Annotated in this window: 57 protein-coding genes (2 of these 57 cut by a window edge); 39 read left to right on the forward strand and 18 right to left on the reverse strand. The window is 71.1% G+C overall.

Translation table 11 applies throughout. From position 1 onward, the window contains the following. Window positions 1–743, forward strand: the end of a protein-coding gene (locus ACQ0O7_RS02665; protein ID WP_430780111.1) for a phytoene desaturase family protein. The gene continues 829 nt to the left of window position 1, outside the view; 743 of the gene's 1,572 nt are visible here — the last part of the coding sequence; its start codon lies off the left edge, out of view; its stop codon occupies window positions 741–743. On the opposite strand, the gene ACQ0O7_RS02670 is transcribed toward ACQ0O7_RS02665, so the two are convergent. Next, entirely contained in the window at window positions 734–1,183 is a 450-nt protein-coding gene (locus ACQ0O7_RS02670) for an SRPBCC family protein (RefSeq protein ID WP_430780112.1), read from the reverse strand. The genes ACQ0O7_RS02665 and ACQ0O7_RS02670 overlap by 10 nt on opposite strands. Window positions 1,184–1,298: 115 nt before the next feature. On the opposite strand from ACQ0O7_RS02670, the gene ACQ0O7_RS02675 reads away from it, so the two are divergent. From ACQ0O7_RS02675 to ACQ0O7_RS02695, 5 genes are all read left to right on the forward strand, one after another. Further along, entirely contained in the window at window positions 1,299–2,480 is a 1,182-nt protein-coding gene (locus ACQ0O7_RS02675; RefSeq protein WP_430780113.1) for a glycosyltransferase, read from the forward strand. 82 nt (window positions 2,481–2,562) lie between these two features. Next, window positions 2,563–3,456: an ABC transporter ATP-binding protein gene (locus ACQ0O7_RS02680; RefSeq protein ID WP_430780114.1), complete on the forward strand. Its 894-nt coding sequence runs from the start codon at window positions 2,563–2,565 to the stop codon at window positions 3,454–3,456. 5 nt (window positions 3,457–3,461) lie between these two features. After that, window positions 3,462–4,202 (forward strand): ABC transporter permease, encoded by a 741-nt coding sequence (locus tag ACQ0O7_RS02685; RefSeq protein ID WP_430780115.1) that lies wholly within the window; start codon window positions 3,462–3,464, stop codon window positions 4,200–4,202. Between the two features lie 2 nt (window positions 4,203–4,204). After that, window positions 4,205–5,479, forward strand: a complete 1,275-nt coding sequence (locus tag ACQ0O7_RS02690) for a sensor histidine kinase (RefSeq protein WP_430780116.1) — start codon at window positions 4,205–4,207, stop codon at window positions 5,477–5,479. Next, the gene (locus ACQ0O7_RS02695; protein WP_430780117.1) at window positions 5,476–6,102 is read left to right on the forward strand and encodes a response regulator; all 627 of its coding nucleotides are present in this window, start codon (window positions 5,476–5,478) and stop codon (window positions 6,100–6,102) included. The genes ACQ0O7_RS02690 and ACQ0O7_RS02695 overlap by 4 nt, the downstream gene beginning before the upstream one ends. A 1,682-nt stretch (window positions 6,103–7,784) precedes the next feature. Here the strand turns inward: ACQ0O7_RS02695 and ACQ0O7_RS02700 are convergent. After that, window positions 7,785–8,276, reverse strand: coding sequence for an HXXEE domain-containing protein (locus ACQ0O7_RS02700; protein WP_430780118.1), 492 nt, complete (start codon window positions 8,274–8,276; stop codon window positions 7,785–7,787). 95 nt (window positions 8,277–8,371) lie between these two features. Between ACQ0O7_RS02700 and ACQ0O7_RS02705 the strand changes: the two genes are divergently transcribed. The 5 genes from ACQ0O7_RS02705 (at window position 8,372) to ACQ0O7_RS02725 (ending at window position 12,112) form a co-directional block, all read left to right on the forward strand. Next, on the forward strand, window positions 8,372–8,875 hold the full coding sequence (locus ACQ0O7_RS02705) for a hypothetical protein (protein WP_430780119.1): 504 nt from the start codon (window positions 8,372–8,374) through the stop codon (window positions 8,873–8,875). Window positions 8,876–8,904: 29 nt separating this feature from the next. After that, window positions 8,905–9,708: a helix-turn-helix domain-containing protein gene (locus ACQ0O7_RS02710; RefSeq protein ID WP_430780120.1), complete on the forward strand. Its 804-nt coding sequence runs from the start codon at window positions 8,905–8,907 to the stop codon at window positions 9,706–9,708. 80 nt (window positions 9,709–9,788) lie between these two features. Continuing rightward, entirely contained in the window at window positions 9,789–10,769 is a 981-nt protein-coding gene (locus ACQ0O7_RS02715) for a hypothetical protein (RefSeq protein ID WP_430780121.1), read from the forward strand. Between the two features lie 51 nt (window positions 10,770–10,820). Then, entirely contained in the window at window positions 10,821–11,231 is a 411-nt protein-coding gene (locus ACQ0O7_RS02720; protein WP_430780122.1) for a VOC family protein, read from the forward strand. Between the two features lie 239 nt (window positions 11,232–11,470). Further along, window positions 11,471–12,112, forward strand: a complete 642-nt coding sequence (locus tag ACQ0O7_RS02725) for a hypothetical protein (RefSeq protein ID WP_430780123.1) — start codon at window positions 11,471–11,473, stop codon at window positions 12,110–12,112. A gap of 187 nt (window positions 12,113–12,299) precedes the next feature. On the opposite strand, the gene ACQ0O7_RS02730 is transcribed toward ACQ0O7_RS02725, so the two are convergent. Beyond that, complete coding sequence (locus tag ACQ0O7_RS02730) at window positions 12,300–13,355, reverse strand: methyltransferase domain-containing protein (RefSeq protein ID WP_430780124.1); 1,056 nt, start codon at window positions 13,353–13,355, stop codon at window positions 12,300–12,302. Between the two features lie 97 nt (window positions 13,356–13,452). Here ACQ0O7_RS02730 and ACQ0O7_RS02735 point away from each other — a divergent pair, with 97 nt between their 5' ends. Both ACQ0O7_RS02735 and ACQ0O7_RS02740 read left to right on the forward strand, forming a co-directional pair. Then, window positions 13,453–16,002: an ATP-binding protein gene (locus ACQ0O7_RS02735; protein ID WP_430780125.1), complete on the forward strand. Its 2,550-nt coding sequence runs from the start codon at window positions 13,453–13,455 to the stop codon at window positions 16,000–16,002. Window position 16,003: 1 nt separating this feature from the next. Then, window positions 16,004–16,675, forward strand: coding sequence for an MBL fold metallo-hydrolase (locus ACQ0O7_RS02740; protein WP_430780126.1), 672 nt, complete (start codon window positions 16,004–16,006; stop codon window positions 16,673–16,675). Window positions 16,676–16,682: 7 nt separating this feature from the next. Here the strand turns inward: ACQ0O7_RS02740 and ACQ0O7_RS02745 are convergent, their stop codons facing one another. Then, window positions 16,683–17,837 (reverse strand): LCP family protein, encoded by a 1,155-nt coding sequence (locus tag ACQ0O7_RS02745; protein ID WP_430780127.1) that lies wholly within the window; start codon window positions 17,835–17,837, stop codon window positions 16,683–16,685. Between the two features lie 159 nt (window positions 17,838–17,996). On the opposite strand from ACQ0O7_RS02745, the gene ACQ0O7_RS02750 reads away from it, so the two are divergent. Further along, window positions 17,997–18,620 carry a hypothetical protein gene (locus ACQ0O7_RS02750; RefSeq protein ID WP_430780128.1) on the forward strand — a complete coding sequence of 208 codons (624 nt, stop codon included), beginning with the start codon at window positions 17,997–17,999 and terminating at the stop codon, window positions 18,618–18,620. A 117-nt stretch (window positions 18,621–18,737) separates the two neighbouring features. Here ACQ0O7_RS02750 and ACQ0O7_RS02755 read toward each other — a convergent pair whose 3' ends face one another. From ACQ0O7_RS02755 to ACQ0O7_RS02770, 4 genes are all read right to left on the reverse strand, one after another. After that, window positions 18,738–19,388, reverse strand: coding sequence for a hypothetical protein (locus ACQ0O7_RS02755; RefSeq protein ID WP_430780129.1), 651 nt, complete (start codon window positions 19,386–19,388; stop codon window positions 18,738–18,740). Beyond that, window positions 19,388–21,781 carry a hypothetical protein gene (locus tag ACQ0O7_RS02760; RefSeq protein ID WP_430780130.1) on the reverse strand — a complete coding sequence of 798 codons (2,394 nt, stop codon included), beginning with the start codon at window positions 21,779–21,781 and terminating at the stop codon, window positions 19,388–19,390. The genes ACQ0O7_RS02755 and ACQ0O7_RS02760 overlap by 1 nt, the downstream gene beginning before the upstream one ends. A gap of 177 nt (window positions 21,782–21,958) precedes the next feature. Next, window positions 21,959–23,596, reverse strand: a complete 1,638-nt coding sequence (locus ACQ0O7_RS02765; protein WP_430780131.1) for a RecQ family ATP-dependent DNA helicase — start codon at window positions 23,594–23,596, stop codon at window positions 21,959–21,961. Between the two features lie 18 nt (window positions 23,597–23,614). Then, window positions 23,615–23,740: a hypothetical protein gene (locus ACQ0O7_RS02770; RefSeq protein ID WP_430780132.1), complete on the reverse strand. Its 126-nt coding sequence runs from the start codon at window positions 23,738–23,740 to the stop codon at window positions 23,615–23,617. 126 nt (window positions 23,741–23,866) lie between these two features. Between ACQ0O7_RS02770 and ACQ0O7_RS02775 the strand changes: the two genes are divergently transcribed. Beyond that, complete coding sequence (locus ACQ0O7_RS02775; RefSeq protein WP_430780133.1) at window positions 23,867–25,435, forward strand: glycoside hydrolase family 3 protein; 1,569 nt, start codon at window positions 23,867–23,869, stop codon at window positions 25,433–25,435. 30 nt (window positions 25,436–25,465) lie between these two features. Here ACQ0O7_RS02775 and ACQ0O7_RS02780 read toward each other — a convergent pair whose 3' ends face one another. After that, on the reverse strand, window positions 25,466–25,744 hold the full coding sequence (locus ACQ0O7_RS02780) for a GNAT family N-acetyltransferase (protein WP_430780134.1): 279 nt from the start codon (window positions 25,742–25,744) through the stop codon (window positions 25,466–25,468). A gap of 55 nt (window positions 25,745–25,799) precedes the next feature. On the opposite strand from ACQ0O7_RS02780, the gene ACQ0O7_RS02785 reads away from it, so the two are divergent. From ACQ0O7_RS02785 to ACQ0O7_RS02815, 7 genes are all read left to right on the forward strand, one after another. After that, window positions 25,800–26,114, forward strand: coding sequence for a hypothetical protein (locus tag ACQ0O7_RS02785; RefSeq protein ID WP_430780330.1), 315 nt, complete (start codon window positions 25,800–25,802; stop codon window positions 26,112–26,114). A gap of 43 nt (window positions 26,115–26,157) precedes the next feature. Next, window positions 26,158–26,982, forward strand: coding sequence for a DUF1206 domain-containing protein (locus ACQ0O7_RS02790; protein WP_430780135.1), 825 nt, complete (start codon window positions 26,158–26,160; stop codon window positions 26,980–26,982). A gap of 132 nt (window positions 26,983–27,114) precedes the next feature. Continuing rightward, complete coding sequence (locus ACQ0O7_RS02795) at window positions 27,115–28,284, forward strand: mechanosensitive ion channel family protein (protein WP_430780136.1); 1,170 nt, start codon at window positions 27,115–27,117, stop codon at window positions 28,282–28,284. A gap of 49 nt (window positions 28,285–28,333) precedes the next feature. Next, a complete protein-coding gene (locus tag ACQ0O7_RS02800; protein WP_430780137.1) occupies window positions 28,334–28,768 on the forward strand; it encodes a phage holin family protein in 435 nt (144 codons plus the stop codon). Next, window positions 28,765–29,130, forward strand: a complete 366-nt coding sequence (locus ACQ0O7_RS02805; RefSeq protein ID WP_430780138.1) for a DUF3618 domain-containing protein — start codon at window positions 28,765–28,767, stop codon at window positions 29,128–29,130. The genes ACQ0O7_RS02800 and ACQ0O7_RS02805 overlap by 4 nt, the downstream gene beginning before the upstream one ends. Beyond that, window positions 29,130–29,402 (forward strand): DUF4235 domain-containing protein, encoded by a 273-nt coding sequence (locus ACQ0O7_RS02810; protein ID WP_430780139.1) that lies wholly within the window; start codon window positions 29,130–29,132, stop codon window positions 29,400–29,402. The genes ACQ0O7_RS02805 and ACQ0O7_RS02810 overlap by 1 nt, the downstream gene beginning before the upstream one ends. Window positions 29,403–29,756: 354 nt before the next feature. After that, entirely contained in the window at window positions 29,757–29,960 is a 204-nt protein-coding gene (locus tag ACQ0O7_RS02815; RefSeq protein ID WP_011905669.1) for a cold-shock protein, read from the forward strand. Window positions 29,961–30,119: 159 nt separating this feature from the next. Here the strand turns inward: ACQ0O7_RS02815 and ACQ0O7_RS02820 are convergent, their stop codons facing one another. Both ACQ0O7_RS02820 and ACQ0O7_RS02825 read right to left on the reverse strand, forming a co-directional pair. Next, entirely contained in the window at window positions 30,120–30,311 is a 192-nt protein-coding gene (locus tag ACQ0O7_RS02820) for a hypothetical protein (protein ID WP_430780140.1), read from the reverse strand. Window positions 30,312–30,352: 41 nt separating this feature from the next. Then, a complete protein-coding gene (locus ACQ0O7_RS02825; protein ID WP_430780141.1) occupies window positions 30,353–31,330 on the reverse strand; it encodes an aldo/keto reductase in 978 nt (325 codons plus the stop codon). A gap of 63 nt (window positions 31,331–31,393) precedes the next feature. Between ACQ0O7_RS02825 and ACQ0O7_RS02830 the strand changes: the two genes are divergently transcribed. Beyond that, complete coding sequence (locus ACQ0O7_RS02830; protein ID WP_430780142.1) at window positions 31,394–32,116, forward strand: methyltransferase domain-containing protein; 723 nt, start codon at window positions 31,394–31,396, stop codon at window positions 32,114–32,116. 9 nt (window positions 32,117–32,125) lie between these two features. After that, window positions 32,126–33,163 (forward strand): adenosine deaminase, encoded by a 1,038-nt coding sequence (locus ACQ0O7_RS02835; protein ID WP_430780143.1) that lies wholly within the window; start codon window positions 32,126–32,128, stop codon window positions 33,161–33,163. Here the strand turns inward: ACQ0O7_RS02835 and ACQ0O7_RS02840 are convergent. From ACQ0O7_RS02840 to ACQ0O7_RS02855, 4 genes are all read right to left on the reverse strand, one after another. After that, window positions 33,154–33,300 (reverse strand): hypothetical protein, encoded by a 147-nt coding sequence (locus ACQ0O7_RS02840; protein WP_430780144.1) that lies wholly within the window; start codon window positions 33,298–33,300, stop codon window positions 33,154–33,156. The two genes, ACQ0O7_RS02835 and ACQ0O7_RS02840, sit on opposite strands and share 10 nt — an antisense overlap. 28 nt (window positions 33,301–33,328) lie before the next feature. Further along, window positions 33,329–35,527 carry an RICIN domain-containing protein gene (locus tag ACQ0O7_RS02845; protein ID WP_430780145.1) on the reverse strand — a complete coding sequence of 733 codons (2,199 nt, stop codon included), beginning with the start codon at window positions 35,525–35,527 and terminating at the stop codon, window positions 33,329–33,331. Between the two features lie 269 nt (window positions 35,528–35,796). Next, entirely contained in the window at window positions 35,797–37,221 is a 1,425-nt protein-coding gene (locus ACQ0O7_RS02850; protein ID WP_430780146.1) for an ATP-binding protein, read from the reverse strand. Window positions 37,222–37,223: 2 nt separating this feature from the next. Continuing rightward, window positions 37,224–37,913: a response regulator transcription factor gene (locus ACQ0O7_RS02855; protein ID WP_043525920.1), complete on the reverse strand. Its 690-nt coding sequence runs from the start codon at window positions 37,911–37,913 to the stop codon at window positions 37,224–37,226. Window positions 37,914–38,010: 97 nt separating this feature from the next. Between ACQ0O7_RS02855 and ACQ0O7_RS02860 the strand changes: the two genes are divergently transcribed. The 4 genes from ACQ0O7_RS02860 (at window position 38,011) to ACQ0O7_RS02875 (ending at window position 43,748) form a co-directional block, all read left to right on the forward strand. Beyond that, window positions 38,011–38,937 carry an ADP-ribosylglycohydrolase family protein gene (locus ACQ0O7_RS02860; protein WP_430780147.1) on the forward strand — a complete coding sequence of 309 codons (927 nt, stop codon included), beginning with the start codon at window positions 38,011–38,013 and terminating at the stop codon, window positions 38,935–38,937. A 180-nt stretch (window positions 38,938–39,117) separates the two neighbouring features. Beyond that, window positions 39,118–41,115 carry a threonine--tRNA ligase gene (gene thrS, locus ACQ0O7_RS02865; RefSeq protein ID WP_430780148.1) on the forward strand — a complete coding sequence of 666 codons (1,998 nt, stop codon included), beginning with the start codon at window positions 39,118–39,120 and terminating at the stop codon, window positions 41,113–41,115. A 79-nt stretch (window positions 41,116–41,194) separates the two neighbouring features. Beyond that, the gene (locus ACQ0O7_RS02870) at window positions 41,195–43,189 is read left to right on the forward strand and encodes a diguanylate cyclase domain-containing protein (RefSeq protein ID WP_430780149.1); all 1,995 of its coding nucleotides are present in this window, start codon (window positions 41,195–41,197) and stop codon (window positions 43,187–43,189) included. Between the two features lie 85 nt (window positions 43,190–43,274). Continuing rightward, a complete protein-coding gene (locus tag ACQ0O7_RS02875; RefSeq protein ID WP_430780331.1) occupies window positions 43,275–43,748 on the forward strand; it encodes an HIT family protein in 474 nt (157 codons plus the stop codon). Between the two features lie 47 nt (window positions 43,749–43,795). Here ACQ0O7_RS02875 and ACQ0O7_RS02880 read toward each other — a convergent pair whose 3' ends face one another. Beyond that, window positions 43,796–45,916 (reverse strand): elongation factor G-like protein EF-G2, encoded by a 2,121-nt coding sequence (locus tag ACQ0O7_RS02880; protein ID WP_430780150.1) that lies wholly within the window; start codon window positions 45,914–45,916, stop codon window positions 43,796–43,798. A gap of 178 nt (window positions 45,917–46,094) precedes the next feature. Between ACQ0O7_RS02880 and pgsA the strand changes: the two genes are divergently transcribed. Genes pgsA through ACQ0O7_RS02900 form a run of 4 tightly spaced genes read left to right on the forward strand, consistent with a single transcriptional unit; the run spans window position 46,095 to window position 49,315 of the window. Then, window positions 46,095–46,715 carry a phosphatidylinositol phosphate synthase gene (gene pgsA, locus ACQ0O7_RS02885; protein ID WP_430780151.1) on the forward strand — a complete coding sequence of 207 codons (621 nt, stop codon included), beginning with the start codon at window positions 46,095–46,097 and terminating at the stop codon, window positions 46,713–46,715. Beyond that, window positions 46,712–47,578, forward strand: coding sequence for a phosphatidylinositol mannoside acyltransferase (locus tag ACQ0O7_RS02890; protein WP_430780152.1), 867 nt, complete (start codon window positions 46,712–46,714; stop codon window positions 47,576–47,578). The genes pgsA and ACQ0O7_RS02890 overlap by 4 nt, the downstream gene beginning before the upstream one ends. 9 nt (window positions 47,579–47,587) lie before the next feature. Beyond that, window positions 47,588–48,718 carry a glycosyltransferase family 4 protein gene (locus ACQ0O7_RS02895; RefSeq protein WP_430780153.1) on the forward strand — a complete coding sequence of 377 codons (1,131 nt, stop codon included), beginning with the start codon at window positions 47,588–47,590 and terminating at the stop codon, window positions 48,716–48,718. Window positions 48,719–48,754: 36 nt separating this feature from the next. Next, window positions 48,755–49,315: a hypothetical protein gene (locus tag ACQ0O7_RS02900; RefSeq protein ID WP_430780154.1), complete on the forward strand. Its 561-nt coding sequence runs from the start codon at window positions 48,755–48,757 to the stop codon at window positions 49,313–49,315. Window positions 49,316–49,540: 225 nt separating this feature from the next. Here ACQ0O7_RS02900 and pdxS read toward each other — a convergent pair whose 3' ends face one another. After that, the gene (gene pdxS / locus ACQ0O7_RS02905; protein ID WP_430780155.1) at window positions 49,541–50,437 is read right to left on the reverse strand and encodes a pyridoxal 5'-phosphate synthase lyase subunit PdxS; all 897 of its coding nucleotides are present in this window, start codon (window positions 50,435–50,437) and stop codon (window positions 49,541–49,543) included. A 105-nt stretch (window positions 50,438–50,542) separates the two neighbouring features. Between pdxS and pdxT the strand changes: the two genes are divergently transcribed. The 4 genes from pdxT to ACQ0O7_RS02925 all read left to right on the forward strand — a co-directional run bounded on the left by pdxT (window position 50,543) and on the right by ACQ0O7_RS02925 (window position 52,736). Beyond that, complete coding sequence (pdxT, locus tag ACQ0O7_RS02910) at window positions 50,543–51,139, forward strand: pyridoxal 5'-phosphate synthase glutaminase subunit PdxT (protein WP_430780156.1); 597 nt, start codon at window positions 50,543–50,545, stop codon at window positions 51,137–51,139. A gap of 18 nt (window positions 51,140–51,157) precedes the next feature. Further along, entirely contained in the window at window positions 51,158–51,913 is a 756-nt protein-coding gene (locus tag ACQ0O7_RS02915; RefSeq protein WP_430780157.1) for a YebC/PmpR family DNA-binding transcriptional regulator, read from the forward strand. Window positions 51,914–52,052: 139 nt separating this feature from the next. Continuing rightward, window positions 52,053–52,328 carry a type II toxin-antitoxin system VapB family antitoxin gene (locus ACQ0O7_RS02920; protein ID WP_430780158.1) on the forward strand — a complete coding sequence of 92 codons (276 nt, stop codon included), beginning with the start codon at window positions 52,053–52,055 and terminating at the stop codon, window positions 52,326–52,328. Window positions 52,329–52,334: 6 nt separating this feature from the next. Continuing rightward, a complete protein-coding gene (locus ACQ0O7_RS02925; RefSeq protein WP_430780159.1) occupies window positions 52,335–52,736 on the forward strand; it encodes a PIN domain-containing protein in 402 nt (133 codons plus the stop codon). A 1-nt stretch (window position 52,737) separates the two neighbouring features. Here ACQ0O7_RS02925 and ACQ0O7_RS02930 read toward each other — a convergent pair whose 3' ends face one another. After that, window positions 52,738–53,241 carry a hypothetical protein gene (locus tag ACQ0O7_RS02930; protein WP_430780160.1) on the reverse strand — a complete coding sequence of 168 codons (504 nt, stop codon included), beginning with the start codon at window positions 53,239–53,241 and terminating at the stop codon, window positions 52,738–52,740. A 100-nt stretch (window positions 53,242–53,341) separates the two neighbouring features. Here ACQ0O7_RS02930 and ruvC point away from each other — a divergent pair, with 100 nt between their 5' ends. The 3 genes in view from ruvC to ruvB are tightly spaced (each overlapping or abutting the next) and all read left to right on the forward strand, a layout consistent with a single transcriptional unit that may run on beyond the window. Continuing rightward, complete coding sequence (gene ruvC / locus ACQ0O7_RS02935; RefSeq protein WP_430780161.1) at window positions 53,342–53,857, forward strand: crossover junction endodeoxyribonuclease RuvC; 516 nt, start codon at window positions 53,342–53,344, stop codon at window positions 53,855–53,857. After that, on the forward strand, window positions 53,854–54,456 hold the full coding sequence (gene ruvA, locus ACQ0O7_RS02940) for a Holliday junction branch migration protein RuvA (protein ID WP_430780162.1): 603 nt from the start codon (window positions 53,854–53,856) through the stop codon (window positions 54,454–54,456). Before ruvC ends, ruvA begins: the two co-directional genes overlap by 4 nt. Continuing rightward, on the forward strand, window positions 54,453–55,156 hold the 5' portion of the coding sequence (gene ruvB, locus ACQ0O7_RS02945; RefSeq protein WP_430780163.1) for a Holliday junction branch migration DNA helicase RuvB. It continues 343 nt past the right edge of the window; the window shows 704 of its 1,047 coding nt (coding positions 1–704); the start codon lies at window positions 54,453–54,455; the stop codon falls past the right edge of the window. The genes ruvA and ruvB overlap by 4 nt, the downstream gene beginning before the upstream one ends.

Below are 55,156 nucleotides of genomic sequence, written 5' to 3' on the forward strand. Positions count from 1 at the left end.
CCGACGTGCCGGCCCCGTCGCTCTTCCTGGATCTGGTCGGCGACCGCTGGCTGCCGGCCCGGATGGCCGAGGACCTGGCGCACTTCCGATGGGACGGGGCGACGGTGAAGGTGGACTGGGCGGTCCGCGCGCCGATCCCGTGGACGAACCCGGAGGTGGCCGGTTCGGGCACGGTGCATCTGGGCGCCGACCTGGCCGGGCTCGACCGGTTCGCCGCCGAGCTGGCCGCCGACCGGGTGCCCGAGCACCCGTTCCTGCTGTTCGGGCAGATGACCACGGCTGATCCGAGCCGGTCACCGGCGGGCACCGAGTCGGCATGGGCGTACACCCATCTGCCGCACCGCCGATCCTGGTCGCCGGGGGAGATCGCCGAGCACGTGGAGCGGATGGAGGCGGTGGTCGAGGAGCAGGCGCCCGGTTTCCGGTCGCTGGTCGAGGCCCGGCACGTGTACGCCCCGGCCGACATGGAACGGGAGAACCCGTCCCTGGTCGGTGGTGCTCTCGGGGCCGGCACGTCGGCGGCGTACCAGCAATTGTTCCTTCGTCCGATCCCCGGCCTGGGCCGGGCCGACACCCCGGTGGACCGCCTCTACCTGGGCAGCGCGTCGGCCCATCCGGGACCGGGTGTGCACGGCGTGCCGGGGGCCAACGCGGCGCGGGCCGCCCTGGCCCGCGACCGTGGTCTGACCGGGGCGCTCTACCGGGCGGCCGTGGACGGCGCGCACCGGGCGGTCTATCGCTGAGGGCGGTCGCGTTCGGCGACGTCGGCCAGCCGGCGCAGGCTCTCCACGTTGCGGCGGTGCAGGATCAGGTCGTTGAGCTTGTTGCGGGCCCACCGCAGCGGGCCCTCGCTGAAGTCCTCCTCGATCACCACCCGGGTGGCGGCGCCCTCGCTCACCGGGTGCAGGCGGATCAGCACCTCGGCTGCGCCCAGCGGCCACAGGCCGGCCTTCAGGCGCAGCTCCCGGCCCGGCTCGCAGGCGATCACCTCCGACGAGTCGTGCAGCGACAGCGGCCACGGGCCGGCCTTGTGCCGCAGCCGCGAGCCGACGGCCGGCCAGGCCTCGTCGACGTCGCGGATGTGCACGGTGCCGACCACCCAGTCGCTGTAGGTCCAGCCGTCGGCCAGGACGGCGAAGACCCGGTCGGGCGGAGCTTGCACGGTTCTCGCCACGGTTGCCATGGCCGACGGTTTACCCTGCTCACACGGCCGGTAACCAGGCACCCATGTTTACGGATCGGGCTGTCGGGCATTGGTCGGCGCGTACCCCACCCCCAGGCTCGTCGGAGGAGAATCCGTGCGCATTGCGATGATCTCCGAGCACGCCAGTCCGCTCGGCGCCGGCGGCCGGAACGTCCAGGTCGCCGACCTGTCGGACGCGCTGGCCGCGCTCGGACACGACGTTCATGTCTACACCCGCCGCGAGGACCCCGACGTCGCCGAGGTGGTGGTCACGCCCAGCGGCGTGCAGGTGATCCACATCGCCGCCGGCCCGGCCCGGCCGATCCCGTCCGACCTGCTGCTGCCGTACATGGGCGAGTTCGCCCGGCTGCTCGGCGAGCGCTGGCGTGCCGGGTGGATGCCGGACGTGGCGCACGCCCACTACTGGACCAGCGGGCTGGCCGCGGTGACCGCCGCCAAGCGGGTCGGTGTGCCGGTGGTGCAGTCGTTCCACGAGCTGGGCGACAACGACAGCGAGAGCATCGGTCAGGGCCCGAGCCGTGCCGAGTACGAGCGGGCGCTCGGCCGGGCCGTCGACCGGGTGGTGGCGCAGACCCAGGACGAGTTCCAGGATCTGGTCCGGATCGGGGTGCCGCGGGCGAACCTGACGGTGGTGCCGTCCGGTGTCGACAGCGAGCGGTTCACCCCGGACGGCCCGGCCGTACCCCGTGATCCGGAACGGCCACGCATCCTGTCGGTCGGCCGGCTGGTCGAGCGCAAGGGCTTCGGTGACGTGGTGCAGGCCATGCGGTTCGTGCCGAACGCCGAGGTGGTGGTGGTCGGTGGGCCGCCCGCCGCCGAACTGTCCGAGGACCCGGGCGCCCGGATGCTGCGGTCGCTGGCCGAGCAGTTCAAGGTCGCCGACCGGATCCGCCTGGTCGGCGGGGTGGCGCACCGGGACCTGCCGAGCTGGTACCGGTCGGCGGACGTGCTGATCGCGTCGCCGTGGGGCGAGCAGTCGGCGCTGGAGGCGATGGCCTGCGGGGTGCCGATCATCGGCGCCGCCGAGGGTGTCCTGACCGAGACCGTGGTCGACGGCCTGACCGGTGATCTGGTCCCGGCCCGCGATCCACGGGCGCTCGGCAGCGCGCTCCGGCGGCTGATCAACGACAAGGTGCGGCGGTTCACGTACGCCACGGCCGCCCTGGACCGGGCCCGGCAGGCGTACTCGTGGAAGCGGGTGGCCGCCCAGGTCGGCTCGGTCTACACCAGCCTGCGGCGCACCCCGGCGGCCGCGGTCGCCGAGGACGCGGTGTAGGACCCCATCCACCGATCGGTGGACTCCAGCGGCCGCCCGTCGTTCGATTCGGGCACGGGGGCCGCCGGGTGACGCTCGATGCATGACAGTCATCGAGGTCGAGAACCTGGCGAAGAGGTACGGCGAGACCGTCGCCGTACGGGATGTCTCCTTCCACGTCGAGCCGGGCGAGATCTTCGGGATCCTCGGGCCGAACGGCGCCGGCAAGACCACCACCGTCGAGTGCGTCTCCGGTCTGCGCACCCCCGACGCGGGCCGGATCACCGTTCTGGGCCGCCCGGCCGGTGACCTCGCGCTGCGCACCCGGATCGGGGTGCAGCTGCAGGAGAGCGAACTCCAGGACAAGATCACCGTCCGGGAGGCGCTGGAGCTGTACAGCTCGTTCTACCCGGATCCGGCCGACTGGCGCGCGCTCGCCGGCGACCTGGGCCTGACCGCGAAGCTGAAGACCCGGTTCGGCAAGCTCTCCGGCGGCCAGAAACAGCGCCTGTCGATCGCCCTCGCGCTGATCGGCAACCCGGAGATCGCGATCCTGGACGAGCTGACCACCGGGCTGGACCCGCAGGCCCGCCGGGACACCTGGGAGCTGATCTCCGGCATCCGCGACCGCGGCGTCACGCTGATCCTGGTCACCCACTTCATGGAGGAGGCCGAGCGCCTCTGCGACCGGATCGTGGTCATCGACAAGGGCGCGGTCGCCGCCCTGGACACCCCGGCCGGGCTGATCCAGCGCGCCGGCGACCAGCAGAAGATCCGCTTCCGGCCGTCCGTTCCGATCGAGGACGAGCTGCTCACCAGCCTGCCCGAGGTGCGTGAGCTGCGCCGGCAGGGGTCCCGGATCGAGGTCACCGGCACCGGCAACCTGTTGAACGCGGTCGTCTCGGTGCTGGCCCGCAACGGCGTCACCGCCGCCGAACTGACCCTCGAACAGTCCACCCTCGACGACGCCTTCGTGCACCTGACCGGTAGGGAGTGAGCGACATGTCCGTCTTCACCAAGCTGACGCTGACCGAGGCCCGGCTCACCGTCCGCGAACCGGTCTACGGCTTCTTCACCCTGCTCTTCCCGGTCCTGCTGGTGCTGATCCTCGGCAACGTGCCGTCGATGGAGGAGACGCCGCCGGAGCTGGGCGGACTCCGGGTGATCGACCTCTACGCCGGGCTGGCGCTCGGCCTGGCGATCGGCATCATCGGACTGCAGGGCCTGCCGTCGGTGCTGGCCACCTACCGGGAGCGCGGCATCCTGCGCCGGCTCGCCACCACCCCGGCGCCCCCGGCCGCCCTGCTCGCCGCCCAGCTGGTGATGAACCTGATCACCGTGCTCATCTCGATGGTGCTGGTCTACGCGGTGGCGATCGCCGTGTTCGGGGTGCCGTTCCCGGCGAACCCGGCGCTGTTCGTGCTCGCGGTGGTGCTCAACTGCGCCGGGGCGTTCTCGCTCGGCCTGCTGCTGGCGGCCCTGGCCCCGTCCGGCAAGACCGCCAACGCGATCGGCACCTTCCTGTTCTTCCCGCTGATGTTCTTCGCCGGCCTGTGGGTGCCCCGCGACCTGATGCCGGACATCCTGCGGCAGATCGGCGACTTCACCCCGCTGGCCGCCGGCCAGGACCTGATGACCGACGCTCTGCTGGGCCGGTCGCCCGAGCTGCTCTCGATTACCGTGCTGGTGGGATATCTGGTCGTCTGCGGCGCGGCCGCGGTGAAGCTCTTCCGCTGGGAGTGACGATGCGTTTCGCCAAGGCGCTGGAGGGGCCGGTCGAGGACGAGGACCGGGACCTCTGGCGTGTCTGGCTGTCCTACGGCACGCTGGCCAGCGCCCTGCTGGTGGTCCTGGTGGCGTGGGGTGTCGACGACCTCTACCACGCCAGCCTTCCGGTGGTGCTGGGCCTGGTCGCGGCGACGGCCGGCTGGCTGTGGTTCTGGGTCGACATGCATCCGCAGTGGCAGCACCGCCGGGGTCTGATGTCGGTGTTCCTGACCGGGCTGATCCTGCTCGGTGTGCTGCTGGTGCTGGCCAGCCCGCTGTTCGGCATCTTCACCTGGTGCGGGTACATCTTCCTCGGCTACGCCCTGCCCGGGATCTGGCAGCTGGCCGGGGTGCTGCCGGTCGCCGCGGTGAACGCGCTGTCCCAGATCGGCGGCTGGCGCACGTTCGCCGGTGGTGACGACGGCCCGATCATCTACCTGGCCGTGCTGCTCTGCAATCTGCTGATCGCCGGCATCATGACGGTGGTGACGGTGCGCACCGACCGCGAGTCCGACACCCGGGTCCGCCGCATCGACCAGCTCGCCGAAGCCAACGCGAAACTCGCCGCCGCCCTCCAGGAGAACGCCGGACTGCACGCCCAGCTGCTGGTCCAGGCGCACGAGGCCGGAGTCCTGAACGAGCGGCAGCGGATGGCCGGCGAGATCCACGACGTACTGGCGCAGGGTCTGACCGGCATCGTCACCCAGCTGGAGGCGGCCGAATCACATCCGGCCGACCGGGACCGGCATCTGGCCACCGCGAAACGCCTGGCCCGGGAGAGCCTGACCGAGGCCCGCCGGTCGGTGCAGGCGCTGCGGCCGGAAGCCCTCGAGGCGGCCCGCCTGCCGGAGGTCGTCGGCGAGGTGGTCCGGGCCTGGTCCACCATGCACGAGGTGCGCGCCGACCTGACCACCACCGGAATGGCCCGGCCACTGCTTCCGGAGATCGAGACCACCCTGCTGCGGATCGTCCAGGAGACGCTGGCCAACGTCGCCAAGCATGCCGGCGCCGGTAGGGTCGGGCTCACTCTGTCGTACATGGAGGACGTGGTCACCCTGGACGTCCGCGACGACGGCGCCGGATTCGACCCGGCCCGCCCGCGCGCCGTCACCGAACAGGGCGGCTTCGGCCTCGACGGCATGCGGGAACGACTCGCCCGCATCGCCGGCACGCTGGAGGTGGAATCGGAACCGGGCCACGGCACCGCGATCTCCGCGTGCGTGCCGGCCATCACCATCGGGGGAGCGGCGTGATCAAGATCGTGATCGTGGACGACCATCCGGTAGTCCGGGACGGCCTGCGCGGCATGTTCACCGGCGACGACCGGTTCACCGTTCTCGCCGAGGCCGGCGACGGCCGGGAGGCACTGACCGTCACCGAGGCGCTGTCACCCGACGTGATCCTGATGGACCTGCGGATGCCCGTGATGGACGGCGTCACCACCATCCGCGAACTCAAGACCCGCGGCTCCACCGCCCGCATCCTGGTCCTGACCACATACGACACCGACAGCGACGTACTCCCCGCGATCAAGGCCGGCGCCACCGGCTACCTCTTGAAGGACACCCCCCGCGAAGACCTGTTCCGAGCCGTGATCTCCGCCCACCGTGGCGAATCAGTCCTGTCACCCACCGTGGCCGGCCGCCTGATGGGCCAGCTCCGCTCACCCGCGAAGGAACCCCTCAGCCATCGCGAGATCGAAGTCCTGACCCTGATCGCCCGGGGCTGCACCAACCGCGAAACCGCCACCCGCCTGTTCATCAGCGAGGCCACGGTGAAGACCCACCTGCTGCACGCCTACGCGAAGTTGGGCGTCCGAGACCGCGCGTCAGCGGTGGCCACAGCCATCGAACAGGGTCTGATCAGAAGAGATTAACCCTTTTCGGTACGTTCCAGACCGCCCTCACCAACCCGGGACGCCCCGCATCGTCCCCGCGACGAGGGCCCGGCCCACGCCCGCCGACGCGCCCGCCGGGCAGCCGCTTCCGGTCACCGGCTACCCCCGGCCCTTCCTTCCGCGTGCACCTCCCCCGGCAGTTCGTGGTCACCACGCCGGCGATGCGGGTTCTCCTCCCGACAGCCGGCTCGCAGCGGTCAATGCCGCGCGCAGATATCCGCCCCGCCTCGCCCGGCGTAGATATCCGCCTCAGCCTCGCCTGGCGTAGATATCCGTCCAGGCCTCGCCGGGCGTAGATATTCTCCCCGGCCTCGCAGATCGTGGAGTATTCGCCATCGTATCGAGCCTTCTTCCGGGTTCCGTGCCGCATTCCGGTCAATTCCCCGCCGGAGAAACCGCTCAGCTGAGATCTTGGTGAATTCACCACCGTTTCGGGTCATTTTTGTCGGCTATCGGCTCGCAGGTGGTCAATTCTCCGCGCGAGTGTCCGCTTCCTGCACCCACCCCGGCCGATCTTGGACGATTTACCACCGGAAACGGTGGTAAATCCACCAAGATCTCAGCTGAGCGAGTCGCCCATGCGAGGTATTGTCCGTGAGTGATCAGCCTGGCTGAGAAATGGCTCTTTCCGGTGGCCTAGACTTCCGCCATTTCGGGGATGGGGCTCTGCAGGTCAGGACCACATCTGAAGTGAATCTTGCATATTGCCTGTTCAAGGTCGCTCCTCAAGCTTTCTCCGGCGCGATCGTCAAAAGGCGGCGCGGTCGCCAAAAGGCGGTGTGACCTGGGCCGAGGTCCAGAGCCGTGCAGGACGGCACCTCCGCAGAATGGCGAAACCCGAGGTGGCAAATCTTCCAAGATCTGTGGTGAAAGGGCCTTCGCGGGCGCACGGCCAAGTCGGCATGGAGAACGATTAATCCGGTGGCGCGCAGACCGGGGTGCGGTCCGGTCAGCATTTGCACGAGGAGTCGACCGCAAGTCGGCGGGTGTCGAAAGGGGTCGAATTCCGCTGGAAGATTGACCAAGATCTGCCGGGCTGTGGCTGAACGCACGCGAGGGCAAACTTCCTCGCGACCGTGAACGCCGTGAAGCTCAGCCGCGAGTGGGTCGACGGCCAGCAGGTAGAACGTTCTTTCTGCCTGAAGTGGGAGAAAGAACGTTCCTTCTGTCTGAGGAGTGAGGTGGAGAACGTTCTTTCTGTCGGAGGGGGGTGGGAGGGGGAACGTTCCTTCTGTCTGAAAGGTGAGAGGAAGAACGTTCCTTCTGTCTGAGGAGTGAGGTGGAGAACGTTCTTTCTGTCGGAGGGGGGTGGGAGGGAGAACGTTCCTTCTGCCTGAAGGTGAGAGGGGTAGAACGTTCTTTCTGTCTGAGTAGTGAGAGGTAGAACGTTCTTTCTGCGGGTGCGGGGGGCGGAACGTTCTTTCTGCTATCGGGGCAGGCCGGGGCGGGTGGTGCGGCGATGCTCGCGCGGGCCTCTCCACCGTCACCGATCACCGGTTGCTCTCGGGGATGGGGCCTCGGGTGGGATGGGGGGCTGTAGCCGGTGACCGGGAATGGTCAGCCCGGCGGGCGCGCTGGGGCCGTGACCCCGGGACCTCCTCGCGGGGACGACGCGGGGCGTCCTGGATTGGCGAGGGCGGTCTGGAACGTACCGCGAAGGGTCAGGGAATCAGGAACCTCGCCGCGCTCTGGGCGGCGACCGTCAGGACCACGGCGACCGTCGCCACCAGGGTGATCCGGCGGGGTGGGACCGGTGGGCGGCCCAGGACGCGGCGGGCCACCAGCGTGTACGGGATGACCAGCAGGAACACCGTGGCCAGGCCGGGTATGTAGTCGCGGACGATCAACGCCTGGGCGATGTGGACGGCGCCGTGCCAGCCGAACACCAGGACCGCTGCCTGGAAGAACTCCGAATCCCCGCCGGTGCGGACGCCCTGGATGGTGGCGATCAGGACCGCTACCCCCACCAGTGCGGCGGCCAGCGCGAACTGTGGGGTGCTCGAACCGATGGCGTCGACCAGGCGGGGCGGGCAGCCTTCGGCGAGCAGGCGGGGGGAGGTCCGCGCCGACCACCGGGAGGCGGTCAGCACCTCTTCGGTGTCGTGCACGGCCCACGCTGTGAACAGTCCGATGCAGACCAGCCGGCGGGACATGACTCCGATCATCACAGGTGGCAACAGCGACCGGAAAGGGTAAGAAGTATTGCTGTCGGCCATCGAACAGGCCGCCGAACGGGAGGGACAACCCTGTGACGGATCGACCGCTCTACGCCGAACTGGGCTTCACCGACGCCGAGTGGGGGCTGCTGACCGGCCTGCCGCAGTCGGTGCTGACCGCGGCGAGTGCCGCCAGCCCGGACAGTGCCCGCAAGACCCGGGCCGAGAGTGCCGCCGGGCTGGACCGGATCTCCGACGCGCGGGCGTCGGCGAGCACGCTGGTGGCGGCGATCGCCACGGCCGCGGTCGCCGAGTCGGGTGATCCGGAGATCGGTGAGGAGCCGCCGGTGATCCAGCCGGGTGATCCGGTGGCGTACGCGGCGGATGTGGTGTCCCGGGCGGCGGAGGCGGCGGCGCTGCTGGCGGCGAAGGCGGCCCCGGCGGACGCGGAGACCTACAAGCACTGGCTGGTGGAGATCGCCGACGAGGTGGTGGGTGCGGCGTCCACCGGCGGGGTGCTGGGCATCGGCGGCGAGACCGTCACCGAGAGCGAGCGCAGTTTCCGGGACGAGCTGGCGAAGACACTGGCCGACTGACGCGCCGCCGCCGGGGCAGACTTGCGGGTATGGACGAGTACGCGCAGGCCCGGCCCGGTCCCGCACTGCGGCCGTACGTCGCCTTCTACTCCGGCTACCGGCAGCATGGCCTGGCCCCGGCGGTGCACCGGGGCCTGCCGTCGCCCTACCTGACCCTGGTTCTCACCCTGGACGAGCCGCTGGTGATCGCCGCGCACCCGGATCCGCGGCAGGCGCCGGGCCGGTTCGGCGCGCTGCTCGGCGGGCTGCATCTGGCGCCGGCGCTGATCACCCACGACGGCAGCCAGTCCGGGGTGCAGATCGCGGTGCGGCCGCTGGGCTGCCGGGCGCTGCTCGGGCTGCCCGCGGCCGAGCTGGCGCACCGGGACGTGGACGCCGCCGCCGTGCTGGGTGAACGCTTCGTGGCCGAGGTCCGGGAGCGGCTGGCGGCGGCGCCGGACTGGCCGGCCCGGTTCGGGGTGCTGGACCGGGAGTTCGGCCGGCGGTTGCGCCCGGTGTCCGCGCCGGACCGGGTGGTGCGGGCGTTCCGGCTGCTCAGTGGTGGGCTGCCGGTCGGTGCGGTGGCCGGTGAGGTGGGCTGGAGCGGGCGGCGGCTGACCGACCGGTTCCGGGCCGAGGTCGGCCTGCGCCCGAAGGAGGCGGCCCGGGTGGCACGGTTCGACCGGGCCCGGCGGGCGATCCGGCCCGGGGTGGCGCTCGCCGCGGTGGCCGCCGATCACGGGTACGCCGACCAGTCCCACCTGGTCCGCGACTTCCAGACGTTCGCCGGGTGCGCGCCGTCGAGGTGGCTGGCCGACGAGCACGGGTTCGTCAGCGCACTTCCGGTGGAATGACGCCGGAACGACCCGGGCGTACCTGCCGTTTTCCGACACCGATATGGTGCCGGGCGCATCGCCGGTGGCACCCTGCTGCCATGGACAACGGTGGATTCTCGATTCCGCGGCCCCGGGACGGCGCCGAGCCCGTGCGCGGTCCCTGGCACGCGGTCGACTTCGACACCCTGCCACCGGCCGACATCCTGATCGAGATCGACCGGGTGGTGCCGACGTTGCGGGAGATCGATCCGCCGGCCGGGACCGGGCCGGACTTCGCCGCCGGATTCCTGGAGACCCTCGACTGGGCCGCCCTCACCCACCCGGACAGCTCCCCGTGGGCGCGGCAGCCGGACCTGCGGCGGATCGGCCGCCAGCTGCACCGGATCGACGGCATCCTGGCCCGGCTGCCGCTGCCCCCGGACCGGCTGGTCGGCGAACTCACCGACATCGGCGCCTGCCTGGACGAGATCACCCGCGCCTGCCGGGGCCTCGGCGTCCGGGTGGAGCGGCGCGACGACACCGACGAGTGGATCACCGAGCTGGACCGGGCGATCACCGAACTGGAACACCGCGACCGGTCCGGCTCCGCCCTGCCCCCACCACATCTGACCCTGCGTGACGTCCGGTCGGTGATGTTCATCGCCGGGGACACCACGCACGTCATCCATCACTGTGCCGTCGACCGGCCGGTGATCGAGGTGGCCACCCTGGTCGGCTACGAGGAGGCCGGTGGCACCGAGATCTGGTTCCACGGGCTGGAACCGCCGCCCGGCGCCGGCACCCGGATCCTGCGCTCACACGGCGTGTCGGTGAGCGCCCGGGGCCGGCACGGCGACGTCTTCGAACACCGGGTCGGCGCCTGCCCGCTCAGCCTCGGCGCCCTGGTCGCCCGGCCGCCGGTGCGGCGTGCGGTGCGCGCCTGCCACGGCGGCGATCCGGTGGCCGCCACCTCGCTGCACACCGCGGTCCGGCAGGCCGTCGCCGCGGTGGACGTGAGCGTGCTGGTCCCGCCGCCGAGCCCGCCCGACCCCGGAACCCGGGTCCGGTTGGCGGTCCGGCACGGCGCCGGCCTGGCCTGAGGCTTCGCTTTTGTCCAAGCCGGGCCGCCGGAAGACGGCCACGATGAGGACATGACCGACAACGTTCAGGCACCGGCGCCACAGGTGTGGCCCTCACTGTGGGCGAACGACGCGCCCGCGCTCATCCGCTTCCTGGTCGAGGCGTTCGGCTTCGAGGAGGTGGTGACCTACCGGGACGGCGACGTCGTCCAGCACTGCCAGCTCGACTGGCCACCCGGCGGCGGCATCATGCTCGGCTCGGCCCGCGACGATCCCGGCAACCCGTGGCGGCTCACACCGGGCACGTTCGGCGCCTACGTGGTGTCCGACGACATCGACGCGCTGCACGCCCGGGCCGCGAAGGCGGGCGCCGAGATCCTCCGCGAGCCGTCCGGCACCGACTACGGCTCCCGCGATTTCATGGCCCGCGATCCGGAGGGCAACCTGTGGTCGTTCGGCACATACCGAGGAGAAAAACGATGATTTAGTACGTTCCAGGACGCCCCGCCGAATCCAGCCCGCCCAGCATCGTCCACGCGCGGAGGGCCCGGGGTCACGGCCGCCAGCGCGGCCGCCGGGCTGACCGCCTCTGGTCACCGGCTACCAGTTGGGCCGTGCACCGTGCCGCCAGATCCCCACCCGGCCGACGATATGTCACATCGACCGGGTGAGGTGACATGCCATACTCGGCGGCCTATACGGCCTGCGGAAGGATGGGAGCGGTGAAAGGGATTCCCCAGCAGAGGCAGAGCCGGGGACGGCGACGGCGCCGGATCACTCTCCTCGACATCGGTCTCGACGAGGCCTTCAATACGTCGATGACCTTCGTCCAGTCGGTGCTCCAGAACATCAACGCGGATTTCGAGTCACCGGTCGCGGAGATCGATTTCATTCGGTCGCGGCATCCCGAGACGGTCTTCACGTCCTTCACCGCGCCCTGCAACGTCCTGCACGTGATGGCACACGGCGACAGCAGCGGGACGCCCACCTTCTCCAGCACCGACGAACGGACGGTCGTCTCGATCGAGGAGTTGGCCCGCCGTGCCGTGGACTCCGGGCGGGGAATCTCCTCCGGCGCGGTGATCTCGGACGGCTGTCGTACCGGGACCGGGGCGTGGACCCGTGCCATTCTCGACTGCCTCCAGGGCGATATCACCTACATCGGCACCACCGCGAACGTCGGCTGGCACGAGAGCACCACATTCAGCTCGGCGTTCTATAGTTCGCTGTTCCGGGATCAGGGGTATGGACGGTCGCCCGCAGAACAGGCCCGGGACGCGGCGGTGCGAGCGATCGAGGCCTACATCAAGCTCACTGACCGTTCCTGCCCCTACAAGGTGATGGAACTGACACCACACCGCTGAGTCGACCGCTCCACAGTGGCCACCGCTCATCACCCGGCGGTCGCCCCGTCGGCCAGGCGCCGGGCCGGCCTCGCGGGGACGAAGCAGGGCGTCCCGGATTCGGTGGGGCGTCCTGGAACGTATCGGAAAAGTGTTTCCGCCTGGACCCGTCGCCTGCCGTGAGTGACGGGCAGGCGACGGTGAGCGGTCAGGGTTTCGCCTCGTAGACGATGTTGAACGGGGTTTCGGCGACCCGGCGGAAGCGGGTGAAGCCGGCGTCGTGGGCCAGGCGGGCGATCGGTTCCTCGCCGGCCTGGGCGCCCAGTGAGTAGCCGCCCTCCTGGGACAGGGCGCTCGGCACGCACAGGAACGCGGAGAACGAGTAGTAGACGCGGCCCACCGGGTTCAGGTTGTCGGCCACCGAGGCGCCGGCCACCGGTTCGACGATCATCCAGGTGCCGTCGGGGGTGAGCCGGGACAGCACGTGCCGGGCCGCGCCCAGCGGGTCGCCCATGTCGTGCAGTGCGTCGAACATGGTGACCAGGTCGTACGGGCCGCCGCTGAACGACTGGGCGCCGGCCGCCTCGAAGGTGACCCGCCCGTCCAGGCCGGCGTCGGACGACCTCTTGCGGGCCTGGTCGACCGAGCCGGCATGGTGGTCGGAGCCGGTGAAGACCGATCGCGGGTACGCCCGCGCCATCAGCACCGTGGACGCCCCGTGACCGCAGCCGACGTCAGCGACCCGGGCGCCGGCCCGCAGCCGCTCCTCGACCCGGTCCAGGGCGGGCAGCCACTCGCCGATCAGGTGCGCGCTGTAGCCGGGCCGGAAGAACCGCTCGCACCCGGTGAACACGTCGTCGTCGTGCCGGTCCCAGCCCAGGCCCTCGCCGGTACGGAACGCGGTGGTGATCCGTGGCTCGGCCTTCAGGGCGCCGAGCGCGAGCTGGAACGCCCCGGGCGCGAAGATCGGGCCGTCCGGGTCGGTGAGCGCGAACGCCTGCTCCGGGGTGAGCCGGTAGCGGCCACTCGCCGGGTCGTACTCGACGTAGCCACCGGCCGCCTGCCCGCGCAGCCACTCCTCCACGTACCGGGCCGAGGTCCGGGTCCGGTCGGCCAGTTCGGACGGCAGCGCGGGGCTCTCCGCGAGTGCCTGGTAGAGGCCCAGCCGGTCGCCGATGACGATCCCGCCGGCGGCCATCGTGGCGCCCAGATCGCCGACGAACCGGTGCACGAATTCCATCAGTTTCGCTTCGTTGACTGTCATGCCTCTCTTTCTACGAGCGCCCCGGACCGGGGGAATCCGTGTCGGCTACCTAGCTCGGCGGACCGCGACACCTAGACCGGTACCTAAAATCCGCTGCATGGGCCGGATCCTGCTGGAGCGGGAGCACGAGCTGAGCGAGCTGGGCGCGGTGGCCCGGCGGGCACTGGACGGCCACGGCTCGGTGGTGCTGGTCACCGGCGAGGCCGGGATCGGCAAGTCGAGCCTGGTCGACGCGATTCGCTCGGTGCTGCCCGCGGAGGGCCGGCTGCTCGTCGGCTACTGCGACGACCTGGCCACCCCGCGGGTGCTGGGCCCGCTGCGGGACCTGGTCGGCAAGGTGGGCGCCGGGCTGACCGAGGCACTGGCCTCCTCGGACCGGGGCCGGGTGTTCGAGGCGTTCCGGGCCGAACTGGACTGGCCCGGCCACCCGACCGTGCTGGTGATGGAGGATCTGCACTGGGCCGACGAGGCCACCCTGGACGTGCTGCGGTTCCTGGTCCGGCGGATCGCCGGGCTGCCGGTGGTGATGGTCGGCACCTACCGGGACGACGAGATCGGCGCCGACCATCCGCTGCGCGGCCTGCTCGGGCTGGCGGCGAGCACCCCGATGCGCCGGCTGCCGCTGGCCCGGCTCTCCGCGGACGCGGTGCGCAGCCTGGTCGGCGGCCGGGCCCTGGACTCCGGCGAGGTCTTCGCGGTCACCTCCGGCAATCCGTTCTTCGTCACCGAGGTGCTCGGCACCGGCGACACCGACGGCGTCCCGGCGACGGTCACCGAGGCGGTGTACGCCCGCCTCCAGTCCCTGGACCAGCGGTGCCGGGACGCGCTCGGGCACCTGGCGGTGGTCCCGTCGGCGGCCGAGTCGTGGCTGGTCGAGGCGGTGGTGCCGGGCGGCCTGGAGGCGATCGCGCCGGCCGAGCAGCGGGGCATGCTGACCGTCACCCCGGCCCGGGTGTCGTTCCGGCACGAGCTGATGCGCCGGGCGGTGGCCGGGTCGCTGCCGGTGGCCCGGCGGATCGCCGCGAACCGGGCGGTGCTGGCCGCGCTGCTGGAACACGGTGGCGCCGACCTGTCCCGGATCGTGCACCACGCGGCCGAGGCCGGCGACGGCGCCCGGATCGTCCGGTACGCCCCGGCCGCCGCGGCCGAGGCGGTGGCCGCCGGATCGCACCGGGAGGCGGCCGCCCACTACCGGCTGGCGCTGGAGCACCGGGAGGCGTTCCCGCCGGGGGAGCGGGCCGGGCTGCTGGAGGCGTACGCCGAGGAGAGCTACACGCTGGGCCTGTCCGAACCGGCCCTGGTCGCCCAGCGGGAGGCGGTGGCGCTGCGCCGGGGACTGCCCGACCGGGTCGCGCTCGGGCTGGCGCTGCGCCGGCTGTCCCGGGTGCACTGGTACTGGGGTGACCGCCCGGCCGCCGAGACCAGCGCGGTCGAGGCGGTGGACGTGCTGACGGACGCCGGTGACGACGCCGCGCTGGCGTTCGGGCTGAGCAACCAGTCGCAGTTGCACGCGCTGGGCGGGCAGATCGACGCGGCGGTCACCTCCGGGGAGCGGGCGATCGCCCTGGCCCGGGTGACCGGCCCGCCCGGGGTGCTGTCGCACGCGCTGAACAACGTCGGGTACGCGCTGTGGGACCGGGACGATCCGCGCGGCCGGGAACTGCTGGAGGAGAGTCTCGCCGTCGCGGTCCGGGCCGGGGAGGCCGATCACGCGTGCCGGGCGTACACCAATCTGGCCTGGCACCTGATCGACGAGCTCAGCTTCCGGGAGGCCGGCGAGCTGCTGGACGAGGGGATGGCGTACGCCGAGCGCACCGAGATCCTGGGGTTCCTGCGCTACCTGCACATCACCCGGTCGGTGGTGTGCCTGCAGCTCAGCGAATGGGACGCGGCGCAACGGCACGCGGGCTGGGTGGACGGCGCGCCGATGATGATGCGCCCGACCGCGCTGACCGTGCTCGGGCTGGTCCGGGTGCGCCGCGGGCAGCCCGGCGGGGATCTGCTGGAGCAGGCGTGGACCACCGCCCGGCGGATCGGGGAGGCCCAGCGGGTCGGCCCGGCCGGTGCGGCGCTGGCCGAGGCGGCCTGGCTGCGCGGTGACCGGGCGGCGGCGGACCGGCTGACCCCGGTGTTCCGGGCGATGCTGGCGGCCGAGGGCGGGCGGCGGCTGGGCGGGTTCGGCTACTGGCTGCGCCGGCTGGGTGCGGACGTGCCGGTGTTCCACCCGTACACCGATGGCGCGGCCGGGCGCTGGGCGGCGGCCGGCAACCGCTACGACCACGCGATCGCCCTGGGCGAGAGCGACGTGCCGGCCGATCTGATCACCGCCGTCCGGGCCCTGGACGCGCTGGACGCGGTGCCCGCCGCCGGCCGGCTCCGGGCCCGTCTGCGGGAGCTGGGGGTCAGCCGGGTGCCGCGTGGGCCGCAGCCGGCCACCCGCGGCAACCCGGCCGGGCTGACCGGCCGTCAAGTGCAGGTGTTGCGCCTGCTCGCCGAGGATCTGAGCAACGCCGAGATCGCCGCCCGGCTGGTGCTGTCGGTCCGGACCGTGGACGCGCACGTCGCCGCGATCCTGGCCAAACTGGCTGTCACGTCCCGGCGGGCGGCCGTGGCCCGGGCCCGGGAGCACGGCCTGACAGAATCATGACGTGCGAGAGGTGGTCGACGGAGTCTTCGAGCTCCGCCTGGGATACGTCAACGTCCACGCGGTCGTCACCGACGACGGGGTGGTCCTGGTCGACACCGGTCTGCCCGGGCGGTCGCCGCTCATCGAGCGCGGCCTGGTCAAGATCGGCCGGTCGCTGGGCGAGGTGACCGCGATCCTGGTCACCCATCGCCACCCGGATCACATCGGCAGCCTCGCCGAGCTGCGCAAACGCACCGGCGCCCGGGTGATCGCGCATGCCGCCGAGGCGCCGTGGATCACCGGGCACGTGCCGCCGGCCGAGCCGGTGGGCCGGCTGGCGAAACTGATGTCCCGGGCGATCGGCACCGTCGTGCCGACGAAGATCGACCAGTTGATCACCGCGGACGGCTCCGAGCCGCTGCCCGGTTTCACCGCCCTGCACACGCCCGGCCACACCCGCGGGCACGTGTCGTTCCTGCTGGACCGGGCGGGCGGGGTGCTGTTCGCCGGGGACGCGGCCGGCAGCCGCCGGGGCCGGGTGTCCGGCCCGCCGCACCCGGTGACCGCGGATCCGGCCCGGGCCGGCGAGAGCCTGGCCCGGCTGGCCGACCTGGAGTTCGAGCACGCCGTCTTCGGTCACGGCCGGGCGGTCTCCGGCATGGCGGTCGAGGCGTTCCGCAAAGCGGTGGCCTGACGTGTCGTCACGATGACTGCGTGTTGACGTATGTCGGGTGATCCAGGAGGAACGGGGCGACCCGGTCCTCGGCGACCGCCTTGAAGAAGTCGTCGACGCCGGGCTCGAAGCGCTCGCCCAGATAGCCGGGCTCGAAGATGCCGCCACCCGGCAGCTTGACCGTCACCATGTCGTCGACGTTGATGTCCTTCAGTTCGAGCGCCCAGTCCACGATGGTGTGGCTGCCGCCGGCGAAGGTCAGCGAGCCGCCGGCCGCGTCCATCACGGCGAGCAGTTTCTGCGGGTCGGTGACCACGTCCCGGCTCATCGCCTGCTTGGCGATCGCCTTGATGAACTGCTGCTGGTGGCGCTGCCGGTCGTAGTCGCTCATCGGGATGCCGGCGTTCGGGTAGCGCTGGCGGACGTAGTCCAGCGCCTCCCACGCCTTCAGCTTCACCGGCTTGTCGCTCTGCTTGTAGAACTTCGCGTCCCCGGTGTACGGGTGTTCGCACCGGTGGTGCCCCTGACAGGCCGGCTTGCGGTCGCGAGTGCTGCCGTCCGGCTTGAGATGCTCGGACTTGACGTCCATGTCGATCACCATCTCGACGCCGCCCATCGCCTCGACGATCTTCTTGAAGCCGCCGAAGTTGACGATCGCGCCGGCGTCGAACTTCTTGATCCCGGTCAGGTTGCCGACCGTCTTGGCCAGCAGCTGGAAGCCCTGGGCCTCGCTGAACTTGTTGCCGCCGAGCCGGCTGCCGTACGACATCGCGGAGTTGATCTTGTTGCGGTCGGCGCCGGTGCCGGACTTCTCGAACGCCGGGATGTCCACCCGCAGGTCACGGGGGATGGAGAAGATGTAGGCGCTGTGCCGGTCCCGCGGGATGTGCGCGATCAGGATCGAGTCGGCGAGCGGGGCGGTCTGCTCGTCGCGCGGGTCGATGCCGACCAGCAGGATGTTGACCGGCCCGTTGATGTCGCTCTTCACCTCGGCCGCCTCGGCCGGCTTCTCCTGCAACTCGATCGGATCGAGCAGGCTGTTGTCCACGACCTGCCCGGTGTACTTGGCGACGAGCTGCTGTCCGGCCACCAGGGAGCCGCCGGAGAGCACCAGCACACCGGCGCCGAGGCCCACGCAGATCCGCGCCCACAACGGCGATCGTCGTTTCCCGGTCTTGTCCACCGTTCCCCGCCTCCCCCGATCCCTGCAACGTGCGCATGATGGCACATCCGCACAAGCGTGTGGGAGCGTTCCCTCCCCTGTGGATTCCCTGGTGACGCGGAGGTCAACCGCGTGTGACACTGCGGTTATCACCTTCGATGCTCAGGTACGGGGGAGGTCATGGCCGCACGGGCGATCGGGGCGGCCCTGGCCACCTATCTCGTCACCACCACGCTGGTGGTGACGGCCGGCCTGCTGACCGGCTCCTGGCGGTCGGCCCTGCCCTGGGCGCTGATCGTGGCGCTGGTCGTGGTCTCGGTGCTGCCCTTCCGGACCGCCGGCCGCGCGGTGGTGGCTACGGTGATCGTTCTGGCGGTCAGTGTGCCGGTGGCCCGGTTCGCCTTCGGATACGTCACCGGCCGCGAATCCGGCGTGGACCGGCTGGCCGGGGCCTGGTCCGGCAGTGCCGGCGCGCTCACCCTGACCGTGGACCGGGTGGAGGTGACCGCACACTTCACCCGAGTGGACATGACCGCCCGTAACACCGGCGGTGACGTGCTGCGACTTCCGGTGTACGCCAACTGCCGGCTCATCGCGGGCCGGTCCGAGCGGGCCGCCGACACGCTCGCCAGCCGGTGGCCGGCCGAGGTGCCGCCCGGTGGCGCGGTCTCCGGTGTGCTGGTGTTCCGGACCCCGTTACCCGGTGGGGTGGCCACGGCCACGGTGAGTTTCGCGACCGTCCTCGGGTCGCCCGCCATCACCGGCCCGGTGGCCGTCCGGGAGTTTCCGTTGCGCCCGGCGTGACAGGGCGCCCGCGGGATGCCCGTCATGACTCGGACGTTCCCACTGGCCGAGGCGCCGGCGATCGGCTGCCTGGCGACAGAGCACGCCCGCGCCTGGTAGGTCATCGTCCCCTGAGGGTCAGGGCGTGTGCCGGGCCCAGTCGCTGCACTGCGCTCCATACTCGGGGGCCCGGTCGGCGTCGGGATTCCAGCGCTGATCGGCGAGCCAGCGGCGCTCACCATCGCCGGTCGTGACGTTCTCCATGACGACCGACTCCAGGTTCGCCCGGTCCTTTCGAGGATCCGTCTTGTCCCAGCTGCTCTGGAACCACCAGCCGATGTCGGTGCAGAACGTCACTCTCGCCTGATCCGGGCCGAGCTTCTCGACACCCATGAACCTGACCCAGATCGGGCCGATGTACGGGTCCCCGGCTCCCGAACCGCCCAACCCGGCCAGAACCTGCTGGTAGTACCGCTCGGTGAACAGGAACCGCGACGTCGCCATCACCGGAGTCCAGTCGACGGCGTTCGACCCCCAGTACACGTGGGCGAGAGCCCGCCGGGCACCGAGCACCTCATCGGTGTCCGCCCCTTCCGGCAACTCCCAGAAGATCTTCAACCCGCTCGTGCCGTCCAGCGGCACCCGCTGGTAGGCCTCCTCGAAGGTCATCGACGGCGGCGCGCTGAGGCCGGGCGAGGCAGAGCCCGGCGGATCTCCGCCGTCATCGGTGCATCCGGCCACCACCAAGCCGGTCAGGACGGCGACGATCGCCGCGATACGCAGTCTCATCAAGATCCGCCGCCCTTCGGCACGTCCGGGGTCAGGGTGGAGCGTGCCCACTCGTAGCCGAGGTGATAACCGTTGCCCGCCACGGTGGCCGCGGCCCCCACCGTGCCCAAGCCAATCGTGCCTTTGTAAACCTGCCACTCCTGGTCCTCGTCGCCGGTCCAGGTCTCCATCGGCTTCAGCTCGCCGTTCTGGTCCAGCAGGATGGACGGCAGCCGTTCGAGTCCGCCGCTCTCGTAGAGGGCGGCCTCGGCGAGGAGGACCGCGGTGGTACGGCCGGCGCCGAGCACCTCGCCGACCTGGTAACGGGCCGGGCCGCTGCTGTCCGCCTTCTCCCACTCCTCCAGGCCTTCCAGAGCATGACCGACATATCCGTTGATCACGTCACTGGCGCCGGGAACCCGGGCGGTCGCCGCGCCCACCGCCCCCTCGATCAGCGGGCTGATCACCTTGTACCGGGTCTCGATGCCGGTGTTGGTCTTCTCGTCCTGCTGCGCGCTGGTGTCGATGTCCGCCTCTACGGCGCCCACGTCGAGCGCGCCCATCACACTGCCGTAGTTCTGCGAGACGACCGCCAGCGCGTTCAGGTTGGCATCGAGGTCGGCGTCCGGGTTCTGCCGTCCGGACAGGACGTAGTCGTAGGCGGCGGCGCCGTACCCGGCCTCGGCCCGGGCGACGATGCCGTGCGAGGTCTCGTCCTTGCCGAGGTCGGCCAGGAACCGCACCAGCTGCTGGCGGTCGACGTCGATGGACTCCGGCGTGCCGTAGTCGGCGTCGGCGATGTTGCCGTTCACGTCGGCGATATAGGCCGACATGATCCGGGCCATCGAGTCGCGCGTCTCCGGCCTGATCACATCGGTCTTGATGAACTCGTTGGACTCCTGCTGCTGTGCGGCCGTGACCTTCTCGTCGACGGAGCTCTCGTAGACGATCGCCTCGACCAGGTGCCGTGCGGCCGGGCCGGGATGGTCGACGGTGGCGCGTTCCAGAGCGGTGCCGAAGTCGTCGATGCCGCTCTTGCGGTACTCGTCGCCGTTGCGCATCTCCTCGGCGGCCCAGCCGGGCCCGCCGGGGAGGTCGGCCGGCCAGTCCCGGTCGGTGAGCAGGTAGTCGAGCCGGGGCAGCCGGCCGCCGTCCGGCGCCCGTGGGTCGGTGGAGGATTCGCTGACGCCGGTGAACAGGTCGCGGGCGCCTTCGCCGTTGCGTGACAGCCCGTCCATCAGGGCGCTCACCGGGTCGTAGCCCGCGGCCGGGGAGGTCCAGTCCAGCCGGATGTTCTCGCCACGCCCCTCGTTCCACAGCGCACTGCCCTGGCCCTGTGACATCTCGAAGTCGATGATGTCCCCGCCGACGGTGGCCACGAAGCCGGGGTCCAGGCCGCCGTTGTGCAGCAGCGGGCTGAGTAACTGGTAGCCGTAGACGCCCTCGACGTAGCGCATCGGGCTGGTGGGGTCGCCGATGTCCATCCGGCTGCGCCCGGCCGCCATCAGGTCGGCGACCCACTGACCGGGCAGCTCGTACCGGCCCGGCAGGTAGGTCTCACCGCGCAGCCCGGTCGTGGTGCCGCTCGCCGTGGTCGCCGTGCCCAGCATCGACCCGAGCCCGTTCTGGAGATCCCGCACCAGGCCCGCGGTGGCGCGGTCGGTGTCCTCGCCGGGCTGGTCGATCTGGTAGGTGGCCAGTGTGCCGCTGAGTTCCAGTAGACCCTTCGGCCCGAGCGCGGTGAGGATGCCGAAGGCGAAAGCCTGATCCCGGCCGTACGCACGGATCAGGTCCCGCAGCTCGCCGAGCTCGGCCGGGGTCGGCTGGTATGCCGGATCCATGATCTTGCGGGCCAGTTCGGTGGCTCGGGCGATCGCACCGGGCGGACTCGTCCCGAACCCGGCCGGCCCCGCCGGTGTGTTGTCGTTGAGGATCCCGGCCGTCGTGTCGTCCTGTGCCCGCGCGTACTCCACGACCGACCGCAGATCGTTGAGCAGCATTCCGGTCTCCCGGCCGGTCCGGTCCAGATTCCCGCCCTGGTACGCCGAGGCTGGCGCGGTGACGGCGACGGCCGCCGTGTCCACCTGGTAGCCGGCCTGCTGAGCGGCCACGACGATGCTCTCGGCCTGTTGCCGCAGCGAGCCCATCGCATACGCGTGCTGTTCCATCGCCTCCCGGATCCGCCGGGCCGGCCCGTAGGAGTTGCCCACCTCGGTGGTCACGGAGGTGGTCTCCTGGAACGCGGCGGCCGAACCGGTTCCGCTGGGCCAGGCGAAGGAGAAGTCGCGGGTGCCCGCGATCATCCGGTCGGAGGCGGCGTCGAGGCCCTGTTCGAGTTGCCGCCACCGGTCCGCGGCCGCGTGCCACGGCGCGGCGTCGAACGACAGCAGGAGTCGCAGTGTCAGCTCACTCATCGGATCGCCGGCGATCCGCCGCGCCGCGCCTCGTGGGCGCGGGTGGCATCCGAGCCCGCCACCCGCGGGGCCACCACGCCGGCTCCCCGTTGCCCCGATCGCATCGATGCCCTCCCCGATGTGCGCACGATTCGTGCCTTCACCCGGTACGTACACCGGCATCGGTGTTTCGGTTCGCTACGCCGGTTCGAGGAGCTTCTGTTTGACGACGACCGGGACCGACAGGGTCTTGTAGCCGACGCTGTCGAAGAGGACCGTCATCCGGTCCTCCTCGTAGTTCATCACCATGCCGGTGCCCCATTCGCCGTGCCGGACCTGGCTGTGCACCGGGAACGGGCCCTCCGGCTCGGCGGCGGCGATCTCGTGTGCGGTGCCGTCGGCGCAGTTGTCGCAGTGGCCGCACGGCTTCTTCAGGTCCTCGCCGAAGTACGCCAGCAGCGTCTCGGTGCGGCACTGCCGGGACTGGGCGAACCCGCGCATCATGTCGGTTCGGGAGCGGACCACGGTCTGCTGGCGCTCGTATTCCTCGATGGCCATGGTGGCGGCCTCGGTGGGCAGCGGCGCGCGGGCCGGGACGGTCAGTTTGTGGCCGGTGCCGGCGGTGACCGCGCCGACCTGTTCCAGCAGGTTCAGGTACTGCCCGAGTTTGCGCGGGCCGAGCCCGGTGGCCTTCTGCAGCGCGGTCTTGGTGGCCGGGCCTTTGTGCAGTTCACCGGCCAGTTCGCGGAGTTCGTCCTCGGCGGGGGAGCCGCCCTGGAAGAAGCGCTGGATGGCCTCGTCCTCGGAGCGCCACAGCAGCAGGGCGCGGGCGGGTTCGCCGTCGCGGCCGGCCCGGCCGATCTCCTGGAAGTAGCTGTCCGGGGAGTCGGGCAGGGCGACGTGCGCCACCCAGCGGATGTTGGGTTTGTCGATGCCCATGCCGAACGCCGAGGTCGCCACCATGATGTCGACTTTGTCGTCACTGAAGGCGGAGTGTCGTTGTTCGCGTAGGCCGGCGGCCATTCCGCCGTGGTAGTACTCGGCCGGGTAGCCGGCGGTGGTGAGCCGTTCGGCCAGTTCTTCGGCGGCGCGGCGGGTGGCGACGTAGATGATGCCGGGCCGTTGTTCCTCGTCGAGCATCCCGGTCAGTTTGCGCCACCGGTAGTTGTCGTCGGGGCAGTACGCGACCTCGAGGAAGAGGTTGCGCCGGTCCAGCCCGGACACGTGGATCTCGGGTTTGTGCAGGCGCAGCCGGGCGATGATGTCCTCGCGGACCGGCGGTGACGCGGTGGCGGTGAGGGCGAGGATCGGCGGCCGGCCGATCTGTTTGATCATGTCGCCGAGGGCCAGGTAGTCGGGCCGGAAGTCGTGTCCCCAGGCGGAGATGCAGTGTGCCTCGTCGACCGCGACCAGCCCGGGTTTGAGGGCTCGCACTTCGGCCAGACGGTCCGGGTCGGTGAGTTGTTCGGGGGTGATGAACAGGAATTCGGCCTCGCCCCGCTGGAGCGCCTCGAATGCCTCCCGCTTCTGGTTCGCCGTCTCCTGGGAGCTGACCCGGACCGCGCGGATCTTGGCGTCGCCGCGGTCGTTGAGGGCGGCGATCTGGTCCTGTTGCAGGGCCAGCAGTGGGGAGATCACCACGGTGGGGCCGGGGAGCAGCACCGCCGGGATCTGGTAGATGGCCGATTTGCCGGCGCCGGTGGGCAGCACGACGAGGGCGTCCTTGCGGCGCAGCACGGCACGCATCGGCTTGAACTGGCCGGGGCGCAGTTTGCGCCAGCCGAACTGGTTGCGGGCGACCCGGCGCAGGCGGGGGCCGTAGATGGGGAGTTTCATCGAGCGGAGCTTGTACCCCTATTTGCCTCCGAACATGCGACGGATCGCCCAGATCAGGAAGAGGACGGCCAATGCCACGCCGAGCAGGCGGACGGCATGCACCTCGGACCAATCGACGCCGGTCGCGGCGAGGGGAGTGAGCACGTGCACATCTTAGTGACCCCGGTGTCACAGCTAATAGAAAGGTTTGTTGACTAATCTGGGTGCCTGGTGTGAACTTGACCCCCGCAGGAGACGTGTGGGACGAACGCATCGGAGGTACGGGGGCTCATGTCCATTCACGGCGAATTGCCGGAACTGGCGGCTGCGGTGCTCCAACCGGGTTTCGTCGGCACCACCGCCCCGGACTGGGTCCGCCGGTGGCTCGGTGCCGGGCTCGGCGGGGTCGCCCTGTTCGCCCGCAACGTGGAGTCGCCCGCCCAGGTGGCGGCACTCACCGCGCGGCTGCGTTCGGAGAACCCGGATGTGATCGTTGCCATCGACGAGGAGGCCGGTGACGTCACCCGGTTCGAGTCGCGGCTCGGCAGCTCCCGTCCCGGCAACCTGGCGCTGGGCACCATCGACGATCCGGCCCTGACCGAGGCGGTGGCCCGTGATCTGGGCCGTGAGCTGGCGGTCGCCGGCATCACCCTGGACTACGCCCCGGACGCCGACGTCAACAACAACCCCGACAACCCCGTGATCGGCGTACGGGCCTTCGGGGCCGAGCCTCGTCTGGTCGCCCGGCACACCTCGGCCTTCATCCGCGGTCTTCAGGACGCCGGGGTGGCCGGCTGTGCCAAGCACTTCCCGGGGCACGGCGACACGGCCGTCGACTCGCACCACGACGTGCCGGTGATCGCCCGGACCGTGGACGAGCTGATCGAGTGCGAGCTGGTCCCGTTCCGGGCGGCGATCGCGGCCGGCGCCCGGTCGGTGATGACCGGGCATCTGCTCGTCCCGGCGTACGACCCGGATCTGCCGGCCACGCTGAGCCCGCGCATCCTGACCGGCCTGCTCCGCGAGGAGCTCGGCTTCGACGGCATGATCGTCACCGACGGCATCGAGATGCAGGGAGTGCGCCGCCGTTACGGGCTGGCGGGCGCCACCGTCCGGGCGCTGGCCGCCGGCGTCGACGCGATCTGCGTGGGCGGCGACCACGCCGACGAGCAGACCGCCGTCCTCCTGCGGGACGCCATCGTGGCCGCGGTGCGCTCCGGCGAACTGCCCGAGGAGCGGCTGCGGGACGCGGTGGACCGGGTGCGCCGGCTGGCCGCCTGGACCACCGAACGGCAGACCGCCACCGGTGCCCGCGCCGTCGCGGACGCCGCGGCCGGTGACGGCGTCGCGGTCCTCGGCTCGGCGATCGGCTTCGAGGCGGCCCGCCGCGCGGTCAAGGTGACCACCGCGGCGGACGGGCCGGCCCTGCCGGTCCGCGGAGTGCCGCACGTGGTCGAGTTCGCGCCGCCGCGCAACATCGCGATCGGCAGCGAGACGCCGTGGGGTGTCGGCGGCCCGCTCGCCGAGCTGCTGCCCGGCACCACAGCGGTCCGGTTCTCCGCCGGCGACCTGGAGCCGCTCGCCGACCCGGCCGCCGCGGTGCTGGCCGGCGCGGGGGACCGGCCGCTGGTCCTGGTGGTCCGGGACGTGCACCGGCACCCGTGGATCGAGCGGGCGCTGCGCGCGGTGCTGAACGTCCGGCCGGACGTGATCGTGGTCGAGATGGGCATCCCGGTCACGGTGGCCGGTGGGGTGCACATCGCCACCCACGGCGCCACCCGCGCGCTGGGCCGGGCCGCCGCCGAGCTGATCGCCGGCGCCACCGTCCCGGAGCCGGCCCCGCAGCCGGTCGCCGCCTGACCGTCACCGCCTGACCGTCGTGNCACGTCTCTAGACCAGGTCCTGGTATTCGGGGTGCTCGCCGATGAACTCGCGGAAGAACGGGCAGGCCGGCACCACCCGTTCGCCACGGGCGCGGATCTGGTCGAGGGTCTGCCGGGCCAGCTCTCCGGCCAGGCCCCGGCCCCGCATCGACGGATGGGTCTCGGTGTGCAGGATGGTCACCACGCCGTCGCGGACGCGATAGGTGGCCAGAGCGCCGACGTCGCCGTCGACCACGAGCTCGAAACGGTGCTCCGCGCTGTTGTCCCGTACCTCAAGGTCACTCACCTCTCACAGCTTATGTTTAGCTTCACCCCGTACCGTGGGAAGGGTGTTGATCTCCATGCCGCGCCGCCGCATCGCTTCCGCCCTCGCCTCGGCCGCTCTAGGTCTCACCCTGCTCACCGGTTGCGGTGACGACGTGAGCTGTGGCCTCGACCAGTGCACCGTCACCATCCAGCGGGAAACGAACGCCAGCGTCGAGGTGCTCGGGGTGGAGGCGAAGTTCGTCTCCGCCGACGAGAACACCGTGACCCTGGACATCGCCGGTGAGCAGATCCAGCTCACCAAGGGCCAGCAGGCCGCCGACGTGGGTGGGCTCCAGGTCACCCTGGCGAGCGTGACGGCCGACGCGATCCAGCTGGAAGTGTCCCGCTAGAACACCGTGTTTGACGATCGTCGCTCCAGGTCACATAGGGGCCATGTCCACAGCTGCCTCGAACGTCAAGCACCAAGCATCACGGGCCGCCGAGAGTAAGCCCCTGGAGTATCTGGCCCGGGGCGGCTTCATCGGATACGGCATCATCCACCTGCTCTTCGCCTGGATCGCCCTCCAGGTGGCCATGGGTGGCTCCGGGCAGGACAGTGACCAGTCCGGAGCCCTCCAGGAGATAGCCAAGCAGCCGTTCGGCAAGACGCTGCTGATCGTCATCGCGGTCGGCCTCGGCGCCATGGCGATCTGGCAGGCCTTCGAGGCCGCGATCGGCGAGAGCGGCCCGCAGGACACCCGGGCCAAGGCCGAGCGGGTCCTCAACGGCGCGCGCGCCATCCTCTACTCCTACCTGGCGTGGACCGCGGTCAAGGTGGTCCAGGGCGCCGACTCGTCGATGGGCGACAGCAACGCCGGCATGACCGCGAGCCTGATGGACTCGGACGGCGGCCGGATCCTGGTCGGACTGGTCGGCCTGGTGGTGCTGGGCGTCGGCGTCGGGATGGCGATCTACGGCTACAAGAAGAAGTTCAAGCGGCACCTGAAGACCCAGGAGATGCCGGCCGGCACCCGCAAGCCGATCATCCGGCTGGGCATGGCCGGTTACATGGCCAAGGGCACCGCGTACGCCATCGCCGGTCTGCTGGTGATGTCCGCCGCGCTGAACTACGACCCGGAGAAGGCCCGTGGCCTGGACGCCGCGCTGAAGACGCTGGCCGGCTACTCGTGGGGCGTGTGGCTGCTGGTGCTGATCGCGGCCGGGATCGCCGCCTTCGGTGTCTACTGCCTGGCCCAGTCGAAGTACCGCAAGATCTGACCTCTCCCCGCACCACGGCATCACCCGCGGCGGATGTGAGCAATGTCTGACATCCGCCGCAGCCGTGTTTCCACCCTCCCGAGCGGGCAAAGCTGGACGCTGGTGTGAATCCGCTCGTGGGAGGTAAGGCAAGTGCCCAGCGTATTGACCGCCCTGATCGCCGTCGCCGGTGCGGCGGCCGTGGCGATCGTGTTCGTCGAGATCGTGCATCGGATCATGAAACGGATCGGCCGCCGGTCCGTGCTCGCCGCCGACATGGCCCGCAAGATCCACCGGCCGTTCCTGGCCGCCGTCACCCTGGTCGCGGTGCAGCAGGCGATCCGGGTCTGGGCCGGTGACTTCCCCGGCCGATCCGGACTGGTGCACACGCTCGTGCTCCTGGTGATCGCCGCCTTCGCCTGGCTGGTCGGCGCGACGCTGCTGGTCCTGGAGGACATGGCGCTCGCCAAGTGGCGCACCGACGTGCCGGACAACCTGCGCCGCCGCCGGATCAAGACCCAGGTGGTGATGCTGCGCCGGGTCACCGTGGCGATCATCGTGATCCTGGCCGGTGGCGTCATGCTGATGACCTTCCCGGACATCCGGGCGCTCGGGGCCAGCGTGCTCGCCTCGGCCGGTGTGATCTCCGTGGTGGCCGCGCTGGCCGCGCAGAGCACCCTCGGCAACGTCTTCGCCGGGCTCCAGCTGGCCTTCAGCGACGCCATCCGGGTCGACGACGTGGTCGTGGTCGAGCAGGAGTGGGGCCGGATCGAGGAGATCACCCTGACGTACGTGGTGGTCCAGATCTGGGACGACCGGCGGCTGATCCTGCCGACCTCGTACTTCACCACCAAACCGTTCCAGAACTGGACGCGCTCGTCGTCGGCGGTGCTCGGCACGGCCGAGGTGGACGTCGACTGGTCCACCCCGATCGAGCCGCTGCGGGCCGAGTTGCAGCGGGTCTGTGAGAGTTCCGAGCTGTGGAACGGCAAGGTCTGTGTGCTCCAGGTGACCGGTGCGATCGACGCCCGGATCCGGCTGCGGGCCCTGGTCAGCGCGGACGACGCGGCCGCCCTGTGGGATCTGCGCTGCCTGGTGCGTGAGCGCCTGGTCGGCTGGATCTGGGAGCACCAGCGCGGTTCGGCGCCGCGGGTGCGCGCCGAGGTGGAGCAGGCCGCCCGGATCCGGCCGCAGATGGACGGCCATCACGGTCCCGGCCCGGAGTCCGACGCCGCCCGGGTCTTCAGCGGTGGCGTGGACGGCGACGCCCGTGGAGTGGTCTTCGGCGGTCCTGTCCCGGTTGCGTCCGACAGTAAGGATTGAGTGACCTCTGATCAGGGCATACCCCGGTCACACGGAAAGGGGTTGAACGATGGCCGATGTCTTGAACGGCGTTCCCGCCCGGCCTGTCACCGAGCAGTCCACGGCCGAGCTCGTCCAGCGAGCCAGTGAGCAGCTGAGCACCCTGGTGCGGGACGAGATCACCCTCGCCAAGGCCGAGCTGGCGGAGAAGGGCAAGCGGGCCGGCATCGGAGCCGGTCTCTTCGGTGGCGCTGGGGTGCTGGCGATGTACGGGCTGGGAGTGGCGATCGCGACGGGAGTCATCGCCCTGGACCTGGTTCTTCCGCTCTGGCTGTCCGCGCTGATCGTCACGGTGGTGCTCTTCGCTGTCGCCGGTGTGCTCGCGCTGCTCGGCAAGAAGCAGGTCGGCAAGGCGGTTCCGCCGGAGCCGTCGGCGGCGATCGCGAGTGTGAAGGCCGATGTCGACGAAGTGAAGCACGCGGTCAAGGAGCGTAGCCGGGCATGAGCGACAAGAACGGATCCGCGGACAAGCCGGACCTGGTGGCGCTGCGGCAGGAGATCAACCGGACTCGTGCCGAGTTCGGTGAGACGGTGCAGGCCCTGGCCGCCCGGGCGGACGTGAAGGCACGCGCCCGGGAGCAGGTCGAGGAGACCAAGCAGCGGGTGCTGACCCGGGCCGCCGAGATGACCGGCCGGGTGCGTGAGACGGCGGCCGGCGCCACCGAGCGGGTGCGTGACACACCGCCGCGGGAGCTGGCCCAGCAGGCCGGCGAACGGGTGCGGGCCAACCCCTTCCCGACCCTGCTCGCGGTCGCCGGGATCGCGGCGGTCGCCGGCATCATTCTGATCATCCGAGGGAGGCGCTGATGGCCGGCAAGATTCAAAAGATGGCCCTGAAGCCGATGAACGTCGCGGCCGGGTTCGCCGCCGGTGCGGCCGCCGGATTCCTCTTCAAGCAGGCGTGGAAGTTCGTCGCCGGCGAGGACGACGCCCCCGACGCGGGCGACCCGGACCGGGGCTGGGGCGAGATCCTGGTGGCCGCCGCGATCCAGGGCGCGATCTTCTCGATCGTCAAGGCGGCGGTCCATCGCGGGGGTGTGATCACCACTCACAAACTGACCGGAACTTGGCCTGACTAGATCAACTTCTGTATAGACAACTGTCTTGACGGTCCCTCGCTTCCATCGGGTCTTCGCGCCCTGGAAGTGGGGGACCTTTTCCATATCGGTCACCCATTATTGGATTCCTTCGAGGGGCAGCTTTACAGCCCGATTTTCGGGTACAGTGTGGCCAGTTTTTGCGTACGTGGTTCGCTGCTTCCGCTTGACCCACGGGACACCAGCCCTTCCCAGAGGGCTGCGCAGGTGTCACGAGGGCCGGGCGGATGGGACGTCCTCTGAAAGGCCGCCTCGTGGCACCGCTGCTCGAAAACGGTCATCGGCCCCGCGCTGCCGCGGTTGGGCGGGCCGGCATTTTCAGAAGGAGAGTTCAGCATGGCGCAAGGAACCGTGAAGTGGTTCAACGCAGACAAGGGCTTCGGCTTCATCACCGTCGACGGCGGGGGTGCTGACGTGTTCGTCCACTTCTCGGCCATCCAGACGAGCGGCTACCGCACTCTGGAGGAGAACCAGCGGGTGGAGTTCGAGATCGCCCAGGGCCAGAAGGGCCCGCAGGCGGAGCAGGTTCGCCCGCTCTGAGACCTGGTAACCGGTTGTGAGACCGGGCGCCGACCGCCTGGCGGAGGTCGGCCCGACCGTGGCCCCGCACCCTCGTCGAGGTTGCGGGGCCTCTTTCGTCACCCGCCGGCCGATGGTGCCGGCCGGCGGGGTCGTCAATCCCCGTCGAGGAGGCCCGCGTCAGCCCGCGCTGGGCCGGCCGGCCGAGCGCCGCCGCATCCCCAGCACGACGAGCGCGAAACCGGCGATGATCAGGACGCCCCCCACCGCCGCCCACACGGTCTTGCCACTCATCAGACCGTCGTCGAGATAGTCGAGGCCCTGAAGCGTCCACACCCCGCCGGTCGTCAGGGCGAACAGACCGAGAGACATGGTGAGCCAGCCTCTCAAGCGCGGCGACTCGGTTTCATTGTTCACCATTTGTCGTGCACCTGCGGGCGAATCAACTCATCGTAGACCGCGGAGATCAATTCTCCGGTTTCCGGCGAGAGCGGGGTAAGGTCCGCGGAAGCCGCGTTCGCGCGTGCCTGTTCCGGGTTCCGGGCGCCGGGGATCACCACCGTGACGGCGGGCTGATCGATGATCCAGCGAAGGGCGAATTGCGCCATCGTGGCGCCTTCCGGCACCAGCGGGCACAGTCGCCGGACCGCTTCCAGCCCGATCTCGAAGTCGACACCGGAGAACGTCTCGCCGACGTCGAAGGCCGCGCCGTGGCGGTTGTAGTTGCGGTGGTCGTCGGCGCCGAACGTGGTGCTCGTGTCGTACCGCCCGGAGAGCAGCCCGCTGGCCAGCGGCACCCGGGCGATGATGCCGACACCGGCCTCGGCGGCGGCCGGCAGCACCCGCTCCAGGGGCTTGTGCCGGAACGCGTTCAGGATGATCTGGACGCTGGCCACCCCGGGGCGGGCGATCGCGGTGAGGGCCTCGTCGACCTTCTCGACGCTCACCCCGTACGCCGCGATCCGCTTCTCCTGGACCAGCGTGTCCAGCCAGTCGTAGACCTCGTCCGAGCTGTAGACCGAGGTGGGCGGGCAGTGCAGCTGCACCAACTCGAGGGTGTCGACGCCGAGGTTGGCGCGGGAGCGGTCGGTCCAGGCCCGGAAGTTGTCCAGGTTGTAGTTGGCGTGCTCCTGCGGCAGCCGGCGGCCCATCTTGGTGAAGACGGTCAGGCCCGGCTTGTCCTTGACGAACGAGCCGATGATCTGCTCGCTCCTGCCGTCCCCATAGACATCCGCGGTGTCGATGAAGGTGACGCCAGCGTCGACGGCCGCCTGAAGGGTGGCGTGCGCGTCGGCCTCACTGACCTCGCCCCAGTCGGCGCCGAGCTGCCAGGCGCCGAGACCGACCACACCGACACTGCGTCCCAGCTTGCGAAAGCTTCGATTCTCCACGTGGAGACCCTACCGTTCAGATGTTAGATTCAAACAAAACGTACGTACGGTTTGGAGTCACGCATGTGGGATCCCGCTGTCTACGGCCGCTTCGGAGCCGAGCGCTCACGGCCCTTCCTCGACCTGGTCGCCCGGATCGGGGCGGAGCACCCACGAGCCGTCACCGACCTCGGCTGCGGCCCCGGTGACCTGACCCGCACGCTGGCCGGGCGCTGGCCGGGCGCCCGGGTCACCGGCATCGACTCGTCCCCCGAGATGATCGAGAAGGCGGGCCCCGGTTTCCGGCTCGGTGACATCGCCGACTGGCACCCGGAGCCGGACGTGGACGTGGTGGTCACCAACGCGGCCCTGCAGTGGGTGCCCGGCCATCCGGAGATGCTGGCCCGCTGGGCGCGCGAGCTGCCGTCCGGCGCCTGGATCGCGATGCAGGTGCCGGGCAACTTCGACAGCCCCGCGCACCGGGCGGCCCGTGAGCTGTCCCCGGTCGAGCTGCGCGCCGATCCGGTCCTGGACGCCGCGGGATACGCCGAGGTGCTGGCCGGCACCACCGTGGACGCCTGGGAGACCACCTACCTGCATCTGCTGCCGGCCGATCCCGGTGCGGACCACCCGGTGCTGCGCTGGATCGAGGGGACCGCGCTGCGGCCGGTGCGCGCCGCGCTGGACGACGAGCGGTGGGCCGCGTTCCGGGCCGCGCTGGCGCCCCGGATCGCCGAGGCCTATCCGGAGCGACACGGTCTCGTGGCGTTCCCGTTCCGCCGTATCTTCGTGGTGGCCACTACCTGAGGAGAACCCTTGACCGACCTGACGTCGTTCATCGCCGGCCTGCCCAAGGCCGAACTGCACGTCCACCACGTCGGCTCGGCGTCGCCGCGGATCGTCGCCGAGCTGGCCGCACGGCACGAGGGCAGCTCGCCGGTCCCGGCCGATCCGGAGCTGCTGGCGAAGTATTTCGAGTTCCGCGACTTCGCCCACTTCATCGAGATCTACCTGAGCGTCGTGGACCTGATCCGCGACGACGAGGACGTGCGGCTGCTGACCTACGAGATCGGCCGGGAGCTGGGCAGACAGAACGTTCGGTATGCCGAACTGACCGTCACCCCGTACTCCAGCGTCCGCCGGGGCATCGCGGCCACCGCGTTCTGCGAGGCGATCGAGGACGCCCGCGCCTCCGCCGCCCGCGACTTCGGCGTCGACCTGCGCTGGTGTTTCGACATCCCCGGTGAGGCCGGGCTGGCGTCGGCCGAGGAGACGCTGCGGATCGCGCTGGGCGAGCGCCCCGACGGGCTGATCAGTTTCGGACTCGGTGGGCCGGAGATCGGGGTGCCACGGCCGCAGTTCAAGCCGTACTTCGACCAGGCCCGCGCCGCCGGCCTGCACAGCGTCCCGCACGCCGGGGAGACCACCGGCCCGGAGACGATCTGGGACGCGCTGCGCGACCTGGGCGCCGAGCGGATCGGGCACGGCATCGCCGCCGCCCAGGACGAGCGGCTGATGGCCCACCTCGCCGAGCACCAGATCCCCCTGGAGGTGTGCCCGACCTCCAACCTGCGCACCCGGGCGGTCGCCGACCTGGACCAGCACCCGATCGGCCGGCTGATCGCCGCCGGGGTCCCGGTCAGCGTGAACTCCGACGACCCGCCGATGTTCGGCACCACCCTGGAACAGGAGTACGCGACCGCGGCCCGCCTGCTGGACCTGGACGCCGCCGGGGTGGCCGACCTGGCCCGCGCCGCGGTCCGGCACAGCTTCCGGGAGACGGGCGGCAAGACCGCCCTGCTCGCCGAGATCGACGCCTACACCGCGGCCCGGGCCGGGACGGCTCAGAGGTAGAGCGGGTCCTGCCAGCAGGCCCACATCAGCACGGTGCCGACGGTCAGGACCGTCACCCACCGCACCAGTCGCTTGCGGGTGAACCGGGCCGGATCCTCCTCCGGCTCGGTCTCCTGGCTGCTCAGTACATCGGGCATGGAAATTCGTCTCCTGTCGCCGGCGGCGTCAGTCCGGCACTGCCGTCCAGCTCTGATGCCGCTGCTCGGTGTCCTCCTGCAAAGCCAGCACGCGATGCGTGCCGAAGCGCTGGGCGCCGGCGCCGATCACCAGGTCGCCGCCGGCCGCCCGGATGGTGAAGCCGTACGCCGACTCGCGCAGCGTCCACCGGGCGGCGGTGCCGGACCGGCAGTCACCCTGCACCAGCGGCGCCCCGGCGGCGGCCGTGCCGCCGAGCGGGACGGCACACCTGTTGCTGGCCTTGGAGACCAGCGAGTAGGTGTTGTCGCCGGCCGGCACGAGCTGCCACTGCTGCTGGGTGCCCCCCTCGTCGCTGCCGAGGGTGATCGGGGTGCCGTCGGCGGAGCGGGCCGCGTAGAGGTCGGCCGCGCCGCCGGTGAGTGAGTTGGTGAGGGTGAACCACGAGTTCTGCACCGGGCGGGCCGCCGGGGCGGTCTCCGCACTGCCCTTGGCGTGATAGCCGAGCTTGCGGTTGCGGATCTCCACCTTGTACCTGGCGTCCGGCCGGAGACCGATCAGCCGGGCCCGGGTGGCCCGGGTCGAGGCCACCGGCTCGCCGTCCACCGACACCTCGTACGACGCGTTCGGGGCGGCGGCGCTCCAGGTCAGGCGGACCGAACCGCTCGTCGCCTCGCGGATCTCCAGAACCGCCTGGACGCCGTCGTCGGTCAGCGCCGGCGGGACGGCCGGGCCGGCGTCGCGCTCCTGGTCACCGGTGCCCTTGGTGGCGTTGTACTGCGCCAGCGGATCGACCGCCACCGAGGGCACCGGCACCGAGACACTGGGCAGCGGCACCGGCAGCTCCGGGGCGGCGTCCACCGAGGTGCTCGGGCTGGGCGCGGCCGAGGTCGCCGAGGCGGACGGGCCGGCCGCGCGGGGGGCCGCGGGTGCCTCCGGGTCCGGCACGGCGGCGCCGGGCACGTCCGGGATGTCGTCGCCGCCGTCACTGCGCAGCAGGAAGTCGCTGAGCGCCACGTTCCAGTGCGTGGCCAGGTAGCTGCCCGGCTCCGGGTTGGTGCTGAAGTAGTCGTCGTGACCGCAGTCCAGGCGGATCGCGTTCGGCTTCGGGCACACCGACTTCACCGGCTTGCCGGTCCGGTCGGTGTCGCAGAGCAGGTCGTGGCCGTCGGTGCAGCTGCCCGCCCCGGTCGCGTTCGGGGAGTCGGTCAGCACCGCGCCGAGCGAGTGGGTGAGCTGGTGGGCGGCCATCGTGGCGCTCCAGCAACCGGAGTCGACCCGGGCGTACGACGGTCCGCCGTTGTTGCGGTTGCCCCGGCCCGGGCGGGTGTCGTTGACGAAGGTGGAGATGCCGCAGTAGAGGTTCGTGTCGGCGAACATCAGGTACTTGCGGTCGGCCCGGTCGTAGCCCAGGCCGCGCAGCGAGTCGACGGTGGACGCGAAGGAGCGCAGCGAGCCCTCCGGCAGCTGCACCTCGACCACGTCGGCCCGGCACTCCGGGGTGGTCACGTAGCGGATGTGCCGGGAGCCGCCGGTCTCGCCCGCGCTCGCGTCGTAGATGGCGTCCACCCCGGCCGCCCAGGTGCGGAACGAGTTGAGGAACTCGGCGTACCGGCTGGTGCTGTCCGCCTCGTGCAGGTAGAGCAGCTGGACCCGCTTGCCGGTCCGGCCGTCGCCGGCGCAGGCCACGTCGTCCGGGCCGAGGATGAAGTCGGCCTGGCCGGGCGCGGCGTCCGGGACCAGCGCCGGGGCGTCCGCGGTGATCGCGCTGCCGCCCTCGTCCCGGGCGATCTCGGCGTCGCCGGGGACCGACGCGGACTCCTGGCGGACCACCGTCATCTCGTCGCCGCCGGCGGTCACCGGGGTGACCGGGCGGCGCACCGACAGACCGGCCGGGGCCGGGTCCGGGCCGTGCGTGCAGGTCTGGTCGAACACCTGGTACGACCCGGCGCAGACCGAATCGGAGGCGGCCAGGCGCAGGCCGTTGTAGACCAGCCCCTTCTCCGGGGCGTCGGCCGGGATCGCGGTCCGGGTGAAGTCGTCGGCCGGCTCCGAGGAGCCGATCACGCTGGGGCCGACCACGCCGCCGACCCCGAGCAGAGCCAGACCGAGGGCTACCGGAAGAAGCCGGAACGTCGCGGAGCGTGTCCGCAGTTGCTTCTGCGTGCTCGCCGCGCGGCGCCGGCCGGCCGGCGACCCGCGGAACGTCGGCCGGCGATGCGCGGACACGGCGTCTCCTCGTCGAGCTTGGTTGCGGTGGGAGGGGTCCATGGGGTGACCGCCCCCCACCGCACGGTGGCTTCGCGGTTCGCGGCGACGGGGACGCGCTGCGGGTTGCGATCCGGGAAGCCGGATGGGATCTGTGGGAACAGTGCCACTCGTGCGGTTCCGAAGGAACGTTCCTAAAGAAGATATAAGCAACTGCTGCATCGTCCGGGGGACACGTCCTCTGTCAACCCCGCGCCGGGCGGCGCGACCCTCGCCGGGTTGAGAAAGGCTCATTCGTCCCCTCTACGGCCGCGGCGTCGCTCCGGGCCCCGGTCGCGGGCCAGCCGGCCGCGCCCGACGAGCCCGAACCGGCTCGGTTGTCTCGGTGTCGAGTCGGCGTCGGCGAGCAGCATCACCACGCTCGCGCCGCCCATGGTGGCCCGGTCCAGGCTCACCGAACCGCCGGTGGCCTGGGCCACCCGGCGCACGATGTCCAGCCCCAGGCCGGTCGAGCCCTGCTGGCTCTGACCGCGGCGCAGCGCCTGCTCCGGGTCCGGGATGCCGGGCCCGGCGTCGTCGATGCGCAGCGCCACCCAGCCGTCCCGGCGGGAGAGCGCCACCTCGAAGGCGGTGCCCTGCGGGGTGTACCGGAACACGTTGCCGAGCACCGCGTCCAGCGCGGCGGCCAGCTCGGCCCGGGCCACCGGCACCGGGATCCGCAGATGTGCCCCGATCACCCGGTACTGCCGGTCCTGGTCGCCGGCGAGCGCCGACCAGAACATCATCCGCTCCCGGACGACCTCACTGGCGTCGCAGAGGGTGTCCTCCGGCTCGGTGGCGGCGACCCGGTCGGCGACGGCCTGCCGGGTGGTGTTGATCAGGTGGTTGACCTCGTCCTCCAAGGTGGTGATCGCCTGCCGGATGCGCCGGATGCCCCGGCGGCGGTCCACCTCGGCGGCGGTGAGGTCGATGATCTGGGTGTCGTCGGGGTCGAGCGCCTCGGCGTCCAGGCGCAGCGCGGTCAGCGGAGTCCGCAGCCGGTGCGACAGGTCGGCGACCAATTCCCGCTCGTCGGTGCGAGAGGTTACCAAGCGGTCGGCCATTCGGTTGAAGGCATACCCCGCTTCGGTCAGCTCCCGGGGGCCGGACGGGTGAACCCGCACCGCCAGATCGCCGTCGCCGACCGCCATCGCCGCGTCGACCAGGTTCCGGGCCGACGCGACGGCGCCCCGGGCCAGCCGGTCCACGATGAACACCGAGCCGCCGACCAGGACCACGGCCAGCCCGATCAGCAGCCACCAGTCCCGGGCGGTGTCCTCGTTGAGCACCGGCCCCGGCACGAACGCCTCGACCACCAGGGTCCGGCCGTTCGCGGTGACCGGCTGCAGCCGCACCACCCCGCCCTCGACGTCGGCGACGGTCGGCTCGGGGGCGGTCGCCGCCCGGTCGATCAGCGCGCCGTCGGCCCGGCCGCCGGCACTCGGCGCGACACCCGGGGTGTGCACCACCGGGGTGCCGCCGGACGCCGCGATCGCCGCCGCGACACCCTTGTCGTTCGCTCCGGCCGTGATCGCGCCGGCCACCGTGGCGGTCTGCCCGGCGGCGACCGACAGGGCGGCGTCGCGGTGGTCGTTGCGCAGACTCCAGCCCAGCGGGACCAGGAAGACCAGCGCGGCGACGGCGGTGGTGGCGGCGGTCGTGTACGCCAGCCGCAACCTCAGTCCGGTGCCACCAACCGGAATCCGACCCCCCGCACGGTGCGCAGGTAGCGGGGCTTCGCCGCGGACTCGCCCAGTTTCCGGCGAAGCCAGTACAAATGCACGTCGATGGTCTGGTCCTCGCCGACCGATGGCTGTCGCCATACCTCCTCCAACAGCTCACGACGGGAAACCACCCGGCCCGGACGGGCGGCGAGGTAGGCCAGCAGGTCGAACTCCTTGCGGGTCAGCGCCAGCGGCTGATCGCCGAGGGTGGCGCTGCGCTCGCCGACGTCGACCCGGAGCTCGCCCACCTCGTGCACGGCCGGCTGCGCGGCCCGGCTGGCCCGGCCCACCCGCCGCAGCACGGTGGCGATCCGGGCGTCCAGGTGGGCGCCGGTGAACGGTTTCACCATGTAGTCGTCGGCGCCGGCCCGCAGCAGCCGGACGACGGTCTGCTCGTCGTCACGCGCGGTGGCGATGATGATCGGCACGTCGGTGATGCCGCGCAGCATGCGCAGCGCGTCCGAGCCGTCCAGATCGGGCAGCCCGAGGTCCAGGACGACCAGGTCGGGAGTCTCCGCGGCGACCCGCCGCAGCGCTTCCAGGGCGGTGCCGACGGCGTGCACGGCGTGCCCCCGGTCGGCGAGCGACCGGAGCATGGCGCCGCGCACGACATGATCGTCTTCGACGAGCAACACCGTGGCCATGCGAAGACCGTAGCGTCCCTGGCAAGGGGAAACCTAAAGGGTGATCGAGCGAGAAGCTTTGATGACGCTCAGTGATGGAATACGATCCGAAGTACCGATGCCATTCACACTCTTCCCCGGTACGAGACTCGCCCTCGCGCGTGACGCACTCGCCGGCCTCAGTGTCGGCGACGCCCTCGGCGCGCAGTACTTCGTCCCCGGCAACAAGCCCTCCGACCTGCTCGAAGCCCGGGTCCCGGCCGCGCCGTGGGAGTGGACCGACGACACCGAACAGGCCTGCTGCCTGGTGTCCGTGCTCGCCGCGAGCGGCGCCGGGGGTGATTTCGATCGCGACGGTTTCGCCGAACTGCTCGCCGCCCGGTTCGAGCCCTACCGCGGCTACGGCCCCGGCGCGGTCGTCATGCTCCGCCGGATCCGTGACGGCCTGCCCTGGCCGATCGCCGCCACCGCGGCCTTCAACGGTCAGGGGTCGTGCGGCAACGGCGCGGCGATGCGGGCCGCGCCGCTGGGCGCCTGGCACGCGGATTCCCTGGCCCACGCGGCGATCGCCGGGGTACGCGCGGCCGAGGTCACCCACGCGCACCCGGAGGGGATCGCCGGTGGGGTGGCGGTGACCGTGGCCGGCGCGGTGGCCGCCGCGGCCCGCCTGAACGGCCACCGCCCGGACCGCGGTCAGTTGCTCCGGGCCACCGCGGCCCACACCCCGGCCGGGATCGTCCACGACGGCCTGATCGAGGCGGCCGGCCTGACGGTGACCGTCGAGGAGGCCGCGCACCGGCTCGGCTCCGGCGGGCAGGCGACCGCGCAGGACACCGTGCCGTTCGCGCTCTGGGTGGCCGACCGGTTCCTGGACGACTATCCGGCCGCGGTGGCGGCGTGTGTGGTCGCGGGCGGCGACGTGGACACCACCGCGGCGATCGCCGGGGGAGTGGTGGCGGCCCACACCGGCCGGGACGGGATCCCGGCGGCCTGGCTGGCCGCCCGCGAGCCGCTACCCGGCTGGTCCCCGTCCGCAGTGTGGTGACTTCGGGCGCGCATCGAACCGTAAGTGGCCACGCGGTTGGGGGTGTCCGGTTGTGTGGTGACTTCGGGTGCGGAGCGGACCGTAAGTGGCCACGCGGTTGGGCTTGCGCGCCGGGCGAGAGCCGCTGATGCCCGGCGGATAGCATCAGGGCGCCTAATCGTTTTCTGAATGGAGATCACCGTGTCTGCACCCCGTACACCCGCTGTGGCCGACCCACTAGTCGTCCCGGCCGGGACTACGGCGGCCGACGCGGTGGCCGCCGCCGGGCTTCCGGCACACGGGCCGAAGGCGATCGTCGTGGTCCGCGAGGCCGGCGGCCGTCTGCGCGACCTGACCTGGGCGCCCGCCGCCGACACCGAGGTGACCCCGGTCGCCATCGACACCCCGGACGGCCTGGACGTGCTGCGCCACTCGGCCGCGCACGTGCTGGCGCAGGCCGTGCAGGACGTGTTCCCGGAGGCGAAGCTGGGCATCGGCCCGCCGATCCGGGACGGGTTCTACTACGACTTCGACGTGGCGAAGCCGTTCCAGCCGGAGGACCTGACGAAGCTCGAGAAGCGGATGCAGGAGATCGTCAAGGCCGGGCAGACCTTCCACCGCCGGGAGTACGCCACGCTCGACGAGGCCAAGGCCGAGCTGAAGGACGAGCCGTTCAAGCTGGAGCTCGTCGACATCAAGGGTGACGTGGACGCGGAGGCCGCCGCGGTCGGCGCGGGCGAGCTGACCCACTACGACAACCTGGACTCCGGCGGCAACCGGGTGTGGGGCGACCTGTGCCGCGGCCCGCACCTGCCGTCGACCCGGCTGATCCCGGCGTTCAAGCTGATGCGGTCGGCCGCCGCCTACTGGCGTGGCTCGGAGAAGAACCCTCAGCTGCAGCGGGTCTACGGGACCGCTTGGCCGTCCCGGGACGAGCTGAAGGCGTACCTCAATCGTCTTGCCGAGGCCGAGCGCCGGGACCACCGCAAGCTGGGCACGGAGCTGGATCTGTTCTCCTTCCCCGACGAGATCGGGTCGGGTCTGGTGGTCTTCCACCCGAAGGGTGGGGTGATCAAGCGGGAGATGGAGGACTACGTCCGGGCCCGGCACATCGAGGAGGGCTTCCAGTACGTCGGCAGTCCGCACATCACCAAGGAGGGCCTGTTCCACACCTCGGGGCACCTTCCTTACTACAAGGACACGATGTTCCCCCCGATGGAGCTGGAGGGGGCGAACTACTACCTCAAGGCGATGAACTGCCCGATGCACAACCTGATCTTCAGGTCGCGCGGGCGGTCCTACCGTGAGCTGCCGATGCGCCTGTTCGAGTTCGGCACGGTGTACCGGTACGAGAAGTCCGGCGTGGTGCACGGCCTGACCCGGGTGCGCGGCCTGACCCAGGACGACTCGCACTCGTACGTGACGGCCGAGCAGGCCCCCGGCGAGATCAAGCACCTGCTGAACTTCGTCCGCTCGCTGCTGGACGACTTCGGCCTGGACGACTACTACCTGGAGCTGTCGACCCGGGACCCGGACAGCTCGAAGTTCATCGGCACCGACGAGCAGTGGGAGAAGGCCACCAAGGTGCTGTCCGACGTGGCCGAGGAGTCCGGTCTCGATCTGGTGATGGATCCGGGTGGCGCGGCGTTCTACGGCCCGAAGATCAGTGTCCAGGCGAAGGACGCGATCGGCCGGACCTGGCAGATGTCGACCATCCAGTACGACTTCAACCAGCCCGCCGGGTTCGGTCTGGAGTACCAGGCGGCGGACGGCACCCGGCAGGAGCCGGTGATGATCCACTCGGCGAAGTTCGGTTCGATCGAGCGGTTCTTCGGCGTGCTTGTCGAGCACTACGCGGGCGCGTTCCCGGCCTGGCTGGCCCCGGTGCAGGTGGTCGGCATCCCGATCCGCGACGACCACGCCTCGTACCTCGAAGAGTTCGTCACCAAGCTGCGCAAGGCGGGCATCCGGGCCGAGGTGGACCACTCCACCGACCGGATGCAGAAGAAGATCCGCACCGCGCAGCAGCAGAAGATCCCGTTCATGGCGATCGCCGGCGACGACGACGTCAGCGGCGGCACCGTGTCGTTCCGCTACCGGGACGGCTCGCAGCGCAACGGCGTCTCGATCGACGAGGCGGTCGCGCACGTGGCCGAGGTGGTTCGCTCCCGAACCAATACCGGCCCGTCGGCCGCCTGAGCTAAGGATCCGGTCCCGCCGCCCGACCTGAACGCGGAGTAGTCACCGCGTACGGGCGGCGGCGGGATACGGAGGTGGCATGCGGTTCCGGACGCCGAGGCCGGCACTGCTGGGGTACGCCCTGGCAGCGGTCCTGTTCGTGGTGCACGTGCTCGGGGTGGGCGGCGAGGCCGTCCAGATCACCCTGTTCAAGGTCGTCGCGCCGCTGCTGAACGGGGTGCTGGTCGGGCTCGGCTGGCGGGCCTGGCACCTGGCCCGCGCGGCCGGTCACGAGGCCGCCCGGCGTCACCTGTTCCTGGCCGGCTGCGCGTGGTCGGCGCTGGGGCTCTCCTCGGTGGTCCAGCTGGTGCACCTGCTGGCCGCCGGTGACCTGTCGTTCCCGTCGATGTCGCCGCTGGTCATCCTGCTCGACCTGATGGTGCCGGCCTTCCTGATCCCGGCCCTGCTCACCACGCCGGTGCGGGAGCGCTGGTCGTCCAGCCGGCTGCGGCTGGGCCTGGACACCGCCACCGTGATGACCGCCGGCGCGGTCTTCGTCTGGTATTTCCTGGCCGGGCCGGACGCCTCGGCGCCGGCGATCGTGATGACCGTCGCCCAGTTGCTGGGCATGTTCGCCATCGCCCGGCTCTGGATCGGCGGGGTGGCCGAGATCAGCCGCCGGGCGATGGGCTGGGCGATGCTCGGCGCCGGTGTCCAGATGGCGATCGGGTTCCTGCCGACCGGGACCGGCCCGCACCTGGTCCTGGCCGCGAAGCAGGTCTTCACCGCGACCGTGATCGCCGCGCTGGTCGCGCACCTGCGCAACCTCACGGTGGGCGAGCAGAACCGGGAACCGGTCGCCGTCCGGCCGGCGAGCCTGCTGCCGTACGCCGCGGTCGCCGCCGTCGACCTGCTCCTGGTCGGCGTGCTGGTCGAGCACGGGCTGGACCCGGCCAGCTGGGTGGTGCTGGCCGGCGCGATGCTGCTCACCGGCATCGTGGTGGCCCGGCAGATCGTCGGGGTCCGGGACAACAGCCGGCTGGTGCTGCGGGTGGACGCCGGGATGGCCGCGCTGCGGGTGGCGATCGACCGGGAGCACGTCCTCAGCGACCTCGGCACCGCCCTGCTGCGCACCTCCGAGGCGGCCGAGGTGCACCGGCTCGCGTCCGCGGCGGCGGAGACCCTGCTCGCCGGGCATCCGAGCGCGCGGACCGCGATCGTGGTCGCCGCGCCGATGGCCGAGCAGTGGACCGTGGTGCACGCCTCCGGGGTGGGTGCGGCCGAGCTGATCGGGCTGGAGGTGCCGGGGTCCGCGGTGCCGCCGGCCGTGCTCGCCCGGCTGACCGCCGGCGAGGTGCTGGAGGCGCCCGGCTGGTCCGCGCTCGGCCTGGCCGGGTTCGAGGGCCACCGGGACCGGCCGATCATGATGCTGCCGCTGCTGGCCGGCCGGCGGTTCTTCGGCGTGATGACGATCGGGGTGGACGAGGAACTGCCGGACGACCTGGTGAAGGCGCTGCACACGCTGCGTACCCAGGTGGCGCTGGCGCTCGGCGGGGTGGCGCTGACCGCCGAGCTGACCATGCAGGCGAGGCACGACACGCTGACCGGGCTGGGCAACCGCACCCTGCTGCGGGAGCGGCTGACCGGCGCGCTGGCCCGGTCCCGGCGCACCGGCCGGCCGTCCGGGGTGCTGCTGCTGGACCTGAACGGGTTCAAGACGGTCAACGACACCTACGGCCACGACGTCGGCGACCGGCTGCTGCGGGTGGTCGCGGACCGGCTGCGGCTGTGCGTGCGCACCGAGGACACGGTGGCCCGGCTGGGCGGGGACGAGTTCGTGGTGGTGGCCGAGGACCTGCGCGACAAGGTGGACGCGGTGCTGATCGCCGAGCGGATCATCACCGCCCTGAACGAGCCGGTGGTGATCGACGGGCACGAGCTGCGGACCCCGGCGAGTGTCGGGATCACCCTGTCCCGGCCCGGCGAGACCCCCGACGACGTGCTGCGCTACGCCGACTCCGCGATGTACGCGGCGAAGCGTGCCGGCGGCGGCCGGTTCCATCTGTACGGGGTTTTCCCCCAGCTGCGGAACTGACCGGTACGCATAGGATGCGATCGTGGACGAGGGGCTGGGCACGGGCGAACCGGACGGGCTGGAGCGGCTCTGGACGCCGCACCGGATGACCTACATCTCCGGGGAGGACGCCCCGGAGGGTGGGTACGGGCACCCGGCCGGATGCCCGTTCTGCCTGGCGCCCGGCCTGCCCGAGCCGGAGTCGCTGGTGGTGGCGCGGGGTGTGCTGGTGTTCACGGTGCTCAACCTCTACCCGTACAACCCCGGCCATCTGATGATCTGCCCCTACCGGCACGTGGCCGACTACACCGACCTGACCGAGGAGGAGACGGTCGAGGTGGCCGTGTTCACCCGGACCGCGATGCGGGTGCTGCGCACGGTCAGCAGCCCGCACGGTTTCAACCTGGGTATGAACCAGGGCGCGATCGCCGGCGCCGGGATCGCCGCCCACCTGCACCAGCACGTGGTGCCCCGGTGGGGCGGGGACGCCAACTTCATGCCGGTGATCGGCCGGACCAAGGTGCTGCCGCAGCTGCTGCACGACACCCGGGACCTGATCCGTAAGGCGTGGCCGGTCTAGCGAGTGGTGGCGCGNGGCTCGATTCGAGCCACAACGCGGCACACGAACTAGCCGCGGCGGACCGACTCGGCCAGTTGCGGCGGCATCGGCTCGTGGCGCAGGTAGCGGCGGGAGAACGTGCCGGTGCCCGAGGTGAGGGCGCGCAGCTCCACCGCGTACCGGACCAGCTCGGTGGCCGGGACCTCGGCGCGGACCAGGCTGGCCTCGCCGGTGCCCCCCGACTCGCTGCCCAGCGGCCGGCCCCGGCGCCCGGAGAGGTCGCTCATCACCGCGCCGACGTACGACTCGGGCACCCGCACCTCGATCTCGTCGACCGGTTCCAGCAGGGTGATCCGCCCGTTCTCGGCGGCCGCCCGCAGGGCCAGCGCCCCGGCGGTCTGGAAGGCCGCGTCCGAGGAGTCGACGCTGTGCGCCTTGCCGTCGTAGAGGGTGACCCGCAGGTCCACCACCGGATAGCCGGCGACGATGCCCTTCTCCAGCTGGGCCCGGACCCCCTTCTCCACCGACGGGATGTAGTTGTGCGGCACCGCGCCGCCGACCACCTTGTCCACGAAGACGAAGCCCCCGCCGCGGGGCAGCGGCTCCACCTCGATGTCGCAGACCGCGTACTGGCCGTGGCCGCCGGACTGTTTGACGTGCCGGCCGTGGCCTTTCGCGCCGCTGCCGAAGGTCTCCCGCAGCGCCACCCGGACCGGCTCGGTGTCCAGTTCGACGCCGCCGGAGCGGAGCCGGTCCAGGACCACGTCGGCGTGTGACTCGCCCATCGTCCAGAGCACCAGCTGGTGGGTCTCCGGGTTGCGTTCCAGCCGCAGGGTCGGGTCGCCGGCGACCAGCCGGGCCAGGTTCTTGGCGAGCGCGTCCTCGTCCGAGCGGGTCTTGGCGACCACCGCGATCGGCAGCAGCGGCTCGGGCATCCGCCACGGCCGCATCAGCAGCGGGTCGTCCTTGGCCGACAGGGTGTCGCCGGTCTCCGCGCTGCCCGACTTGGTGATCGCGCACAGGTCGCCGGCGATGGCGCAGCCGACCTCCCGGAGCTGGGCGCCGAGCGGGGAGTAGACGTGCGCGACCCGCTCGTCGGCGTCGTGGTCGGGGTGCCCGCGCTCGGCCAGGCCGTGCCCGGAGACGTGCAGCGTCTGGTCCGGCCGCAGGGTGCCGGAGAAGACCCGGACCAGCGAGACCCGGCCGACGTGCCGGTCGATGGTGGTCCGCACCACCTCGGCGACCAGTGGGCCGTCCGGGTCGCAGGTGAGCCTGGGGCGCGGCGAGCCGTCCACCCCGGTGACCGTCGGCAGGTCGTGTTCCAGCGGCGACGGGAAGCCGCTGACCAGCAGGTCGAGCAGAGCGTCCAGGCCCACACCGGTGTACGAGCAGACCGGGACGACCGGGTAGAAATTGCCCTTCGCGACGGCCTTCTCCAGGTCCGGGATCAGCACGTCGGGACCGACCGGCTCACCGCCGATGTAGCGGTCCATCAGGGTCTCGTCCTCGCTCTCCGCGATGATCCCCTCGATCAGGGTGTCGCGGTCGGCGCCCAGCGGCTCCGCGGACTCCCGCACCCGCGGCGGATAGCCGCCGGTGTAGTCCAGCACCCGCTGGGTGATCAGGCCGATCAGGGCCGCCTCGCCGGGGACCGGCTGGAAGACCGGGAGCACGTTGTCGCCGAACGCCGCCTGGCAGTCCTGCAGCGCCTGGCCGTAGTCGGCGCGCGGGTGGTCCAGCCGGGTGACCGCCACCGCCCGGGGCATGCCGACCGCGGCGCACTCCTCCCAGAGGGCGACCGTCGAGTCGTCCACCCCGTCGACGGCGGAGACGACGAAGAGCGCGGCGTCGGCGGCCCGCAGACCGGCGCGCAGCTCACCGACGAAGTCGGCGAAGCCGGGGGTGTCCAGCAGATTGACCTTCACGCCCTGGTGCGACAGCGGCGCGCAGGCCAGCGCGACCGAGCGCTGCTGGCGGATCGCCGCGGGATCGTGATCGGTGACCGTGGTGCCGTCCGTGACGCCGCCCGCCCGGGTGATCGTGCCGGTGGCCGCGAGCAGTGCCTCCACCAGCGTGGTCTTCCCCGAACCGGAGTGGCCGACCAGCACCACGTTGCGAACCCTGCCGGGTTCGGTCACCGCCGGCGCGCCAGCGCCGGCCTGCCCTTTCTCCGAAGCCTTCTGCGCCATGCCGAGTGCTCCCGTCGTCTCCCGTTCGTTACACCGTTGTTTCCTCAGATCCCACACCCGGCCCGGTCGTGGTCGCAAGGACCTTCAGCCCTCGAAAGGTGCCGGATGGTGACGATACGGCCAAGCCGGGGGCCGACCCGTGCCACCGCAGGTCGCGCGCCGTTATGGTGGGACGGCCATGGCAAAGATCGTTCAATCAACGGCCCGTGCCGTCGTCTCGTACGGCGTCAACCCGGTCGCCCGTTTCCTGCTCCGGATCGGTGTCACGCCCAACGCGGTCACCGTCGCCGGCACCGTCGGTGTGCTGATCGGCTCGTACCTCGGTGCGCTCGGCCATCTGTTCTGGGCCACCGTGATCGTAACCGCCTGTGCCCTCACCGACGTGCTCGACGGCACAATGGCCCGGATGCGGGGGAGTTCCGGCAGGTTCGGGGCGCTCCTCGACTCCTCGATGGACCGGATCGCCGACGGCGCGGTCTTCGGTGCCGTCGTCTACTACCTGGCCACCGAGGGCAACCCCTACGGCGGTGTCGTCGCCACCCTGATCAGCCTGGTCTTCGGCCAGGTCGTGTCATATGTGAAGGCGCGGGCCGAGAGCCTCGGCCTGAACGCCGACGTCGGCATCGCCGAACGGCTGGAGCGGCTGCTCATCGTCGGCGTCGGCGGCCTGCTCGGCGCCGCCGACTTCGAGTGGGGCCTGCCCGCCGCGATGTGGGTGCTCGCCGTACTCTCCGTGATCACCGCCTTCCAGCGGCTGATCCACGCCGGTAGGACCGAACCGAAGGTGCCGCAGGAATGAAGGACCGTCTGATCGATCTCGGTTACACCGCCGGGTGGAGCCTGGTGCGCGCGCTGCCGCTGCCGGTGGCGCGGTCACTGTTCCGCACGGGCGCCGACCGGGCCTGGAAGGCGAACGGGCCCGGCGTCCAGCGGCTGCGCGGCAACCTCCAGCGGGTGGCCGGCGCGGACATGCCGGAGACCCTGGTCCGGGACGCGCTGCGGTCCTACGCGCGGTACTGGATGGAGGCCTTCCGGCTGACCTCGCAGAGCCGCGAGCAGTTCCTCGACGGGTTCCGGATGGAACCCGAGTGGCACGACCAGATCAAGAAGGCCGTCGCCGACGGCACCGGGGTGGTCCTGGCGCTGCCGCACGTGGCGAACTGGGACGCCGCCGGCGCCTGGGTGACCGGTCAGGACCTCCCGCTGATCACGGTCGCCGAGCGGCTCAAGCCGGAGTCGGTGTACAAGAAGTTCCTGGCGTACCGGGAGAAGCTCGGTATGAGGATCCTCCCGCTCACCGGCGGCGACCAGCCGGTCCTCGACGTGCTCGCCGAGCACCTGCGGAAGGGCTGGGTGGTCGCGCTGCTCGGCGACCGGGACCTGTCCCGCCGCGGGATCGAGGTCGAGTTCTTCGGCGGCCGGACCAGGATGCCGGCCGGCCCGGCGATCCTCGCCATCCGCACCGGGGCGCCGCTCTACGCGGTCGACATGTGGTACGACGAGACCCGCGTCCAGGCCCGGATGCGCCGGGTCGTGCCACCCACCGACGGCCCGCTCGACGAACGGGTCAAGCGGACCACCCAGCTGCTCGCCGACGCCTACGCGGCCGGGATCGCCGAGCACCCGCAGGACTGGCACATGCTCCAGAAGCTCTGGCTGTAGGGGGAGCGGGTGCGGATCGGGATCGTCTCGCCCTACTCGTTCGACGTCCCCGGCGGTGTGCAGAACCACATCATGGACCTGGCCGAGGCCCTGATCGGTCTCGGTCACACGGTGAGCGTGCTGGCGCCCGCCGACGACGACGCGGAACTGCCCGCCTACGTGGTTCCGGCCGGCCGGGCGGTGCCGCTGCCGTACAACGGCTCGGTCGCCCGGATCTCCTTCGGCCCGGTCTCCACCGCCCGGGTCCGCCGCTGGCTGCGCCGGGGCGAGTTCGACGTGCTGCACGTGCACGAGCCGTTCACGCCCAGCCTGACGTTCCTGGCGGTGCTGTCCGCGCGCGGGCCGGTGGTCGCCACCTTCCACACCGCGATGACCCGCTCCCGGGCGCTGTCCGCCGCGCAGAACTTCCTGCAGCCGGCGATGGAGAAGATCACCGCCCGGATCGCGGTCAGTGAACTCGCCCGCAAGGTCCAGGTCGAACACCTCGGCGGGGGCGCGGTGGAGATCCCCAACGGGGTCGCGGTCGCCAAGTTCGCCTCGGCTGCGCCCTTGCCCGGATGGCCCGGCGAGGGCGGTTCCCTCGGTTTCCTCGGCCGTTTCACCGAGCCCCGCAAGGGCTTCCCATTGCTGCGTACGGCGTTCGTCGACCTCGCTCGGCGGCGCCCCGGGCTACGGCTGCTGGTGGCCGGGCCGGGTGACCGTGACGAGCTGTTCAAGGAGTTCCCGGCCGACCTGCACGACCGGATCGAGTTCCTGGGGCTGGTCTCCGAACCGGACAAGGCCCGGATGCTGCGCAGTGTCGACGTCTACGTGGCCCCGAACACCGGCGGCGAGAGCTTCGGCATGATCCTCACCGAGGCGATGGCCGCCGGAGCCGCGATCGCCGCCAGCGACCTGGACGCCTTCCGCCGGGTGCTGGACGGCGGCCGGGCCGGTGCGCTGTTCCCCAACGGCGACGCCACCGCCCTGGCCGGCCTGCTCGGCGATCTGCTCGACGATCCGGCCCGGCGGGCCGACCTGGCATCCTGCGCCCGGCTGGCGGTCGGCGCGTTCGACTGGCCGAGTGTGGCCAACCGGGTGCTGGAGGTGTACGCGACCGCGATCGAGGCCACCGACGGGAGGGTTTTCGACGACGAGTGAACCTGACCACTTCAGTGGTGAAGCGCGGGCACTACGATGCCCCGCATGTGGTGGGTGGTGGGAGTCGTCGTGCTGGCCGCGATCTTCTCGGCGTACCTCGGCTGGACCGCCCAGCGGGTGGAGCGCCTGCACACGCGGGCGCAGTCGGCCGAGCGTGCGCTGGACGCGCATCTGCTGCGCCGGGCGGCGGCCGCGGCGGTGGTGGCCGAGCAGGCCGATTCGGTGGAGTTGTACGCGGCGGCCCGGCTCGCCCTGGACGCCGAGCCGGGTGAGCGGGAGACCGCTGAGAACGACCTGACCCGGCAGTTGCGGACGGTCACGCTGGATCCGTTCGATCCGGCGGCCCGCACCCTGATCGGCACCAGCCGGCGGGTGATGCTGGCCCGGCAGGTGCACACCGACCTGGTCCGGGACGCGCTCAGCGCCCGCCGCCGGATCATCGTCCGGCTGCTCGGGCTGCCCGGGCGGTACCCCCGGCCGCAGTACTTCGACATCGTCGAGTCGGCCCTGCCCGACCTGCCGCCGCTGCCCGTCCCGGTGCCGGCCCCGGCCGCCGCGCCCGCGGCCGAGGAGACCCGACCGGTGCAGGCGGTCTGAACCGCGGTCCCGCGTGGTCATCTCCGGGGCGCTTCGCGCCGGAGATGACCACGCGATGCCGGATCACCGCGGGCGTGCCGACTTTCGGCGCGAAGCGCACCGGAAGTCGGCACGCGGGGTGGGCCATCGCATGCGCCCGGCGGTCGCGGGGTCGGTCCCGGGCACGGCGTCACCTCGCGGGGACGAGGCGGGACCGTTCTGACGGGCGTACCGAATCGGGGTCTGTCACCAACCTCGTTCGGACAGACGGTGCGGGACCGGCTCGTCCTCGACGTTGATGCCCACCATCGCCTCGCCCAGCCCGCGGGACACCTTGGCGATCACGTCCGGGTCGTCGTGGAACGTGGTGGCCTTGACGATCGCTGCGGCCCGCTGGGCCGGATTGCCCGATTTGAAGATCCCGGAGCCGACGAAGACCCCCTCCGCGCCCAGCTGCATCATCATCGCCGCGTCCGCGGGCGTGGCGATCCCGCCCGCGGTGAACAGCACCACCGGCAGGCGGCCCGCCTCGGCCACCTCCTTGACCAGCTCGTACGGCGCCTGCAGCTCCTTCGCGGCGACATACAGCTCGTCCTCCGGCAGTGTCTGCAACCGGCGGATCTCGGCCCGGATCCGGCGCATGTGCGTGGTGGCGTTCGAGACGTCACCGGTGCCCGCCTCACCCTTCGAGCGGATCATCGCCGCCCCCTCGGTGATCCGGCGCAGCGCCTCACCCAGGTTGGTGGCGCCGCACACGAACGGCACGGTGAACCGCCACTTGTCGATGTGGTTCGCGAAGTCGGCCGGGGACAGCACCTCGGACTCGTCCACGTAGTCGACCCCGAGCGCCTGCAGCACCTGCGCCTCGACGAAGTGACCGATCCGGGCCTTGGCCATCACCGGGATGGAGACCGCGCCGATGATGCCGTCGATCATGTCCGGGTCGGACATCCGGGAGATGCCGCCCTGGGCCCGGATGTCGGCCGGCACCCGCTCCAGGGCCATCACCGCGACGGCGCCCGCGTCCTCGGCGATCTTCGCCTGCTCGGCGTCGACCACATCCATGATCACGCCGCCCTTGAGCATCTCCGCCATGCCGCGTTTGACGCGGGCGGTGCCGACGGCGGGCTGGTTCTCCGACATGCGAGGCTCCTCGTGCTTCGGGCTTTTCCCGGATGCTATGAAGCCGGGACGGCGGATCCGATAGCCAATCGGACGGCTGGTGGCCTGCATCCCTATTGTTGGCCGGTGAACATCGGAGTGCTGGCCCTTCAGGGCGACGTGCGTGAACATCTGTCCGCGCTGGCCGAGGCGGACGTGCTGGCCCGGCCGATCCGCCGCCCGGAGGAACTGGACGGCGTCGACGCCCTGGTGCTGCCCGGCGGGGAGTCGACCACGATCGGCAGGCTGGCCGTGTCGTTCGGGCTGCTCGACCCGATCCGCTCGTTCGTCGCCGCCGGGAAGCCGGTCTACGGCTCCTGCGCCGGCATGATCATGCTGGCCACGAAGGTGCTGGACGGCCGCGCCGACCAGGAGACGTTCCAGGGCATCGAGATGACCGTGCGGCGCAACGCGTTCGGCCGGCAGGTCGACTCGTTCGAGGCGCCGGTGGTGATCGACGACATCGAGGGCGAGCCGTTTCACGCGATCTTCATCCGCGCGCCATGGGTCGAGGAGGTCGGCGGCGACGTGCGGGTGCTGGGGCGCGTGGCCGGAGGTGCGGACGCCGGTAGGATTGTGGCCGTTCGGCAGGGGAACCTGCTCGCCACGGCTTTCCACCCGGAGCTCACCGGCGACCTGCGTGTCCACCGGTACTTCGTCGAGATGGTCCGCCAGGCCCTTTGATCACAGCGGAGGTTACGCATGTCCGGCCACTCCAAGTGGGCGACGACCAAGCACAAGAAGGCTGTCGTCGACGCCAAGCGCGGCAAGATGTTCGCGAAACTGATCAAGAACATCGAGGTCGCGGCCCGCACCGGTGGTGGCGACCCGTCCGGCAACCCCACGCTCTACGACGCCATCCAGAAGGCCAAGAAGAGCTCGGTGCCCAACGACAACATCAACAACGCGGTCAAGCGGGGCTCCGGCGTCGAGGCCGGCGGCGCCGACTGGCAGACGATCATGTATGAGGGGTACGGCCCCAACGGTGTCGCCATCCTGATCGAGTGCCTCACCGACAACCGCAACCGCGCCGCCACCGAGGTGCGCACCCGGCTGACCCGCAACAACGGCACCTTCGCCGACGCCGGCTCGGTGTCCTACCTGTTCAACCGCAAGGGCGTGGTGATCGTCCCCAAGGGTGAGCTGTCCGAGGACGACGTGATGCTCGCCGTCCTGGACGCCGGCGCCGAGGAGATCAACGACCACGGCGACTCGTTCGAGGTCGTCAGCGAGGCCACCGACCTGGTCGCGGTGCGGACGGCGCTGCAGACCGCCGGCATCGACTACGACTCGGCGGAGTCCTCCCTGGTCCCGACGATGAGCGTGCCGGTCGACGAGGAGGGCGCCCGCAAGGTGCTCAAGCTCATCGACGTCCTGGAGGACTGCGACGACGTGCAGAACATCTTCTCCAACGTCGAGATCTCCGACGAGATCATGGCGGTCCTCGACGAGGAGTGACGGTCACCTGACAAAAAGCTGGCCCATCGGGCCGGCTTTTTGCGTTTTCGAGGTTATCCTCGGAGGGATAGTCACTTGCTCAGTGCACATTGACTAGTGTCCAGCTTTATATGAGACTAATAAGGTGGGGGTGTTGTTGATGGCTGATCTGCCGGAGGTGCAGATGACCGCTATGGCAGTCCGTCCCGACACTGACGTTGAGACGGCTGAAACCCCACCACCCATCGATCCGGAGTTGCTGGAGGAGGCGCAGCGCCAGATTCAGGCCGCCTCGCCGAACGAGGCGATCAACGAGGCGCTGCGGCGTCTGGTTCTGGAGGAGCGAAACAAGCGACGCGCCGCCATGGAGTATCTGTGGAAGATGCATGACGAAGGGCGATTCGACTACAGCCACTTCGAGGCGGCCCGCGAGTGACATATCTTGGGTGACGCGAGCGCGTTGATCCGCATTCTGCGGAAACAAGTCGACGAAGCCTGGTTCGCGGCCGTACACCGAGGTCTGGTGTCGATCTGTGAGCCTGCCGTCGCTGAAGCCCTGCTGGCTGCGGACGCCCGCGACTACACGGCGACCGAGGCCAAACTGGAGGCGACATATCCCGTTGCGGTCATCCCTGACGATGTCTGGGATCTCACCGCTGAAATCCGGCGCGAACTCGCACTGCATGCCGCACATTCGGCTCCGTCAGTGGCGGATCTGGTCATCGCCGCTACGGCGATCCGGCTGAATCTGACCGTGCTGCACGAGGACAGCGACGTCGAGACGATGGCACGTTACGTGCCGGATCTGAAACATCACCGGATGAGCAAGGGGCCGGGGATCTAGATCAACGGGGGTCGGCGCTCAGCCAGGTCATGTACTGGATGAGGGCGCCGACCACCGCCAGCACGAAGAAGGCGTGGCGGAACAGGCGGCGCCACCGGGCCCGCAGGTAGGCGTGCACCCAGGCGATCTCCGCGTCGGCCAGGGCGTCCAGGGCCGGGCGGGGTGGGAGCATCTCCGCCTTGCGGAGCGCCAGGCTGCCGGCCCGTGGCCGGGACTCGGGTGTCGGGCGCAGGATCCGCACCTCGACCTCGTACACCTGGTCCTCGCGCCAATGGGCGGCCCGCGCGGTCAGCCGCTGCCGCATGTAGGGCTCGGCGCGGCGGAGCAGGCGCAGGCGGCGCCACCGGCCGGCAAGATCGGTCAGCACCGCCAGATAGATCTCCTCGAACACCGGCGAGCCACCCACCAGCCGGTACGCCTCGGACCGCAACTCCGGCCGGTGACGGGTGACGAAGGTGACGTACTCCGGTGGTGGCTCGTCGTCCATCGGTGGGATGAGGCGCATGGCGGACCTCCGGACCCCATCGTCGAGGCGTGTCGGCGGACGGCGCAAGAGGTGGGCGTACTAGGGTGTCGAACACACGTACGCGAGGGGGAGGCAGTCTGTGCGGGTGCTCGGCATCGATCCGGGGCTGACGAGATGCGGCGTCGGCATCGTCGAGGGGATGCCGGGGCGGCCGGGCAGACTGATCGGCTACACCGTGGTCCGCAGCGACCCGGACGAGGACATCGCCCAGCGGCTGCTGCATCTGGACCGGTCGCTGGCCGAGCTGGTCCAGGCGTACCAGCCGGAGAGTGTCGCCGTCGAGCGGGTGTTCGCCCAGCACAACGCGCAGAGCGTGATGGGCACCGCGCAGGCCAGCGGGATCGCGATCCTGGCCGGAGCACGCGCCGGGCTGCCGGTGCAGACCTACACCCCGAGCGAGGTGAAGGCGGCCGTCACCGGCTCCGGCACCGCGGACAAGGCGCAGGTCACCGCGATGGTGACCCGCCTGCTGAAACTGTCCGCGCCGCCCAAGCCGGCCGACGCGGCGGACGCCATCGCCATCGCCATCTGCCACATCTGGCGCGGGGGGACCCGCGCGAGGATCGAAGCCGCAGCCCGCAGGAGCCTCCGATGATCGCAAGTGTGCGCGGTGTGGTCGCCGCGATCTTCCACGACAGTGCCGTGGTCGAGGTGGGCGGTGTCGGCATGCGGGTGTTCTGCACGCCGAACACCCTGGCCGGGCTGCGGACCGGGGGCGAGGCCCGGCTGGCCACCACGCTGATCGTCCGGGAGGACTCGCTCACCCTCTACGGTTTCGCCGACGACGGTGAACGCCAGCTCTTCGACCTGCTGCTGACCGCGAACGGGGTGGGCCCGCGGATCGCCCAGGCGGTGCTCGCGGTGCATCAGCCGGACGCGGTCCGCCGTGCCCTGGCCGGTGCCGACGTGGCCGCCCTGACCAAGGTGCCGGGCATCGGCAAGCGCGGCGCGGAGAAGATGATCGTCGAGCTGAAGGACAAGATCGGCCCGATGGCGGTCGGTGACGGCGGCCCGGCCGGGGTGCTCAGCGGCGCCTGGCAGGAGCAGGTCCGCCAGGGTGTGCTGGCGCTCGGCTGGACCGCCGGGCAGGCCGACCAGGCGGTGGCCGCGGTCGCCGAGACGATCGACGGCGAGACGCCGCCGGTGCCGGTGCTGCTGCGCCAGGCCATCCGCCTGCTGGGCAAGACCCGATGACCGAGGAACTCGTCTCGCCGGACCCGTTCGACGAGGACCTGGACGCCGAGGCCAGTGTCCGCCCGCGCCGGCTGTCCGACTTCATCGCCCAGCACCGGGTCCGCGACCAGCTCGAACTGCTGCTCAAGGCGTCGATGGGCCGGGGCACCCCACCGGACCACATCCTGCTCTCCGGCCCGCCCGGCCTGGGTAAGACCACCCTGGCCAACATCGTGGCGGCCGAGCTGGGCACCGGGATCCGGACCACCAGCGGCCCGGTGATCGAGCGGTCCGGGGATCTGGCCGCCATCCTCACCGGCCTGGCCCCCGGCGACGTGCTGTTCATCGACGAGATCCACCGGATCGCCAAACCGGCCGAGGAGTTGCTCTACAGCGCCATGGAGGACTTCCGGGTCGACGTGGTGGTCGGCAAGGGGCCGGGCGCCACCGCGATCCCGCTGGACGTGGAGCCGTTCACCCTGGTCGGCGCGACCACCCGGGCCGGGTTGCTGTCCGGGCCGATGCGTGACCGGTTCGGGTTCGTGGCGCACCTCGACTTCTACTCGCCGGCCGATCTGGACGCGCTGCTGCACCGGTCGGCCCGGATCCTCGGGGTGCCGATCACCCCGGACGGCGCGGCCGAGATCGCCGGCCGGTCCCGGGGCACCCCGCGGATCGCCAACCGGCTGCTGCGCCGGGTCCGGGACTTCGCCGAGGTACG

This window comes from Actinoplanes sp. G11-F43 (genome assembly GCF_050589265.1).
Classification (GTDB): Bacteria; Actinomycetota; Actinomycetes; order Mycobacteriales; family Micromonosporaceae; genus Actinoplanes.

Coding starts and splice junctions, on each gene's coding strand:
- ACQ0O7_RS02670 (WP_430780112.1), bottom strand. CDS start 1,183: ATGGCAACCGTGGCGAGAACCGTGCAAGCTCCGCCCGACCGGGTCTTC.
- ACQ0O7_RS02680 (WP_430780114.1), top strand. CDS start 2,563: ATGACAGTCATCGAGGTCGAGAACCTGGCGAAGAGGTACGGCGAGACC.
- ACQ0O7_RS02685 (WP_430780115.1), top strand. CDS start 3,462: ATGTCCGTCTTCACCAAGCTGACGCTGACCGAGGCCCGGCTCACCGTC.
- ACQ0O7_RS02690 (WP_430780116.1), top strand. CDS start 4,205: ATGCGTTTCGCCAAGGCGCTGGAGGGGCCGGTCGAGGACGAGGACCGG.
- ACQ0O7_RS02700 (WP_430780118.1), bottom strand. CDS start 8,276: ATGTCCCGCCGGCTGGTCTGCATCGGACTGTTCACAGCGTGGGCCGTG.
- ACQ0O7_RS02710 (WP_430780120.1), top strand. CDS start 8,905: ATGGACGAGTACGCGCAGGCCCGGCCCGGTCCCGCACTGCGGCCGTAC.
- ACQ0O7_RS02715 (WP_430780121.1), top strand. CDS start 9,789: ATGGACAACGGTGGATTCTCGATTCCGCGGCCCCGGGACGGCGCCGAG.
- ACQ0O7_RS02720 (WP_430780122.1), top strand. CDS start 10,821: ATGACCGACAACGTTCAGGCACCGGCGCCACAGGTGTGGCCCTCACTG.
- ACQ0O7_RS02730 (WP_430780124.1), bottom strand. CDS start 13,355: ATGACAGTCAACGAAGCGAAACTGATGGAATTCGTGCACCGGTTCGTC.
- ACQ0O7_RS02735 (WP_430780125.1), top strand. CDS start 13,453: ATGGGCCGGATCCTGCTGGAGCGGGAGCACGAGCTGAGCGAGCTGGGC.
- ACQ0O7_RS02750 (WP_430780128.1), top strand. CDS start 17,997: ATGGCCGCACGGGCGATCGGGGCGGCCCTGGCCACCTATCTCGTCACC.
- ACQ0O7_RS02755 (WP_430780129.1), bottom strand. CDS start 19,388: ATGAGACTGCGTATCGCGGCGATCGTCGCCGTCCTGACCGGCTTGGTG.
- ACQ0O7_RS02760 (WP_430780130.1), bottom strand. CDS start 21,781: ATGAGTGAGCTGACACTGCGACTCCTGCTGTCGTTCGACGCCGCGCCG.
- ACQ0O7_RS02765 (WP_430780131.1), bottom strand. CDS start 23,596: ATGAAACTCCCCATCTACGGCCCCCGCCTGCGCCGGGTCGCCCGCAAC.
- ACQ0O7_RS02775 (WP_430780133.1), top strand. CDS start 23,867: ATGTCCATTCACGGCGAATTGCCGGAACTGGCGGCTGCGGTGCTCCAA.
- ACQ0O7_RS02785 (WP_430780330.1), top strand. CDS start 25,800: ATGCCGCGCCGCCGCATCGCTTCCGCCCTCGCCTCGGCCGCTCTAGGT.
- ACQ0O7_RS02790 (WP_430780135.1), top strand. CDS start 26,158: ATGTCCACAGCTGCCTCGAACGTCAAGCACCAAGCATCACGGGCCGCC.
- ACQ0O7_RS02800 (WP_430780137.1), top strand. CDS start 28,334: ATGGCCGATGTCTTGAACGGCGTTCCCGCCCGGCCTGTCACCGAGCAG.
- ACQ0O7_RS02805 (WP_430780138.1), top strand. CDS start 28,765: ATGAGCGACAAGAACGGATCCGCGGACAAGCCGGACCTGGTGGCGCTG.
- ACQ0O7_RS02810 (WP_430780139.1), top strand. CDS start 29,130: ATGGCCGGCAAGATTCAAAAGATGGCCCTGAAGCCGATGAACGTCGCG.
- ACQ0O7_RS02815 (WP_011905669.1), top strand. CDS start 29,757: ATGGCGCAAGGAACCGTGAAGTGGTTCAACGCAGACAAGGGCTTCGGC.
- ACQ0O7_RS02820 (WP_430780140.1), bottom strand. CDS start 30,311: ATGTCTCTCGGTCTGTTCGCCCTGACGACCGGCGGGGTGTGGACGCTT.
- ACQ0O7_RS02830 (WP_430780142.1), top strand. CDS start 31,394: ATGTGGGATCCCGCTGTCTACGGCCGCTTCGGAGCCGAGCGCTCACGG.
- ACQ0O7_RS02840 (WP_430780144.1), bottom strand. CDS start 33,300: ATGCCCGATGTACTGAGCAGCCAGGAGACCGAGCCGGAGGAGGATCCG.
- ACQ0O7_RS02855 (WP_043525920.1), bottom strand. CDS start 37,913: ATGGCCACGGTGTTGCTCGTCGAAGACGATCATGTCGTGCGCGGCGCC.
- ACQ0O7_RS02860 (WP_430780147.1), top strand. CDS start 38,011: ATGCCATTCACACTCTTCCCCGGTACGAGACTCGCCCTCGCGCGTGAC.
- ACQ0O7_RS02870 (WP_430780149.1), top strand. CDS start 41,195: ATGCGGTTCCGGACGCCGAGGCCGGCACTGCTGGGGTACGCCCTGGCA.
- ACQ0O7_RS02875 (WP_430780331.1), top strand. CDS start 43,275: ATGACCTACATCTCCGGGGAGGACGCCCCGGAGGGTGGGTACGGGCAC.
- ACQ0O7_RS02880 (WP_430780150.1), bottom strand. CDS start 45,916: ATGGCGCAGAAGGCTTCGGAGAAAGGGCAGGCCGGCGCTGGCGCGCCG.
- pgsA (WP_430780151.1), top strand. CDS start 46,095: ATGGCAAAGATCGTTCAATCAACGGCCCGTGCCGTCGTCTCGTACGGC.
- ACQ0O7_RS02890 (WP_430780152.1), top strand. CDS start 46,712: ATGAAGGACCGTCTGATCGATCTCGGTTACACCGCCGGGTGGAGCCTG.
- ACQ0O7_RS02900 (WP_430780154.1), top strand. CDS start 48,755: ATGCCCCGCATGTGGTGGGTGGTGGGAGTCGTCGTGCTGGCCGCGATC.
- pdxS (WP_430780155.1), bottom strand. CDS start 50,437: ATGTCGGAGAACCAGCCCGCCGTCGGCACCGCCCGCGTCAAACGCGGC.
- ACQ0O7_RS02915 (WP_430780157.1), top strand. CDS start 51,158: ATGTCCGGCCACTCCAAGTGGGCGACGACCAAGCACAAGAAGGCTGTC.
- ACQ0O7_RS02920 (WP_430780158.1), top strand. CDS start 52,053: ATGGCTGATCTGCCGGAGGTGCAGATGACCGCTATGGCAGTCCGTCCC.
- ACQ0O7_RS02930 (WP_430780160.1), bottom strand. CDS start 53,241: ATGCGCCTCATCCCACCGATGGACGACGAGCCACCACCGGAGTACGTC.
- ruvA (WP_430780162.1), top strand. CDS start 53,854: ATGATCGCAAGTGTGCGCGGTGTGGTCGCCGCGATCTTCCACGACAGT.